The sequence below is a fragment of the Streptomyces sp. CBMA291 genome (genome assembly GCF_014596525.1).
Classification (GTDB): Bacteria; Actinomycetota; Actinomycetes; order Streptomycetales; family Streptomycetaceae; genus Streptomyces.
In genome coordinates, this window is sequence record NZ_MSJP01000013.1 from 1 (window position 1) to 57,671 (window position 57,671).

Below are 57,671 nucleotides of genomic sequence, written 5' to 3' on the forward strand. Positions count from 1 at the left end.
AAGAAGCCGACCAGATAGCCCCCTCCTTCCTTCACCCGTCCTGTCGCCGACGCCGGCGGCGGTCCGCCCCCACGGACCGCCGTCGGCGTCGCCGTATCCGGGCCGGAAACCGCCTCCCCCCCCCCCCCCCCCCCCCCCCCCCCCCCCCCCCCCCCCCCCCCCCCCCCCCCCCCCCCGGCCCCCCCCCCCCCCCCCCCCCCCCCCCCCCCGCCCCCCCCCCCCCTCCCCCCCCCCCCCCCGCTACGGGATTCCCGGGCCGCGCGCCGTCGCGGAGCAGCCGCCTCGTCGTGCCCCTTCCCGGTCCCGTGCTCGCAGGAAACGGGGAGGGGCGTGAGCGGGATCGTCGGTGCTAGGCGCCGCCCTCGCCCGCCAGGCGGCCGAAGTCGGTGTCCGGGGCGGTCGGGGGCGGTGGGGGGAGCGCCATGCTGTAGTGCCGGTAGAGCTGGAGTTCCTGTTCCGGGGAGAGATGGCGGCCCACGCCGAAGTCGGGGGCGTCCTTGATGAGGGCGCGTTCGTAGGGGATGTGGAGGCCGTCCCCGGCCAGCTCGCTCGGTTCCAGCGGGACGAAGGCGTCCCGGCTGAACAGCCCGGTGCGGACCGCCGCCCACTCGGGGACGCCGGTCGCGTCGTCCAGGTACACCTCGTCCACGGTTCCGATCTTGTGCCCGCTCCGGTCGAACGCCTTGCGGCCGATCAGGCTGCGCGGATCGATGTCGGTCTGCACGGTCCCTCCAACTGGTCGCAACTGCTCTGCAAACCCTACGAAAGTGCACATCTCGGATGTCGGCCACTTGAGCGATGGGAGGCACAACCGCGCTGGTAGGCTGGCTGTGGCTGTCGACCCTGTGCGGGAGAGTCCCCCGGAGAACGCTTCCGGTGGACGCCGAAGGAGCAAATCCTCCCCGGAATCTCTCAGGCCCCTGTACCGCGCGGACGAGGTCACTCTGGAAAGCGGAGCGGTGTCCGACGGCATGCGCTCTCACCGACGGTGAAAGCCGGGGTGCCGTGAGGCGCGCCGGTGAAACTCTCAGGTTGAGATGACAGAGGGGGAGGCCGTCCGGGTACCCGCGCCGTGGTGCCCCTCGCAGGTCGTGACGACCAGGAGGCCTCCGTACATGACCGCCAACCGCATTCCGCTCTCCGAACTCGAACAGGGCATCCCGTTCGAGCAGCGGCACATCGGGCCCGACGCCGAGGCGCGCGCCAAGATGCTCGCCCAGGTCGGTTACGGCTCGCTCGACGAGCTGACGGCCGCCGCGGTGCCGGACGTCATCAAGAACACCGAGGCGCTGGGCCTGCCCGCCGCGCGCACGGAGGCCGAGGTCCTGGCCGAGCTGCGCACGCTCGCCGACCGCAACCAGGTCCTCGCGCCCATGATCGGCCTCGGCTACTACGGCACCTTCACGCCGCCGGTGATCCTGCGCAACGTCATGGAGAACCCGGCCTGGTACACCGCGTACACGCCGTACCAGCCGGAGATCTCCCAGGGCCGCCTGGAGGCCCTGCTGAACTTCCAGACCGTCGTCGCCGACCTGACCGGTCTGCCCACCTCCGGCGCCTCCCTCCTCGACGAGGGCACCGCCGCCGCCGAGGCCATGTCCCTGTCCCGGCGGGTCGGCAAGGTCAAGAACGGCGTCTTCCTCGTCGACGCCGACGCCCTGCCCCAGACCGTCGCCGTCATCCGCACGCGCGCCGAACCCACCGGTGTCGAGGTCGTCGTCGCCGACCTGTCCGAGGGCATCCCCGCCGAGATCGCCGAGCGCGGCGTCTTCGGCGTCCTGCTCCAGTACCCCGGTGCCTCCGGCGCGGTGCGGGACATCAAGGCCGTCGTCGACCAGGCCCACGAGCTGGGCGCGATCGTCACCGTCGCCGCCGACCTGCTCGCGCTCACCCTGCTCGTCTCGCCGGGCGAGCTGGGCGCCGACATCGCCGTCGGCACCACCCAGCGCTTCGGCGTCCCGATGGGCTTCGGCGGTCCGCACGCCGGTTACATGGCCGTCCAGGACAAGCACGCCCGCTCCCTGCCCGGCCGCCTGGTGGGCGTCTCCGTCGACGCCGACGGCAACCGCGCCTACCGTCTGGCCCTCCAGACCCGCGAGCAGCACATCCGCCGCGAGAAGGCCACCAGCAACATCTGCACCGCCCAGGTGCTGCTCGCCGTCATGGCCGGCATGTACGCCGTGTACCACGGCCCCGAGGGCCTCCAGGGCATCGCGCGCCGCACCCACCGGTACGCCGCGATCCTCGCCGCGGGCCTCACCGCCGGTGGCGTGGAGCTGACCCAGGGCGCCTTCTTCGACACCCTCACCGCCCGTGTGCCCGGCAAGGCCGACGCGGTCGTGGCCGCCGCCCGCGAGGCCGGTGTCAACCTCTACCGCGTCGACGCCGACCACGTCTCCGCGGCCTGCGACGAGACCACGGGGCGCGCCCAGCTCGCCGCCGTGTGGGCCGCCTTCGGCGTCGAGGCCGACATCGAGGCCCTGGACGCCGTCACCGAGGACGCGCTGCCCGCCGGGCTGCTGCGCTCCGACGCGTACCTGACCCACCCGGTCTTCCACGCGCACCGCTCCGAGACCTCGATGCTGCGCTACCTGCGCAAGCTCGCGGACCGCGACTACGCGCTCGACCGCGGCATGATCCCGCTCGGCTCCTGCACGATGAAGCTGAACGCGACGACCGAGATGGAGCCGGTGACCTGGCCCGAGTTCGGTCAGATCCACCCCTTCGCCCCGGTCGAGCAGGCGCAGGGCTACCTCACGCTCATCACCGAGCTGGAGGAGCGCCTCGCCGAGGTCACCGGCTACGACAAGGTGTCGATCCAGCCCAACGCCGGATCCCAGGGCGAGCTGGCCGGTCTGCTGGCCGTCCGCGCCTACCACCGCGCCAACGGCGACGCGCAGCGCATCGTCTGTCTCATCCCGTCCTCGGCGCACGGCACCAACGCCGCCTCCGCCGTGATGGCCGGCATGAAGGTCGTCGTCGTCAAGACCGCCGACGACGGCGAGGTCGACGTCGAGGACCTGCGCGCCAAGATCGCCCAGTACCGTGACGAGCTGTCCGTGCTGATGATCACCTACCCGTCGACGCACGGCGTCTTCGAGGAGCACGTCGCCGACATCTGCGCCGAGGTCCACGACGCGGGCGGTCAGGTGTACGTCGACGGTGCCAACCTCAACGCGCTGGTCGGGCTCGCCAAGCCGGGCCGGTTCGGCGGCGACGTCTCGCACCTGAACCTGCACAAGACCTTCTGCATCCCGCACGGCGGCGGCGGTCCGGGCGTCGGCCCGGTCGGCGTCCGCGCGCACCTCGCCCCGTACCTGCCGAACCACCCGCTCCAGCCCACCGCGGGCCCGGAGACCGGCGTCGGCCCGATCTCGGCCGCCCCGTGGGGCTCCGCCGGCATCCTGCCGATCTCCTGGTCGTACGTACGGCTCATGGGCGGCGAGGGCCTCAAGCGCGCCACCCAGGTCGCGGTGCTCGCGGCGAACTACATCGCCAAGCGCCTGGAGCCGCACTTCCCGGTGCTCTACACCGGCCCCGCCGGACTGGTCGCCCACGAGTGCATCGTGGACCTGCGCCCGCTGTCCAAGGCCACGGGTGTCACGGTCGACGACATCGCGAAGCGCCTCATCGACTACGGCTTCCACGCCCCGACGATGTCGTTCCCGGTGGCCGGCACGCTGATGATCGAGCCGACCGAGTCCGAGGACCTGACCGAACTCGACCGCTTCTGCGACACCATGATCGCGATCCGGGCCGAGATCGAGAAGGTCGCCTCGGGTCAGTGGCCCGCCGACGACAACCCGCTGCACAACGCCCCGCACACCGCCGCGGCGCTCGGCGGCGAGTGGAACCACGCGTACACCCGCGACGAGGCCGTCTTCCCGGCCGGTGTCTCGGCCGCCGACAAGTACTGGCCGCCGGTGCGCCGGATCGACGGTGCCTTCGGCGACCGCAACCTGGTCTGCTCCTGCCCGCCGCTGGACGCGTACGACCACTGAGCACGGCGGCGGTCGCGCGCGACCGCCTGAGCATGGCCGAGGGCCGGTCCGGAGATCTCTCCTGGCCGGCCCCGGTCGTTCCCCCGCCCGCTCAGGCGGCGGCCGTGACCTGGCCCGCGGTCAGCGGTCGGTGCGGGGCGATGATCTGTCCGTCCGGCAGCAGCTCACCGGTGTCCTCGAAGAGCAGGACGCCGTTGCACAGCAGGCTCCAGCCCTGCTCCGGATGGTGAGCCGTCAGTCGGGCCGCTTCGCGGTCGGCGGAGTCGGCGGTGGGACAGGCGGGCTGGTGCTGGCACATGGGTGGGTTCTCTCGCTGTGTCGTGGTGGATGTCCTGCGGCTCTTGGCGCTCATCGCCGCCCCCGTCGGTCGGTTCGGTTCCGGTCCCAAGTCTTGCCCCAGAGACGGTCTTCCGCAGGTATTTCACGGCAGCTCGTCCTCTCACGGGAAGACGCGTCACCCGCAGGGGCGGTTCAGGTCAACTGCACCGTCTCTTCGGGTGGTTAGGAATGGCCCCAGTGGGCTAGTCCGTCCGGGAGGGGCGTTCGGGCGGGCCGTTCGGGCAGGCCGTTCGTACCGTCGGTGACCGTCGGCGACCGGAGAGGGCCGGGGCGGATCGGGGTCTTCTGGAACGGGGCGGAGGTCCGGGCGCGAGTCCGCCCCGTGACCCGGTGGGGCACGGGGCGGTGGGTGCTCGGGTGCCGGATCAGGCGGGTGTCGGAGAGCCGAGCGGCGGCGGCGGTGTCAGACGGGTGCTCAGCACGGGCAGGAGATCGGCGACCCGGTAGGCGTGCGAGGCGGCGATCCCCGGCGGCGCCGGGGCGAGCGGCACCATCAGGTCGGACGCGATCGGAGTGCCCGCGGCACCGTCCTTGTCACCCCCCGCCTGGAGCCAGAGGGCCAGCATGTAGAGCTGCGGTACGGAGAGCAGCCTCGGGCGGTAGGAACCGGGCAGCGCCTCCGCCTGGAGCAGGGCGCGCTCGGTGGAGGCCACGTAGGGACCCTCGAAGAAGTGGGAGAAGGCCCAGCCGTCGGGGGTGAGCATGGTGTCGGCGGCGGCGATGGCCCGGTCGCCTTGCCGGATGAGGAAGCGCCAGCCGGCGAGCCGGGTGCGCGGCGGCCGTCCGGGCGCTCCGGCCGCTCCGAAGACGTGTACGGGCAAGGGGTGATCGGGGCTCAGCGGCCCCTGCGCGGCCCGCAGGGCGGGTGTGCGCGGCTCGCGGACGGCGGCCGGGGAGTCCAGGGCCGCGAGGACGCTGCGCAGGGCCGGCGCGGGGGCCGGGGAGGGTCGGAGCATGGTGGGTCGCCTCTCGCTCAGGAGACACGGTGACGCGTGGGCAGGTACGACGGCGCTGTCGGCGGCGGGGCCAGAGAGGGGCCGAGAGATCATGGCCGGGCGCCAACACTCTGCCTCGTCCGCGGAGTTTATACGACACGTGTTCACACAGTGTTTCCGCTAGACGCCGCAGGTATTCCTGGCAAGGCCTCATCCGGCCGTAGAAAAAGGGTAGTCGAAGCGGCACGCCCTGTCGCTCCCCGCGCTCACCTGGGTATTCCCGTAAGAGGCGGACGGCTGAATTCCGATCCCGTGGTCCGATCCAATAGGACGGCGGTATATGTCGCTTGTCCTATGCCTTGGGAATGTGCCTCCAGAGTGCCGCATCCAGCCTATCCTCCGATGTCTCGGTGCCGCAGGCGTTGTCGATCAGACGAATGGGCATCATGGTCCAGACACGCGGCCGCCGTCGCGGCCGCCCACTCGGGGAGGGACCCTTCGATGGGCGAGAAGGTCGTGGCCGACGGGTTCGGTCCGTCCGACCGGCAGCACTACCGGAGAAAGCTCAGGGAGTGCCTCGCGGGACTCGCGAGGCTCCTCGCGGAGAAGAGGTTCGACCGGCCGCGCAATCTCATGGGTGTGGAGATCGAACTCAATCTCGCGGGCCCGGACGGACTGCCCCGGATGCTGAACGATCCGGTTCTGGAAAAGATCGCGAGTTCCGATTTCCAAACGGAACTCGGAATGTTCAACCTTGAAGTGAACATCGCGCCGCACCAGCTCGGCGGTCGCGTATTCGACCGGCTCGCGGAGGAGATACGCACCGGAATCGGATACGCCGACCGCAAGGCGACGGAACTCGACGCGGGCGTCGTCATGATCGGCATCCTGCCCACGCTCACCCAGGGCGACCTGATCCTGGAGAACCTGTCGGCGGCCAACCGGTACGCCCTCCTCAACGATCAGATCCTCGCCGCCCGGGGCGAGAACCTCACCCTCGACATCCACGGCGTCGAACGGCTCCTCTGCACCTCGGAGACGATCGTCCCCGAAGCGGCCTGCACCTCGGTGCAGTTGCACCTCCAGGTGACACCCGCCCGGTTCGCCTCGGTGTGGAACGCGGCCCAGGCGGTCTCCGGAGTCCAGATCGCGCTGGGCGCCAACGCACCCTTCGTCTTCGGCCGCGAGGTGTGGCGCGAGTCCCGGCCGCCCCTCTTCCAGCAGGCCACCGACACCCGTTCGCCGGAACTCCAGGCCCAGGGCGTACGGCCGCGCACCTGGTTCGGCGAGCGGTGGGTGGAGTCGGCGTACGACCTCTTCGAGGAGAACGTCCGCTACTTCCCCGCCCTGCTGCCCGTCTGCGCCGACGAGGACCCGCTGCTCACCCTGGACCGGGGCGAGGTGCCGAAGCTCCACGAGCTGAACCTGCACAACGGCACGATCTACCGCTGGAACCGGCCCGTGTACGGCTGGGTGGACGGGGTCCCGCACCTGCGGGTGGAGAACAGGGTGCTGCCCGCAGGGCCGACCGTCACCGACGTCATCGCCAACGCCGCCTTCTACTACGGACTCGTGCGGTCCCTGGCCGACGACCCGCGCCCGGTGTGGAAGCGCCTGTCCTTCGAGGACGCCGAGGCCAACTTCGACGCCGCCTGCCGGTACGGCATCGAGGCAGAGCAGCGCTGGCCCCGGGCGGGCAGGGCCGGTGGCGTCACGACGCTCCCGGCGGTCCGGCTCGTGCTCGACGAACTGCTGCCGCTCGCCGCCGCCGGGCTCGACGCCTGGAACATCGAGCCCGCCGACCGGGACTACTACCTCGGAGTCATCGAGCAGCGCTGCCGACGCGGGGTGAACGGCGCCTCCTGGCAGACCGACACCTTCCACCAGGCCCTGGCGTCGGGACTCGACCGCCCGTCGGCACTCGCGGCGACCACCCGGCGCTACCGGACGCTGATGCGGGAGGGGCAGCCGGTGCACACCTGGCCGGTGGGCATCGACTGAGCGGGGGCGGGCCCCGGCCCCCGAGGGCACGGGCAGGGCGACCACGGGACATGACGGCCGGTCATGGCAGAGTGGTCGCCGGTCGCCGGAGCGGCGTCCGTCCGCGACCGGGAAGTGGGGACAGCCGTGGCGTCCGAGGTACGAGTGGGTGACGCTTCGCCGCCGCCCGGGAGCGATCCGCGCCGGCTGCTGCGCTCCGAGACACTGCTCGTCCTCGCGCTCTCCCTCGGCGCGAGCGGGGTCTCGTCGCTCATCAGTTTCATCGGCTCGCTCACCAGGACCGGGGCGCTGAAGGAGCAGGCGGCCACGCTCAACGGCTCGTACGCGCCCGGCCGCCCGTGGCTCGACCTGTCCTGGCAGCTCTTCGGCATCGCCACCGCCCTCGTCCCGGTCCTCCTCGTCGTCCATCTGCTGACGCGCGAGGGGGCCGGGCCGCGGACCATCGGCTTCGACCGGACCCAGCCGTGGCCCGACATCGGGCGCGGGGCGCTGCTCGCGGCGGGGATCGGCAGCGCGGGCCTGGCCTTCTATCTGGCGGCGCGGGCGAGCGGCTTCAACCTGACGGTGGTGCCCGAGTCGCTGCCGGAGGTCTGGTGGAAGTACCCGGTGCTGATTCTTTCGGCGATCCAGAACTCCGTCCTGGAGGAGGTCATCGTCGTCGGCTATCTGCTGCGCAGGCTGGGGCAGCTGGGATGGACACCGATGGCCGCACTGGTGGCGAGTTCGGTGCTCCGCGGCTCCTACCACCTGTACCAGGGGATCGGCGGCTTCGTCGGGAACGTGGTGATGGGCGTGGTCTTCGTGCTCCTGTACCGCCGCTGGGGCCGGGTCGGACCGCTGGTCGCGGCGCACGCCCTGCTCGACATCGTGGCCTTCGTCGGCTACGGGCTGCTCGCGGGGAAGGTCGGGTGGCTGCCGACGGTCTGAGACCGCGGGTGAGGGAAGGGGCGTACGGGGACTCCGTACGCCCCTTTCGCCGGTCGGGAGGCGGGTGGACGGGTCCGGCCGTGTCGGGAGGCGGGTGGACGTGGACCGCCGCCGTCGGGAGGCGGGTGGCCCGCCTCCCGACGCGAGCCGGGTCAGGCGTGCAGTTCGCCGTCGATGACGGTGACCGCGTGTCCGTTCAGCAGGGTCCGGTCGCCGCGCAGCCGGGTGCGGACGAGTCCGGTACGGGCGCCGCCCTGGAAACCGACCAGCTCGTCACGGCCGAGCCGGGCCGACCAGTAGGGGGCGAGCACGGTGTGGGCGCTGCCGGTCACCGGGTCCTCGTCGATGCCGACGGCGGGGAAGAAGCCCCGGGAGACGAAGTCGTAACCGCAGGACGAGTCCTCGGCGTAGGCGGTCGCGATGATCCCGCGCTCGGAGAACGCCCCGAGGGCGCCGAAGTCGGGGGCGAGGGCGCGCACGGTGGCTTCGTCGCGCAGCTCCACGAGGAGGTCGCCCACGTGGGCGGCGGTGTCGTGGACCGAGAGGATCTCGACGCCGAGCGCCTTGTCCAGACCGTCCGGGGTGGGGACGGGGGTGACGGAGGAGGTGGGGAAGTCCATCGTGATCGTGCCGTCGTCCTCGGCGGTGGCGCCGAGGATCCCGCAGCGGGCGGCGAAGCGGATGGTGCCGGTGGCCGCGCCGGTGGTGTGCAGCACATGGGCGGTCGCGAGGGTGGCGTGGCCGCACATGTCGACCTCGGTGGTCGGGGTGAACCAGCGCAGAGCCCAGTCGGCCTCGCCGTTCCCGGCGGGCAGGGGGTGGGCGAAGGCCGTCTCGGAGAGGTTGACCTCGGCGGCCACCCGCTGGAGCCAGCCGTCGTCGGGGAAGGAGTCCAGGAGCAGGACTCCGGCCGGGTTGCCGGAGAAGGGGCGGTCGGTGAAGGCGTCGACGATTCGGATGCGCATGGTTCGACCGTACCTGGGGTGGTTTCCGGTGGACCAAGGCCCGTCGCGGAGAAGCGGTGTCCTGTCTCAACGAAGTCAGTCGTCTGCGTCTCGCTGACCTGCGTGGACTGGATTGAGTGAGACGCGTGGACTCGGTTCGTTGAGACAGACCGCAAGTCTCGTGCCCGCCGCATTGCGTGTTGGGAGGCTAGGACTCGCTCGTTCCTGAGCCAGTCCAGACGGCGAGGTCGCCTCCAGGCAGTGATGCAAAGCGCCACCCTCTTGGGCCCGTGACCTGCCACGCTTCGAAGGACGGATCGGACGAGCAGGTCAGATGGTGGCCTGTGTCGAAGACGAGACACAGGGTGCCGGACTTGAACGCGACCGCCGACAGGACATTCGCTCCAAAGAGTGCGAGTGCCCCCGCGACGTCCTGCGATTCCGGATTCAGGAGCACGGACGGGTTGGCGCGGGCTGTCCCGTGCGAGAGGTCGACGGGTGCTTCCAATGCGACTTCCCAGTTCGAGTCGAGGACCAGCACGAGCCGGAAGTCCACGGTGATCTTGGTGACGCTCATCCCGCGAAGGTTCAGGACCCACTGGTCCTCGTGTTCGACGGGACTCTCTTCAGTGCTCACCACTGCACCTTGGCTGATCTGACAGTCGAGGGCCATGGGATTTCCGGCACCAGGGCGGCATGGCCGGAACTATGGTCGGGCTGTGGACGACGAGCAGATCACCATCCAGCTCACTCCGGATGAGGCCCTGGTCCTGTCGGACTGGCTGGAGCGGGTGCAGATGACGGACCTCAGCCGTCTTGTGGACGATGCGGCGGTGTGGGCTCCGATCCACCGGCTCGCGGGAACACTGGACAAGGCGCTTCCCGGAATTTTTGCAGCGGACTACTCGGAGCGCCTGGAAGCGGCGCGTCGCCGTCTTCGCCCCTCAGCGGATGATGACGGTGAGTCGGAGGACTCCGCGTGACCTTGTGGGGCGGTGGCAAGGCGGCTGAGAAAGGAGTCCGGGGTCTCGTCGTGAAAGAGCAGGATGGTGCGGGGAGGAGGCGGCATCAGGCGTCGAGCTTGTCTGAAGGGCCTGGGTCTGGGCCTGGGTCTGGGAGCACTCGGAGGCGTTCCCGGTGGGCTGCAACGCGGCAGGCTGCTGAGCACCAGAGCCGTGGACGCCCGCGTTCGGACCGGCGGTCGGTCTTGCCTTTCAGCACTCGATCGCAGCGCCCGCAATGTCCGTTGTCCCAACGTGTCTCGTAGGTAGCTTGTCTGCAATGTTCGGAGCACCAACGGAATGGACGGTTGCGTTCCACGATGGTTTCGCACTGGATGCATGGCGCTGTGTAGTGAGCGTGCCGTAGGACACCGTCGTGGGAGAGCGGGATTCGCCTCCGGAAGGGGCTGGCCGCAGATGCCGCATCGCATGTCGACCAGAGCCCGCTGAAGGTCAGTGAGCGCGCGGCCGGTCACGACGGCCAGTCTTTCAAGGAGGGGAGGACCCGAGGAGCCGGCAGCACAGAGGTGGGAGCGCAGTTCGGCGGGCGGGATATGGTTCGCTGCCGCAAGGCGTCGGATGTAGGCGTCGAAGGTGCCGCCGTCGGCAGGGCGAACGTAGATCGGTAGACGAGGGGGTGCGATCTCGATCATCGCTGCCTGGCAGGCTTCGGCGCGGGGCGCGTGGACTCTGCCGCATAGTCCAGAGGGATGGCGTCGAGCCCCTCTTTGGTGACACGCTCGGTGCCGTTGAGGATCGCGTCGATCGCGGCGCCCCGGATGACGTGGGACAGCGCGCCGATCATCCCGTCGGTGCGGTAGTAGAGGTAGCGGTCGAGTTTGAGCAGACTGCGCGAGGGATGGCCGTGCAGGATCAGAGTTTCTTCCATGGTCGCGATCAGGCCCTTCTACTCCTCGCCATAGGGGAAGGGGCCGGTTGGAACGAGAGTGAAGCGGCCCGCGATCTGGGCGCCTCGCGTGCCGACCAGTAGTTCGCTGGACTCCGGATCGATTCCCGCATAGACGAAGGTGGCGGGGATGCGATCGGAGAAGTACTTCAAGGTGTCGGAAACCTCGGTGCCGGCCTGGGTCCTCTGCGAGATGTTGTGGATCTCGTCGACCAGGACGAGCCCGGTGCGCGTGTCGGTGCAGACACCCACCACCGCCTCGATGATGTCGGTCATGTTCGAGCGGCCACGGACCGGAAGCCCCAAGAAGCGGGCGAACTCTGCTGCAACCATGCGGGCGGACGCAGCTGGCGGAACGGTGATGTAGAGCACGGGAATGCGGTCTGCAACCGTAGGGTGACGGGCCCGGTCGAGAAGCTCGTGAGCACGGCCGAGCTGCGCGATGGCACTGGTCTTGCCCGTACCGGGCAGGCCCGAGACCATCAGTCCTCGGCGGGCACTGATCGCATGTCTGTTCGACAGGGCCAGGTGACGGCCACAGATCCGAGTCTTCTCAACGAACGATGTGGAGACGGTGAGCATCCGAGCGTGATGGTGGAGGCAGTCCTCGTCGCAGAGATCCGGCTCGGCGAGTGACAACCGCTGCAGTTCGCCCGGGGATAGCCGGTTCGGGGGTGGGAGTGGGCCGTCGACGAACCTCCGCCAGCCAACCAGAGTGGTCAGCTGCTGGTCGGCCTCGGCGTCGGCCTGCCGCATCGTTGTCGGGCCGGCCGCTGGGCAGGAGAGAGTCACGTGTGCCTCCAAGGGTTGGCGAGCGGGTCGAACAGGCCCAGTGGGATGACATCGGCAAGCTCGGTGTCAGGCGCGTCATTGCAATGCGGCTTGATGACGGGTGGATCTGGAACCGAGCGGTTGGTCGACGTTGTCCGAGTACGAGCGGCGATGCGGCGGTCACGCCGCGAACGCTTGGTCGGACGGTCCTGCTCTGCAGCAGGACCGTCGTGGGCCCGCCGCAGCAGAGCCGCGGCCGCATCCGCGATCTGTTCCTCGGTGCCGCCGGGAACCTGGGCGCGAGCGTGGTCCCAGGCCAACTCACCGAAGGGGGCGCCGACGCGGTGGAGATGCTTCCAGAGCACGGTGATCCACCGATCGGCGCGGGCGTCGCGTACCCAGATCCGGGACACGTCGTAGGGGTCGTAGCGGACCTCCCACAGGCCCTTCTTTGTCCTTACCCCCGAGCGCTGGCGGCGCAGCGGGTTCAACTCCGGGCTGTCGTAGGTGCGGTGCTTGATGCGGATGCCGTAGGCGTTGATCGCCTGCCAGCGCTCGGGCAGCAGTTCGATGTAGTCCTCGCCGCCGAGCGGCACTGGGACGTATCCGCAGGATTCAAGCAGCGTGGCGTACTTCTCGTTCGGTGAGAACGCCCGCGTCGGTGCGTCAGGGCCGCGCAGAGAGTCATGGGGCCTGGTCTGCCAAACGGCGATGATCCACTCGTCGAGGAGGTTCTGGAGTTCGGGCAGTGACCACAGAGGCCCGTCTTCCAGGCCGCGGCCGCGGCGGTCCGTCGTCGAGCCGGTGTATCCCGCGACGAATCGGGCGAACAGCGTGGCCACGGAGCCCAGGGTCTTCTCGATCGTTCCCTTGTCGGTCGGCGTCGCCTTGTGCGCCGGCTGAAGGTTGATGCCCAGGTATCGGCAGGACGCCCTGAAGGCGTGCGAAATGAACACGCTGCCGTGGTCGCAGACGATCGTCTCCGGCACGATCACCGGGCGGGCGGCCGCGTGTTCCAGTCGTTCGTCGATGCTCAGCAGTCGCCGGTGCGGCAATGCTGACCGGGACATCCGTAGGGCTTCCGCCCAGCCCGGGCGGATCGGCTGAGGGGTAACACTGCGAGCCAGCAACGCGGAGGCGTCCGCGGCCTTCGTGGGGGGCCGCAGAACCGCTGCGGTGATCGACCTGGTGGCGATGTCGACCATGGCCGTCAGCTCGACCTTCTCGGTAACGCCGTCATCCAGCCGCGCCAGCACGTCCATCGGCGTGGAGTCGATCTGCATCAGCTCGCCGGGCGCACTGGCCGGCACTTCGCCAAATGGCCCGGAGGGCCGTGCTCCGACAGAGCGGCGGGTGTGGGCCGACCCAGTGGCTTGGGTACCGGCGGCGAGTCTGTCGAACAGCCGGTAGAGGGTGGCCCGAGACGGCAGCTCAACGTCGGCGGTCTCCTCCCGATCGGACAGGAGCTGCTTGGTCCGCCAGATGATGAAGCCGGTAGTCCTCGACGACGCGTCGGCGGTCTCGGCGATCGCCTGTCGCATGGCTCCCACCACGGCCGGGTCGACCTGGCCGAAGGCCTGCAACCGCTTGGCCGACCGGCCATCCGCAAGCCCGACCAGCCCATCCCGTTGGTAGCGCTGGCGCCGCTGCTTGATGCCGCTGGCCGACATCTGATGCCCGGCCGCCGTCAGCTCGGCAGCCTTGACCCGTTCGCGCTGGGCCAGCGAACAGCGTTTTGGATCGAACTCCGGCCGCGGCTTGGTCCCTTCCGGAGCATCGGGGCGGCAGGCCGTGCAACACCTCCAGGATGTGCCTCTCCCACCAGCAGGCCTGTTCAGCGGCAGCCTCGGGGAACTCCCCGATCCGGGAGGTCGGTGGCACCCGCCTTTTCCCGGTCACCGGCCGACCCCGCTGGCCGAGTGCACGATCGTCCGCGGCCCTAGCAACTCTGCCGTCATGTCCTCGGCGGTCAGCTCTTGGTGCCAGAGGAGGTGGAACAGCACGGGCAGCATCGACAGCCGATCCCCGGCCGCATCCGCCCCACCATCAGCGGCCCCGGGATTGTGAAAACCTCCCGGAGCCGGGCCGCGGCCGGGTCGTGCAGACACCTCGGGTGCCGGTAGCGCGACAGCCACCGGACGTTCGCTAGCAGCACCGCGTCAGGCGTCCCCAGCCGCTCGAAACTCCACCCGGCCTGGGCGCAGACCAGACGTGCCATCTCGAATGCTTCGGCGTCCTTCGGTTCGATCCGCTCGTCCGCACGGACATCGACGACCACCGCCGAGCCGTCCGCGCGGCGCAGGAAGTAATCCGGGGCGTGTCGACGCTCCCGCTCGCCGTCATGCCAGTGCAGCCAGAACGGCTGCGAGCCCATCCCCACCACGCTCGGATCGAAGTCCATCAACAGCAGCCGGTCCCGCTCCAGCCACGACTCGAAGCCGACGTGTCGCCCGGTCGTCGCCGCCCAGTACCAGCCCGGGAAGTGACGCTCACCGCGCGACCAGCGGAACGTACGTACCGGCTCGGCATCCTCGAACCGGCTCGTCACACAGTCCTGCAGCGGACGCCGGCGACGCCCGTGCACCGCGTCGACGTACGACAACTCGACGCACGTCGCTGCCCGATCCACCCCAGCCGGTACAGCCATCCAGCACCCCCAGTGCACTCAACCGCGCGACCAGGTTCGCTGAGACAGAAGCCCGAACGACTCGGTTCGTTGAGAAAACGACTCGATTGAGTGAGACGGGACAAGCGGATCGAGAGGGCGATCCCTTGCCTGTCGAACGGTTCCGATATATCGTTGAAGTATCGCGACAGTTCAACGATGCAATCCTGACGAAAGGAGCGTTGCGATGCGTTCACACGGACACGAGTGCGGAAACGGACACGGGGCCGGGCGTGGGGGCTGGGGTCCCGGGCCGCGTGGCGACTTCGAAGGCAGGCGGGCCGCGTTCGGGCCCTTCGGGCCGGGCTTCGGCGGGGGCCCCTTCGCGGGCGGCGGACGCGGTCGGGGCGGTGGCCGGGGGCGGGCGCGCCGAGGTGATGTGCGCGCCTCGATCCTGGCGCTGCTCAAGGAGCGCCCGATGCACGGCTACGAGATGATCAAGGAGATCGGCGAGCGGAGCGACGGGGCCTGGAAGCCCAGCCCCGGCTCCGTCTACCCGACCCTCCAGATGCTGGAGGACGAGGGCCTGATCGTCAGCGAGAGCGAGGGTGGCAAGAAGCTGTTCACGCTCACCGACTCCGGCCGCGCCGAGGCCGAGGGCGGTCCCGAGGCGCCCTGGGAGGAAGCCGGGCGCGGGGTCGACTGGGAGGCCGTGAACGAGATCAGGCAGGCGGGCTTCGGCCTGATGGAGGCGTTCGGCCAGGTCTGGAAGACCGGCAGTGCCGAGCAGCGGCAGAAGGCGGTCGGCGTGATCAACGAGGCCCGCAAGAAGCTGTACCTGATCCTCGCCGACGAGCACTGAGCCGACGGGCGTCGGTAGGGGTGGGGAAGGGCCCTGTGGCGTGTGCCGCGGGGCCCTTCGTCGTGTTCGGCCGGGGTGCGGGGTGCGGGTGGGTGGGTGGGGGTGCGGGCCCCGCTCGGCTCCGGCCTCGGCTCCGGCCTCGGCTCCGGCCTCGGCTCCGGTCCCGGTCCCGGCCCCGGGTCGGTCCCGGGGCCCGGCTTCGGCCTGGTCCCGGGCCCCGTGGCAAGCTGGTCCCGGCCCGGCTGCGGGTCGAGCAGGGCCCGCCCGCCCGGCCTCTGCGGCCGGTCCCGCAGGGTTTCCGCGCATCCCGCGGCCCCTCTGCCTCTCGGCCCGTCAGCCGTCAGCCGTCGGCCCGTCGGCCCATCGACCCGTCAGCCCGTCACCCCCGCGAGTCTCCGCAAGGATTCGGTCAGGGCCGTCGTCGCCGAGTCCTTCAGCTTGGCCGCCATCAGGGAGACGGCAGCGCCCGTGAACGCCCCGTCGATCCGAAGGACCGTCGCCGCGCCGTCCGCCGTGAGCGCGTAGCGGGTGGTGATGATCACTCCCATCGGGCCCTTGCCCTTGATGGCGAACGCCCGCTCCGGCTCCAGTTCCTCGACCGTCCAGAGCACCTCCGCGGGGAAGCCCATCAGCTTCATGTTCTCGGTGAAGGTGGCCCCCGTCTCCAGGGTCGCGGGCCCGCCGTCCGGGAAGCCGGTGTGCGTGGCGTTCCATTCGCCGTACGAGGGGAAGTCCAGGAGCCGCGCCCAGACCTTTCCGGCCGGTGCCTCGATCCGTGCCTCCGCGCTGACTTCGGCCATGGAAACCACCCCTTCACGCGTGCCCACTGGGTTCCGGTGGCGCGGAACGTAGCGGGCTGTGCGCGAACATTCAATACTGACGAACAGTCAGCTCCTCGGCGGTCGGCCCCGCCTCGTCGCCGACCCACCAGATGTCCGCCGTGTCGAAGCGGTCGCAGGCGCGCGGTGCCCCGTCCTCCTCGTGCTGATGGAAGGCGGCCCAGAACAGATCGGCCGGCAGCGCCTCCCGGGGTGCGTACACCCGGTAGACGTACTGCCGTCCGTCGCGCGCGAGCAGACCCACCATCCAGAACACGAGAATTAGACGACTGAAAGTGGCCTTTGGTTGCCTTTGCGGCTTAAGAGAGTTCTTGGCGACGGGGAGCGCCCCTCAGGGGCAACATGCGCGATGTCATCCGTAAGGAGGAGGAACCGTGCGCGCGTGCCCAACTCCGGTGGGATGCGGACATGCGTCTCCCTGGTGATGACTCGGCCGCTTCCGCCTGATGAGGTGGGAGAGTGCACCATCCCGCCCCGTTCCCCCTGTCACTCCGGCAGTCCGCCGCCCCGCGCGCGGAGTCGGCGGCCTTGCCGGCACCGGCCCTCGCCACGGTCGTGACGGGCGCGCGCCGAAGAGCGCTCAGGGACGGCGACCGCCAGATCGACACCGCGCACCTCCTCCACTCCCTCGTCGAGACCGACCCCGAGGTCGGCGCCGCCCTCGGGGACCCCCGGGCGGTCGCCCGCGTCCTCGGCTACCTCGTCCAGCGCTCCATCGGATACGGCCTGCGCTGGCAGCGCTCGGTGGAGGACTCGGCCGCCGGACGTCTGCTCCCCGCCGTCCACGGGGCGGCGCCCCGGACCGCCACCGGCTGGTCGCCCGCCGCCTACGCCGCCCTGGAGGAGGCCTTCCACCGGGCGGCCGTACGGGGGGACGCCCAGGCGCGCGGAGCCGACGTGCTGGCGGTCCTCGCCGCAGACCCCGAGTGCCGGGCGGTCGAGGTGCTGCGCCGTGCCGGGATCGACCCGACGGCCCTGGCCGCCCGGCTGGCGCCCGGCGCCGCCGCCCTGGGGGAAGCATCCCTTCCGCTCGGCGACGGAGGCCCGTCCCCGCAGGTCTGACAGGGGTTACGCACCTGACCGCGCCCTGTCATCATGGCCCGATGCACGCGTCTCAGGGGAGAAGCGCCGGCCTGGGACTCGCCCTGGCCTCGGCCTTCGCATTCGGTGGTTCGGGAGTGGCGGCCAAGCCGCTCATCGAGGCGGGGCTCGACCCGCTGCACGTGGTGTGGCTGCGGGTCGCGGGCGCCGCGCTCGTCATGCTCCCGGTGGCCTGGCGCCACCGGGACCTGCTCCGCCGCAAGCCCGCCCTCCTCGTGGGCTTCGGGCTGCTCGCCGTCGCCGGTGTCCAGGCCTTCTACTTCGCCTCGATCTCCCGAATCCCCGTCGGCGTCGCGCTGCTCATCGAATACCTCGCCCCGGCGCTCGTCCTCGGCTGGGTCCGCTTCGTCCAGCGCAGGCCCGTCACCCGCGCAGCCGCCCTCGGCGTCGTCCTCGCCGTCGGCGGTCTGGCCTGTGTGGTCCAGATCTGGTCCGGGCTCTCCTTCGACCTCGTCGGACTGCTCCTCGCGCTCGCCGCCGCCTGCTGCCAGGTCGGCTACTTCGTCCTCTCCGACCAGGGCTCCGACGAGGCGGAGCAGGCCGATCCGCTCGGTGTGATCGCCTACGGGCTGCTCATCGGCGCCCTCGTCCTCACCGTGATCGCCCGCCCCTGGGGCATGGACTGGGCGCTCATCGGCGGCGACGCCCGCATGGACGGCGACCCCGTGCCCGCCTGGCTGCTGCTCGGCTGGATCGTGCTGATCGCCACCGTCTTCGCGTACGTCACCGGAGTCGTCTCGGTGCGCAGGCTCTCCCCGCAGGTCGCGGGGGTCGTGGCCTGTCTCGAAGCGGTCATCGCGACGGTCCTCGCCTGGGTGCTGCTCGGCGAACACCTCGACGCGCCCCAGATCATCGGCGGCGCCGTGGTCCTCTGCGGCGCCTTCATCGCCCAGTCCTCCACCCCGAAGGCACCTCCGGCCACTCCCGTGGCGGGCTCCGCGGTCGACGGGGGTACGGAGTCCGGTGCCGGTGGGGCCGGTGGTGGCGGTGCGGATGAGGGTGCCGGGCGTACGGGCGGGCCTGGCGCGGAGTTGTCGGCGGGCCGTCAGGCCCCCTAGGGTGCCCGACATGCACGCGACCGTTCTTCCGCCGCCCGCGTAGCGCGCGCGGCGACTCTCCCGACGAGGACCGGGCTCGGCCGGGCGGCCTTCCGCCCCCGAGCGGTTCGTCGCTGCCCGCGCGCGGAGCCCAGCGGCCACCCCTCCCTTCTGTCTTCCACGGAGAAGTCACGTGTCGAACCCCACGGAATCCGCCCTGCCCGTCGGCCGGAGCCTGCTTTATCTGATCGTCGCCGGAATCGCCTGGGGCACGGCGGGCGCCGCCGCCTCGCTCGTCTTCCGGATCAGCGACATGGGCCCCCTCGCCCTCTCCTTCTGGCGCTGCGTCGGCGGCCTCGTCCTGCTCCTCGGCGCGCTCGCGCTGCGGCCCCGGCGCGCGGCGGCCCGTGCGGCGGGGGAGACGCGCGGACGGCGGACCGCCCGCGTCCTCGCCACCGGGATCGGGCTCACCGTCTTCCAGAGCGCCTACTTCGCCGCCGTCCAGTCCACCGGTCTCGCGGTCGGCACCGTCGTCACCCTCGGCGCGGGCCCCGTCCTCATCGCCCTCGGCGCCCGGCTGACCATGGGCGAACGCCTCGGACGGGGCGGTGTCCTCGCCGTCGCCGGAGCGCTCGCCGGGCTCGTCGTCCTGGTCCTGGGCGGCGGCGCGGCCGAGGTCCGGCCGCTCGGCGTCGTCCTCGCGATCGTCTCGGCTGCCGGATACGCGGCGATCACCCTGATCACCCGTCGGCTCGGCCGCGACGGCGGCCGGACGGACGCCCTGTCCACCACCACCTGGGCCTTCGCCATCGGCGCCGTCGGCCTGCTGCCCGCCGCGCTCGCCGAGGGGCTCGTGCCGCACACGGACGCGCCCGTGGACGTACTGCTCCTGCTCGGTTACGTGGCCGCCGTGCCCACCGCGCTCGCCTACGCGCTGTACTTCGCGGGCGCGGCCGTCGTCCGGGCCGCCACGGTCTCCGTGATCATGCTCCTGGAGCCGGTGAGTGCGGCCGTGATCGCCGTGTCCCTGCTGGGCGAACGGCTCACCCCGGCGATCGTCCTCGGCACCCTCCTGCTCCTCACCGCCGTCACCGGCCTCGCCTTCGCCGAGGCGCGTACGGCGGTCGTGGCGCGGCGGCGGGCGACGGAGGAGGACGCGGTGACGGAGGAAGGCACGGTGGCGGTGGTCTGAGACGGACGCGGCGGAGTGCGGACGGGGGCCGGGGTGCGGACGGGGGAGCGGTACGGGCGCCTCCCCGTCCCCCGTTCCGCCGCCGTCGCGTCCGTACCGAGCAGAGGACCGTATGACTCGGAGATCCGTGCGAGTCGGAGGTCCGTGCGAGTCGGAGGTCCGTGCGAGTCGGAGGTCCGTACGACTCGGAGGTCCGTACGGATCAGTGTGTCGTCAGATAGTCGGGCAGGGTGATCGTCGGGTTCAGGTCGTCCGCCGGTACGGGGGTGTCGTAGCCGCCCCGCAGCGGGACCACGCCCGACCAGTGGGGGAGGCCGAGGTCCTCGGGGTCGTCGCGGGGGCCTCCGGTGCGGATCTTGGCGGAGACCTCGTCCAGGTCGAGCCGGATCACGGCGGTGGCGGCGATCTCCTTGGCGTTCGCGGGGCGCGAGTCGGCGGAGCGGCCGGGGACCACGTGGTCGACGAGCGCGTCGAGCGCGGTGCGCAGTTCCTCGGCGTCGGTGACCTGGCGGGCTGTGCCGTGGACCACGACCGAGCGGTAGTTGATCGAGTGGTGGAAGGCGGAGCGGGCCAGCACCAGGCCGTCGACGTGGGTCACGGTGAGGCAGACGGGAAGGCCGGGCGCGGCCACGCCGTCACCGGTCGCGCGCAGGGGGCGGGAGCCGGTGGAGCCGTGGACGTAGAGCCGGTCGCCGACGCGGGCGAAGAGCGTCGGCAGGACGACGGGCGCGCCGTCGCGGACGAAACCGAGGTGGCAGACGTAGGCCTCGTCGAGTATCGCGTGGACGAGCGCCTTGTCGTAGGAGGCACGGTCGCGGGAGCGGGTGGGCACGGTCCGGTCGGTCGCGGCGTAGGTGTCGGCGGAGGTACTCATGGCGCACTCCATTGCACTAGTGCATAATATGTTTTGTGCTAGGAGAGTATCGGATCGAAGGTCGTCGCGCAGCGGACATTTCCGCGAGCGTGGAGCGAGGCGTCGCCGCAGGGGCCCTGCGGCCGGGCCGGCACCTGCCACCCCTGAGGGAGTTGGCGACGACGCTCGGGGTGAACCCCAACACCGTCGCCGCCGCCTATCGCACCCTGCGCGAACGCGGGGTCATCGAGACCGACGGGCGGCGCGGCAGCCGGGTGCGGTCCCGCCCCGCCACCACCGCGCGCGGCTCCCTCCGGGTCGAAGTCCCCGCCGGAGTCCGGGACGTGAGCGAGGGCAACCCCGACCCCGCGCTGCTGCCCCCGCTCGGCGAGGCCTTCGCGGCGGTGGCGCGGCGGAACGACCGGAGGCCGGGGATGTACGGGGAGGCCCCCCTCGACGAGGAGTTCGGGCGGCTCGCGCGCGCCGCCTTCGACGCGGACGGGGTGCCCGCCGGGCCCGTCGGGGTCGCCTCCGGTTCGCTCGACGCCGTCGAACGGGTCCTCGTCGCCCGCCTGCGACCCGGTGACGCCGTCGCCGTCGAGGACCCGGGCTGGGGCAGCCTGCTCGATCTGGTGCCCGCCCTCGGGCTGCGGCCCGTACCGGTCGCCGTCGACGACGAGGGGCCGCTGCCCGGAGAGGTCGAGCGGGCCGTCCGGCAGGACGGGGCGCGGGCGGTGATCGTGACCGACCGGGCGCAGAACCCCACCGGAGCCTGTGTGACCCGGACGCGCGCCCGGGAGCTGCGGCGGGTGCTCGCGGCCCACCCCGGCGTCCTGCTGATCGAGGACGACCACGGGCACGGCATCGTCGCGGAGCCGCTGCACCCGCTGGCCGACGGCACCGGCCACTGGGTCCTCGTCCGCTCCGTCGCCAAGGCCTACGGGCCCGACCTGCGGATCGCCGCCTTCACCGGGGACGCCGAGACCGTCGACCGCGTCCTCGGACGCCAACGGCTCGGCCCCGGCTGGGTCAGCCGCCTCCTCCAGGGAGCCGTCGCCCATCTGTGGGCCGCGGGCGCGGTGGACCCCGTCGTCGTCGCCCGCTCCTACGGCGAGCGCCGCGACGGACTCGTCCGGGCGCTGGCCCGGCGCGGAGTCGAGGCGCACGGGCGCGAGGGCATGAACGTGTGGGTGCCGGTCGCCGACGAGACCGGTGCGGTGGCCGGGCTCCTCGCCGCGGGCTGGGCGGTGGCCCCCGGCGCGCGCTTCCGCATGGACACCGGGCCCGCCGTCCGGCTCACCGTCTCCGGGCTCGCGCTCCCGGACATCGAACCCTTGGCGGAGACGGTGGCGAGGGTCGCGGGCCCGGCGACGGCACGGAGTTACGGGTGAGGGGCGCCCGGCCCGGTCCCAAAGGCCCGGCCTAGACCCGGCTCGGCTCGCCGTCCGTCGTGACCACGCCGTCCATGCCGTCCACGCCGTCCGTCCCGCCCGTCGCGACCCCGCCGCCCGCCCCGTCCGTCGTGGCCGTCGCGTCGGTGCGGGGCGTCGTGCCGGGCCCGGTCGTCCCGGTGGGGTGGTGGACGGCGACCGGCGGGGGAGTGGTGCGGCGGGAGACGCGGCGGGTCTGGGTGAGGGCCGCGCCCGCGAGGATCACCACCGCGCCGACCGGGGTGTTCCAGGTGAGCCGCTCGTCCAGCAGGGTGACGCCCGCCGTCGCGGCGATCACCGGGACGAAGTACGTGACCATGGAGGCGGTGGTGGGGCCGACCGCCTCGACCACCCCGTACTGGAGCAGCATCGCGTATCCGGTGCCGAGCGCGCCGAGGGCGAGCACGGCAAGCAGCGGCAGCGGCTCCACCGAGGTCGGGAGCGAGGTGAACAGTGCTGTCACCACGGCGAGCTGGAGCGTGGCGAGGCCCACCTGCGAAGTGGCGAGGGAGAGGTTCGAGGCGCCGGAGCCGCCGAGCGTCCTGCGGACGTAGATCCAGCCGACCGCGTAACTGAGGGAGGCGAGCAGGGCCATCGCCGTGCCCGTCACATCGAGCCCGGAGAACCCCTGCCACGCGCCGAGGACCGTGAGCACCCCGACGAAACCGATGCCGAGTCCGGCGGCCCTGACCCGAGTGGGACGGTCCTCCGAGAGCGCGACGAGGGAGAGGACCATCCCCCACAGGGGCGTCGTCGCGTTGCAGATGCCCGCCAGGGTCGAGGGGATCGTCAGCTCCGCGTACGCGAACAGGGAGAACGGCAGCGCGTTGAGGAGGAAGGCGGCCACCGCCAGATGCCCCCAGACCCGCACCCCGCGCGGCAGCCGGTCCCGCCGCACCACCAGCGCGACGGCGAGCACCGCCGTACCGAACAGGACACGGCCGAAGGTGACGTGGAGCGGCGCGAAGCCCGCCGTGCCGACCTTGATGAAGAAGAAGCTGAAGCCCCATATGAGCGCCAGGACGCCGAAGTGGACGCGCCAGTCGAGCAGACGTGAGGAAGGAGAGGCAGACGGGAGAGGCCGGGCAGGGGAGGTCATGACACTCAGGGTGACGGCCACCCATCTCGTAGGACAAGCGAGATTTCCTCGACCCCTCCCCTTAGGATCGCTTACATGTTGAATCTGGAGCGCCTGCGCACCCTGGACGCCGTGGCCCGGCACGGCTCGGTCAGCGGCGCCGCCGAAGGACTGCACGTCACCACCTCCGCCGTCTCCCAGCAGCTGTCCAAGCTGGAGCGCGAGGTGGGGCAGCGGCTGCTCGCCAAGAACGGGCGAGGGGTACGGCTCACCGACGCGGGGCTGCTGCTCGCCGAGCACGCGGCCCGCATCCTCTCCCAGGTCCAGCTGGCCCAGGCCGACATCGAGGCCCAGCGGGGCCGGGTGGTCGGCGAGGTCCGGACCGCCGCCTTCCCGACGGCGGCCCGGGGACTCTTCCCCGCCGCGCTCGTCGCCCTCCGCCGGGACCATCCCGAGCTGCGCGTCCGCACCACCGAGCTGGAACCCGAACCGGGCGTACGAGCCGTACTGCGCGGCGACGCCGACCTGGCGCTCGTCCTCGACTGGAGCAACAAGCGGGCCCCCGTCCCCGGCGGTCTGGAACGCACCCACCTCCTCGACGACACCGCCGATGTCGCCCTGCCCGCCGGGCATCCGCTGGCCGACCGGGAGGCGGTCGACCTGGAGGACTTCGCCGACGAGGAATGGGTGTCCTGGCCCGAGGGCGAGTTCTGCCACGACTGGCTGATGTTCACCCTGCGCTCCCAGGGCATCGAGCCCCGCATCGGCCACTTCGCGGGCGAGAACCACACCCAGCTGGCCCTGGTCGCCGCCGGGCTCGGGGTGTGCGTGACACCCCGGCTCGGCCGCCCGCTCCCCGAGGGCGTGACCTTCGTGCCCGTACGGCAGAAGATGCAGAGGCACGTCTACGCCATCTGGCGCGCCGACGCCGGTCGCCGCCCCTCCCTCCAGGCCGTCGTGGAAGCCCTCCGGGCGGCGGCGCGACCGCGGACGGACTGAGCCCCGGCCGCCCCGGCGTACCCCTGGCGTCCTCGGCGGGCCTCACGGCTCCCGGGGGGCCGCGAGCTTGCGGAAGTCCCAGGAGGCCACGGCCTTCGGGGTCAGCCTCAGCCAGGCGTGCCGGCCGTCGTGCGGCATCTCCGCGAGGCCGAAGTTCCTCGCCGCGAACATCCGCTCCACGGCGACGAGTTCCGGACACGGCTCACCCGTACGCGGCGCCTCGCCGATCCGCTCGACCGCGCCCGAAAGCTCCGCCCCGCGCAGCTCCCCGTACTCCTCGCCGTCGTCCACGAGCACCGCGACCCTGGGGTCGGCGCACAGCTCCGCCCAGCGGCGGCTGCGCGTCAGCGAATACAGCCACAGGGACGTGCCGTCCCAGACGAACCAGAGCGCCCCGACGTGCGGACGCCCGTCGGCGGACACGGTCGCGACCCGGCAGGTGCGCTGTTCGGCGAGGAAGGAATCGAGCTCGGCCGGGGTCATCATGATCCGGCGTCCACGGCGCTGCGCGACGGTCATCGTCCGCACCCTTCTGGATTTCTGATGAGACGTCAGAAAGCATGGGGGGCCATCCGCGCGCGGGCAAGGGGAGGGACCGTGGGGCAAGCGTCCGAAGAGCGGCACGGGGAACGGGCCGGGCGACGGCTCGACGAGCTGATACGGCCGGACGGCGGAGTCGTCCTGCTCACCGTCGAGTGCCAGCGGGGTGTCGTGGACCTCGACGGCGCCCTGCCCGAACTCGCCGCCGCCGCCCGCTCGTCCGGCGTCCTGGACAACATCGCCCGGCTCGTCGACACCGCCCACGAGACCGGTGTCCAGGTGATCCACGCCGTCGCCGAACGGCGCCCCGACGGCCGGGGCGCCAACACCAACGCGCGCCTTTTCCGGGCCGCCGCCCGGCTCCCCGTACGGCAGCACAGCGGCAGCACGGCCGTCCGGGTCGCCGCACCGATCCGGGTCGCCGACGAGGACTTCGTCGTCCGGCGCCTGCACGGTCTCTCGCCGCTCGCCGGAACCGGCCTCGGCCCGCTCCTGCGCAATCTGGGCTGCCGCACCCTCGTCGTCACGGGCGTCTCCGCCAACGTGGCCGTGCCCAACGCCGTCTTCGACGCGGTCAACCTCGGCCATACGGCGGTCGTCCCCGGGGACGCCATCGCCGGAGTGCCCGCCGACTACACCCCCGCGATGATCCGCCACACCCTCGCCCTCGTCGCCACCCTCACCACGACGGACGAGATCGTCGCCTGCTGGAAACGAGCGGGGCGCAAGGGGGAGCCCGGGTAGCCGTAACGGCCGGGGCGGAGGAGGGCCGGGGGCGGGGGCGGGGTGGAGGAGAGCCGGGCCGGACGGGGATCAGGGGTGGCCGGGGTGACGGGGAGCCGGGGTGGTCGCGATGGCCGGGGCGGTGCGGCGTCACCGCTGTGACCTGTGTCCTGTTCCCCGTGGGAAAGGTTCTCCTCCGCGCTGTTCTCGGTAAAGTGTCGCCTCCCCGGACACCGCACGAGGCGGGCGTCCGGCAGAGGGTTCGACGGATGGGGAGGCGCCGCGCATGCCGACGCGCCCGGCCACCACCCGTACCCACCGGCACCCCGGATCCGCCCCGGACCGGCCCTCCGACGGCCGCCCCCGGAAGCCCCGGCCGCCGGCCCCGCCCGACCCCGGGCCCCACCGCCGCCTCCCCGCCCCGGACGGGCCGACCGCCCGGCCGGGGGAGCGGCAAGCGACTCCTGGAGACCCCATGGCACAGTGGCCCGGACACGCGGCCCACCCCGACCCACGCCGGACCCCGCGGCCCCGCGGGAACCGAACGGCCGCCCGGTGATCCCCTGCCGCACCCGGCGGGCCGCCGACCCCGAAAGACTCCTCCTGCGCACCACTCCGGCCACGCCCACCGCAGCCGTCCTGCTGCTGCACGGCGGACGCGCCGACGGGCCCGAGCCGCCGCCCGCGCTCAACCTCCCGGCCCTGCGCATGCGGCCCTTCGCCGCCGCCGTCTCCCGCGCCGTCCGGGACCGGAACGTGCTCATCGCCGAGGTCCGCTACCGCCACCGGGGCTGGAACGGCCCGAGCGCCGACGCCGCCCAGGACGCCGAGAGCGCCCTCGGGCGCCTCAAGGACATCGCCGGACCCGTTCCCGTCGTCCTGCTCGGCCACTCCATGGGCGGGCGCGCCGCGCTCCGGGCCGCCGGAGACCCCGCCGTCCGGGGCGTCGTCGCCCTCGCCCCCTGGTGCCCCACCGACGAGCCCGTCGACCACCTCGGCGGGCGGCGCCTCTATCTGCTGCACGACGAGGCCGACCGCGTCACCTCGGCCCACGCCTCCTGGGACTTCGTCCGCAGGGCGCGGGCGGCGGGCGCGGACGCGGCGGGCATCCCGATGCGGACGGGCGGCCACGCGATGCTGCGCGGCGCCCCCCTCTGGCACCGCCGCGCCGCCGAACTCACCTCGGCGCTGCTCTCCTACGGTTGAGCCGCACCCGTGAGGACGTGAAACGGCCCCCGGGCTCCCCGGCTCACCTTCCGAGGGCGTCCGCGCAGGCCGCCAGGGTCGCCGCGTGCACCGCGCGGGCCAGTCGCGCGCCCCAGCGGGAACGCGGCCCCGCGAAGGGCTCGGGCTCGGTGCCGGGGGTCGTGGGCGCGGCCACGCAGACGGCGTCCGTGGGGGTGCCCGAGGCGTCGGCGCCCAGCTCCACGAGGGCCTGGACCTTGGCCTCGGTGGCGGTGGCGACCGCGTTGACGAGCGCCGCGTCGGTGAGCGGGACGGGCAGCGACACGATGATGTTGATGGTCCCCGGCCGTGGTGCGACGACGCCCCCGGCCCCCGGGGCCGCCGCCCAGCCCCGTACCCCTATCCCGGCCGTGACCACGGCCCGCACCCCGCCGTCCTCGGCATGGCGCCGCTCGGCGACCGGGGCGGCCGTCATCAGACCGACCCCCGGCCCTTCGAGTCCTGCCCCTGCGGCGAGTTCGCGCAGATGGGCGACCGGGTCCAGGCGGCCGTAGCCGGGCGGGACCTGCGCGTTGAGCACCCAGGCACGGGCGCCGATGCCGCCGCCGAGCACCGCGCTCGACACCATGCGGACGCCGGGCCCGGGAGCCCAGACGAACAACGGCCAGGAGCCGCCCTGCTCCATGTGGGTCAGCAGGGGCGCGTCGGCGAGGGAAGCGCCACCGGCGAGGGGAGCGCAGGTGGAGAGGGGGCCGCGGTCGGGGAGGGGAGCGCCGTCGCTGAGGGGTCGTGAGAGCACCCCCACACCCTAGGTCGTCTCTTTCGGATCGTGCCGGTCAGGCCCGATCCGAAAGAGACGACCTAGGGTGTGGGCGCGGCAGGCGGTCCGCTCGGCCGGTGGGCCCGTTCGCGCTCAGTCCGGCACCGCCGCCGTGCCCTCCAGTTCCACCAGCGCCTCCTCGTCCCACAGGCGGGCGACCCCGACGACGGCCATGGCCGGATAGTCGGCTCCGACGAGCCGTCGCCAGGTCCTGCCCAGTTCAGGGGCGTGTGCGCGGTAGTCCGCCACGTCCACGGCGTACACCGTGACTCTCACCAGATCGGCAGGGCGGGCACCGGCCGCCTCGGCGGCGGCGAGGAGATTCGCGAGGGCCTGTTCGAACTGCTCCACCAGACCGGCGCCGACGATCCGCCCCTCGCCGTCGAGCGCGGTCTGTCCGGCCAGGAAGACCAGATGACCGGTGGCGGGCACCCGTACGGCATGACTGAACCCGGTGGGCGGGGAGAGATGCCCCGGGTTGACGCGCTCGACGCGGCTCATGGACTGCACGCTCCCTCCGCCGACGGGGATCGGCCGGCCCGTCGGCCCCTCTTCGTCTACCAGGAGGGGACCGTCTCCGCCAGTAGGGGACGGTCTCCGACCCAGAGGGGCCGCCGCTTCGTCCGGCGGTCGGGGGCGGGTTGGAACCACTCGGCCTCGGTCTCGGGGTCTTCGCGTCCGAAGGGCTCCGCGTCGGGGAGAGGCGGCCCGGCCGGTCAGCGGCAGGTGGTCGTGGCCTGGCGCAGGTCGCGTACGGCGCCCTCCGGGCGGGGCGGTCGAGGACGTGCACGGGGACGAACCGGGTGTCGCTGTCGGCCACGGCGACGGTGGGCTTGCCCGGGTCCGTCGGCGTACCGCGTCCGGCTCGACGGGAACGGGCACCGGGTGGGCTCCCGGCGATCGCGCCGCGCCGCCCTCCCCGGGGGCGCGGGCGGGAGGCCGGTGACCGCGCGGCGGGCGGCATCCGCGCGTGCCGCCCGCTGGGCGGTGGACGAGCCCGCCTCCCCCCTCCCCGGTGCGCCGAGGGTCGGACGTGACCGTGCCGGTCCGGCCAGCGCGTGACCGTGCCGACCGGACCGGCACCCTGACCGTACTGGTCCGGCCGGTACGGTCGGCGTGCTGGTCGAACCGGTAGTTTCTGTCAGCCTGGAGGCGTTCAAATCGCGCTGTATGAAGGGCGGTTGATACGGGGTGGCGGGCCCCTCGGTGACGGGGTCGCTCGGCGGTTCATGTCACGGTGCGGGCGGAAAGTCCCCGGGCGGACCGCGTCAGGGTGAGGGGAAGGGCGTGGTCGGACGCGCTGCACGGAGGGGAAAGCCCGTGGTCGGACCCGCTGTACGGCGGGGGGAAAGTCCGTGGTCGGGTCGGGTCGGGTCGCGGCGGGGGCGAGGGGCCTCCGGCCGGGCCGATGGCGTGGGGGGACGCGCTCATCGGCTCGGCCGGTTTCCCGGGGAGGGTCCGTCTGTGCCACCCCTCGTGGAGACGGCCCGGGAAGGAGCCAGAGCATCGTGCCGGAGGCCGGCGCGAATCCCTCGCTGGCGGCAGGATCGTCGCCTTTCGCCGACGTGCCGGGCAAACGTCTCCGCGCCCCGATGTCACTTCTTCCGCCGTTTCTCCGTCGCTTTGTGTACTTCTTGCCCGGACTTTGAGTCACCGTCCGCATCATGGGGCATGGCCCCGGGGCCATCACGACGACGTTCGATTCAGGGGAGTGCACGTGGGCAGCGAGTGGTTACGAACTTACGCTCAGGCCGGGGAGCGGCCCGGCGGCCCCGGCCCCGGAGTCCGGCTGGTCTGCTTTCCGCACGCCGGCGGCGCGGCCAGCGCCTACGTCCGGCTCGCCCGGCTGCTGGGGCCCGAGTGCCAGGTGCTGAGCGTGCAGTACCCGGGCCGCCACGACCGGCGGCACCAGGAGCCGGTGCCGGACATCGGGCGGCTCGCCGACGCCCTCGCCGAGGAGGTGGCCCGGGAGGTCCCGGGGCGCTACGCCTTCTTCGGGCACAGCATGGGAGCCGTCGTCGCCTACGAGACGGCCCGCAGGCTGAGCGGACACCACGGTCCCGACCGCCTGTTCCTCTCCGGCAGGGGAGCCCCGCGCGGCGAGTCCGGCGCACACGACCGGATCCACACGGACGCGGAACTCATCGCCGCCGCCGCCATGCTGGGCGGCACGGCGGCCGACCTCCTGGACGATCCGGACATCCGCGAGATGATCCTGCCCGCGCTGCGGGCCGACTACCGCGCGCTCGCCTCCTACGCGTGGACGCCCGGTCCCAAGCTGGACATGCCCTTCACCGTGCTCATCGGCGACAGCGACCCGGTCGTCTCCGTGGCCGATGCCGCCGCCTGGGAGGCGTTCACCACCGCCCCCACCGAGCACCGGGTCTTCGGCGGCGGTCACTTCTACCTCCACGACGGACACCACCTCGACGCCGTCGCCCGGCTCGTCACCGCCGGTCTGACCGAACCGGCCCACCACCCGGCGCACGCCGGAGCCGGTGCGGAGGGCGGGGCCTCGGGGTCCTCGAACGACCGTTGGGGCGGGGCGGGTTCCGCATGGAGGTGAACCGCTGGACCGACGTCTGGATCGGCGGCGCCGCCACCGCCGGCTCCGAACGGCCCCACGAAGCCCCTCGCCCCACGGGGGAGGCCTCTCGCGCACTCCGGCACGACGTACGGAACGCCCCCGCCGACCGGCCCGACCCGGCGGCTCCCGCGGGCCCGACGGCAGAGCACACCGATCGAGCCGATCGCGCGGAACGTGCCGATCGTGCCGAGCGTGGCGATCGGGTCGATCCGGCGGACCTGGTGCTGCGCGCGGCGCGGACCGCGTGGCGGCGGTCGGGGGCGTCGGACGCGGGCCTGGACCTCGTCGTCCACGCCGGGACCGAGGGGTCCGGCGTCGCGGGTGGCACGGCCGCCCGGGTGCTGCGCGGACTCGGCTGCCCCACCGCCACCGCCTGGGAAGTCTGGCGGCACGCGGGCGGCGGGGTGCTGGCCCTGCATCTGGCGGCGCGGTACGTCTCGGGCGGGACCGGCACGACCGCCCTGGTCACCGCGGCGGACGGCGCGTCGGCACCCGGGGACGGCCGACGGGGGATTTCCGGCCGGTCGGGCCCGTCCGAGGCGGCCGGCCTCGTCCTCACCACGACGGCGGGGGTGGCCCGGCTGCTCTCGACCGCCGCACTGGGCGAACCGCCGCACGGTGCCCTGCTGCGCGGCGACCTCCCCTGGCGGGTGCCCGCGCACCGCAACGCGCCGAAGAGCCCGGGGCACACGGCGGCACGCGGATCGGGGCCGTGGAGACGGGCGAGACGGGGCGGGGGACTGCCCGGCGCGGGGACCCCGGCGCACCGGGTCGCACACGACATGGCCCATGACGGCGTACACGACATCGGTCGTGACGGTGTACACGACATCGCGCCCGCGTACGGGATGCCGCCCGTCCCCGTCGCCTCGCTCGTGCCCACGTCCCGGCTCGGTGAGCGGGAGGGCGAGGCGGTGCGGCTCGCGCTGGCGGAGTGCGGGCGCGCGGTCGACGACGTGGCGTACTGTCTGCTCGCCCGGGGAGACGGCGGCGGGCGCACCTCGGGCGGACAGGTCGCGGCCCTGGTCCGGCTGCTGGAGTCCGGTCCTGCCGGACACGGGGACACCGTGGTGATGGTCGGCGGTGACGGGCGGGGCGTCGGCTGTGCCGTCCTCGAAGTCGCTCGCGCTCCGGGGCCGGATCACCGGCCTGATCCCCTGCCACTCGGACGGTCGTTCTAGTCGTCTAGTCCGTCAGGTGTTGATGTTTGACCGGATGTTGTCGTTCGAGGGGGCCGTTCCGGGCATATGTCGAAGCAACTCTTCCGTAATTGCCCGGTATCCACCACCGAGTAGATCGTTCAGGGCTGTACAGAACGCTCGTGGAATGTTTTCGTTAGAGACGTGAGCAGCGCGTCTGTATGGGGCGTTCTACTCAGTCAGCATGTGACGCGGTGGAGGGCTTCGCGATGTGGTCTGTAGGACCGTGTGCGGGTGGGCCGGACGGGCCATCCGTACCGGCACCGCTGGTCGCCGAAGCGAGCGGACGTGTTTTCGCCTCCCTGGTGCGCAGCGGCTACCGGCTCAAGGCCGAGCAGTACGTACGGGCGCTGCTCGCCGTACCGGGACGCAAGACCCTCAAGACCATCGGCGCGCAGTGGGGAGGAGCGGCGGCAGGGCAGAGCATGCATCACTTCATCGCCACCTCCCCGTGGGACTGGCGGCCGGTCCGCCGCGCCCTCGCCGGGTACGCACAGCGGACGCTCGCACCCGAGGCCCTGGTCGTGGCGCCCGCCGTCGTCCTCGGGACGCCGCCCCGTCCGGCCGGAGCCGACCGGTCCGCCGTACGCCGCCGAGGCCCGGCCGAGGCCCGCCCGCAGGCCCTGGGCGCCTGGCTGGTGTCGGAGGCGGGCTCCGTCCCCGTGGACTGGCACCTGATGCCCCTGCCCCGGTTCGGCGGGGTGGCGGGAAGCCGCCCCGAGACCCCCGCCCGACCCGCGGCCCCGGCCCGCTCCGAGACCCCTGCCCGACCCGGCGCCGACGTCCGCCCCGACACCCGCCCAGACACCCGCTCCGATACGGACATCCACCCCGCCGCCGACGGCCACCCCGGCTCCCATGGCCGCCGCGGCTCCGATGGACACCCCGCCGACAACGGCGTCGGCGTCACCCGCGCCCCCGCGTCGCACGCGCGGGTCCTGGAGGCCGCAGCCGACGCCGCCCGGCTGCTCCGTCCCTGGCACGGCCCGATCGTGGTCGACGCCGAGGGGCCCGGAGCGGTCGAGCTGATCCACGGGCTGCTGTCGCGCGGCGAGGACTTCATCGTCCGGGTCGCGGCCGGAACGCCCCTGCGGATCGACCGCTCCCGGTTCCCGCGCTGGGACGCGCGGGCGAGCACCGCGGCGGGACTCGCCGCCGCCCTGACGGAACTGCGCCGCCCCCTCGACCCCGGCACGTCGGCGGTCACCGCCGCCGCCATCCCGGTCACCGTCGAACCCCGCTCGGCCCGCGAGCACCCGCCCGCCCTGCTGCTGCTCGGCCAGTGGGACCGGGGACGGGAGCCCCGCTCCCTGTGGGTGACGAACATCCGGTCCCTGTCCCTGCCCGCCCTGATGCGTCTCGCCCGGCTGTCCGACCGCGTCAGACACGACATGGCTGACGTCTCGGAGCCGTTGGGGCTGCGCGACTACGCCGGACGGTCCTACCGGGGCTGTCACCACCACCTGACCCTCGTCTCCGTCGCGCAGTTGCTCGCCGTACTGCACGCGGCGGCGGACCGCCCAGCCCATCGGTGCGCCGCGTGACGCGGCCGGGCGGAACGGGACGCCGCCCGCCCGGCGCTCCGCCCGCCCGCCTCGCGACCACCCACCGAGTCCCGCCGAACACGTGCTGATCATCACCGGACAGGAGTGCGCGCTGTGGAATTAAGGCTCAGTGGTTCCTTCGAGATCGTCACCGGAGACGGAGAAGTCCATGCCCCCAGAGCCCCCAAGGTCTCCCGGCTCCTCGCCGTCCTCGCGCTCCAGCCGCGGACGACGATCGCCACCGACACGCTGATCAGGGAACTGTGGGGAGAGAGCCCGCCCGCGGGCGCCCTGCGCACCCTCCAGACCCACGTCTACCACGCCCGCCGCATGCTGGCGGACATCCGGGCCTGCCCACCGGGCCGTGAGCCACTGGTCACCAAGGGGCCGGGCTACCGGCTCGACGTGGACGACGAGGACGTCGACGTGCGCGCCTTCGAGAACCTCGTACGCCGTGCCCAGTCGGAACGGGACGCCGGGCTCCTCGACGCCGCGTCCCACCACGTCACCCGCGCGTTCGGCCTGTGGCGGGGCCCCCTGCTGAGCAACCTCCCGGTGGGCGCGGTCCTCGCGAGCCGGGCCGCCCGTCTGGAGGAACTGCATCTGCGGGCCCTGGAGCTACGCGTGGAGATCGCGGGCGCGCGCGGCCAGTTCCGGCACATCCTGCCCGATCTGCGCGTGCTCGTCGACGAGTACCCCCTGCACGAGTGGTTCCACGGACAGCTCATCCAGGCACTGCACCGGGTGGGCCGCCGGGGCGAGGCCCTCCAGGCCTATCGGAACCTCTACACCCTGCTCAGAGCCGAACTGGCCCTGGAGCCTTCGGCCGAGCTGAGAAACCTGCACGCGAAGATCCTTCAGTCGGCCGCCACCGGGGCCTACGAGCGGCCGGACAGCCAGGCCGCCTGACGCACGTACGCCATCCGGCGACGACGGGCAGGTCCGGTGACGACGATGTCACGGGACGGTGAAGACCGGGACAGGCGGATCACGACGGCAACACGCCGACCGACCTCGCGGCCGCCTCGGCGCCACCCCGACCGCCCTCGCACCCGACACGTCCGGCCTTCGCGCCGGGTCGGACCAGGGCGGCCCACCGCGAGATCCGGACTCCGTTCGGACACGGGGCTGTTCGTCAGCGCGCCTCAAGGGACCGAGGCGGGTGGAGACACCCGCCACATCGAAGGGGGAAAAATGCAGTTCCGCGTACTGGGTCCGCTCGAAGTGGTCGACCAGGGGGGGCCAGTGATCCTGCGCGGCACCAAGCAGCGTGCCACGCTCGGGTTCCTGCTGCTCCAGGCGAACCGGGTCGTACCCGTGAGTCAACTGCTCAACGCCCTGTGGGGAGTCGACGAAGCCCCCACCACGGCGCGCAAGATACTTCAGAACGCGGTGTACGGCATACGCGGGCTGCTCTCCCCCCGGGCCATGTCCCTCCAGCCCGAGACCTACGCGCAGACGGGCCCGACGCTGCTCACCCAGCCCGCCGGCTACATGATGCGGGTCACGCCCGAGCACGTGGACCTGCACCTGTTCCACTCCCGGGTCGCGCAGGGACGCGAACAGCGGATGCGGGGAGCGCCGGAACAGGCGGCGCCGCTGCTGCGCGAGGCGCTGGGCCTGTGGCGCGGTCCGGCCCTCGCCGACCTGGTGGAGGCCGGGATCGACTGGCCCGAACTCGCGGCCCTGGAGAAGACCCGACTGGACGTCATGGAGGACTACTTCGACGCCCAGCTGGCATGCGCACGCCATTACGAGGTGCTGCCGGAGCTGGAGACCATGGTCCAGGCCGAGCCACTGCGGGAACGTTCCTGCGGACAGCTGATGCTCGCCCTCTACCGCTGCGGCCGCCAGGCCGACGCCCTCAACGCCTACACCCGGCTGCGGACCCAGCTCGTGGAGAACCTGGGGCTTGAGCCCGCCCGCGAACTGCAAGCCCTGCAACAGTCCATCCTCATCCAGGACATCTCGCTCTCCCCGGGCACGGGCGGACCGCCGCCGGACCGGACCGGCGACGGAGCGGCACGCGACGGCGGCTACGGGATCGTCCGCACCGAGGCCACCGTCATCGCGCCGCCGCCCGCGCCGCCGAGCGAACCCACGCCGCCGGTACGCCTCCCCGACGGCACACGCCGCAGGGTGGCCATCCTGTCCGTCTCCACCCGGCTCACCCCCGCACCGGGCGGCGGCACCGGCGAGGACATGGACGACCTCCTGGCCGGGACGACCCTGATGGTCCGGGAACAGATCGAACGGTTCGGCGGGAAGGTCACCGCCTCCATCGGATCGGTCTCCCTGGCACTGTTCGGCCTGGAGGACCCCGGCGGCGAGAACGTCAGCCGAGCGGTCCTCGCCGCGCTCGCCGTCCGCGACATCCTCCTCGTCGCCGCCGACACCGGCCGGTCGACGGCACGCGCCGCCGTGACCGTGGGCGACGTGCTGCTCCGCCAGGGGGAGCCGGGCGACGCGCCCACCGTCGTCGGCACCGTCCTCGACGAGTCCCACGCCCTGCTCTCCAAGGTGCCCGGCGACGAGGTGTGGGTGCGCGACGAGGTACGGCGGGCCACCGCGGGCACCATCTCCTACAGCAAGGTCGAGGACGAGCCGCAGCTGTGGCGGGTGACGGGACGGCGGGAGTTCACGGCGGGACACGGCGCCATCGAACGCCAGACGTGCGAACTCGCCGTACTGGGCGGCCTCGCCCGACGCACCTGGCACCGGTCCGTGCCCCACCTGGCCACCGTCCTCGGCGAGGAGCAGAGCGGCAGAAGCCAGCTCATCGAGGACTTCCGCAGGTGGACCGCGCACCAGGCCGACTCGGTGCCGTTCCTGACCGGCCGCACCCCGTCCGCCCTCGACGAGGACCCGCTCCAGGCCCAGGCGGAGATGCTGGCCGCCTACTTCGGGAGCCGCCCGGGGGAGGACGGCACCGCCGCCCTCATCCGCGCGGTGCGGGCACTGCCCGAGTCGGAGCGGACGGCCGACTGGATGATCGACCGCCTCGCGCCGCTCGTCGACGGCGCGCCGCGAACGGCCGAGGCCTACGGCGGGGACGAGCGCATGACCGACACCCTCCACGCCTGGCGCGCCTTCTTCCAGCAGGTGGCACGCCGACGGCCGGTCGTCCTCGCCTTCGACGACCTCCACCGCGCCTCCGGCCGCGTCCTGGACGCGGTCGAGGCCTGCGCGGGCCCGGTGGGCCGCTCCCGGCTCTTCGTCGTCGCCGCCGCGGGCCCGGACCTGCTGCTGCGCCGCCCGTCGTGGGGCGGCGGGAAGCCCCACACGACCACGGTGACCCTCGACCTCCCCGACAGCACCGACGCCGAGCCCCTGGAGGAGGTGCTCCGCTCCGCGCCGGTCCACTGACCGACGCCACCGCCCACTGGCCCTTTTCGGCCACCTCTCCGGGGTGCGGCATCGGCGTCCACCGCACCCCCGCCAGGCGCGGGCCGGCCCTCGGGCCGGTCCGCGCCCAGGCATGCCCCGGCCCGTCCGCCGCCTCCACCGTCCGGAGGCCGCCCGCCGGGGCCGCTCTCGACGGCCGCTCCCGAGGGCCGTTCCCGGGGACCGCCGCCTCCCGCCCGTACCGACGCTTCGGAGTTCCGTACGGAGCCCGCGAGGCCGCCGGAAGCACATTTCACGGAATTCCCCGGCCCCGCCACCCGGGCACCTCGCCCGACAACCGTCCATCCGGACATCCGGGCGTCCAAACCCATGGCCCGGTAATCGGCCGACCTGTCACCGAAGCCCATCGCCCGGTAATTCGCGCGCCCCGGCCCCCGATGACCTGCCCATGACCACACGTTGGATTCCGCAAGCACAGGATGGCACGACGACAAGGAGCGCCATGAATGCGGAAAACGCGGCAACCGAACTCGCCGAGCCCCATCTGCGCCGACTGCTGGGCAGCGCGGGACTCGACGTCGAATACGTCTCCGGGGAGGGCAACACCCTCTACCGGCGCACCGACACCGGCACACCGACACCCGTCCTCGACTTCGCCGGCGGCTACGGTTCCCTGATCCTCGGCCACAACCACCCCGCCATCGTCGCCCGCGCCAGGGAACTCCTGGACGCCCGCACGCCGGTGCACGCCCAGTTCTCCTCCCACCCGTACGCTGACCGCCTGGCCGCCGAACTCAACCGCGTCGTCCACCGCGAGACCGGCGTCGACGAGCCCTACTACGCCACCTTCGCCAACAGCGGGGCCGAGGCGATCGAGGCGGCCGTCAAGCACGCCGAGATGGACCGGGGCGCCCGCCTCGCCGCCGTACTGCGGGAGACGGAGGCGGACGCGGAGCAGGCCCGTACGGCGGTCATCGCCGGTACGGCGACCGTCCCCGCGGCCCTCTACGAACGGCTCGGAGTGCCGCGCCCGGCCCGGGACGAGGACGGCATCGGCCTCCTGATCGCCGCGGCCGACGGGCGCAACGCCGAGGTCGCCCGGCGGGCACCCGTGCTGCTCGCCCTCGAAGGCGGCTTCCACGGCAAGCTCATGGGAAGCGTCCAGCTCACCCACAACGAGGGCTACCGGGCCCCCTTCGCGACCCTCGGCCTGCGCACCCGGTTCGTGCCGAAGGACCGCCCCGACGTGCTCAAGGAGATCCTGGGCGAGGAGCGACGCACCCTGTACGCGCTCCGCCCGCGCGACGGCCGGATCGAACTGGCCGAGCGCGACCACCCCGCCTACTGCGCCTTCCTCCTCGAACCCGTCCAGGGCGAAGGCGGCATCCGGCCGCTGACCCGCCGGTTCGCCGAGGAGATCCAGGAGTTCGCCGACGAGGCCGACTGCCCGCTCGTCGTCGACGAGGTGCAGAGCGGCATGGGCCGCACCGGCGCCCTGCTGGCCGGGGCCGCCCTCGGCCTGCGCGGCGACTACTACGTCCTCGCCAAGTCCCTGGGCGGCGGCATCGCCAAGGCCTCCGTCATGCTCGTACGGGAGACCCGCTACCGCCCCGAGTTCGAGCTGGTGCACAGCTCCACCTTCGCCAAGGACAGCTTCTCCTGCCACATCGCGCTGAAGGTGCTGGAACTCCTGGAGGCCGACGACGGGCGCCTCTACCGGCAGGCGGCCGAGCGCGGCGAGGCCCTCGCCGCGATGCTCCGCCGGGTCGCGGCCGACTTCCCCGACGTGGTCAAGGAGGTACGCGGCCGGGGCCTGATGCAGGGCTTCGAATTCCACGACCAGAGCGAGGCGAGCAGCCCCCGACTCGCCGAAGCCGCCCGCTCCGGCCTCTTCGGGTACGTCATCGCGGGCCACCTGCTGCACGCCCACGCCATCCGCACCTTCCCGACGGCGAGCGCCGTGCACACCCTGCGCTTCGAGCCCTCCGTCCTCCTCACCGACGAGGAGATCGGCCGTCTGGAGCGGGCCCTGACCGATGTGTGCCGGATCATCCGGGACCAGGCCGCGGACCGGCTCGCCGTACCGGCCTGACCCGCCGGGCACCGCCCCGCGAAGCCTCCGGCGCCCCGGCCGGAAAGGCGGAGCGGACCCCTCGTGAAAGCTCCGAAGAAACCGCCCGTACGCGAAAGGAAGGCCGGACGTGAGAACGGAAAACGACCGGCCGGGAAATGAGCGCACGGGCCCGCCCGGAAGAACAGGGGCCGTACGGGACTCCCGTACGGCCGGCGAAACGGAAAGCGACCCGGCGGGAAACAGAACCCGCCCGTACGGCCCCGGCGCGCCTCGTGCACGTCACCTTCTCGGGAATTCAGCCAGGAAAGGGCAGCGGAACATCATGATGAGTGAGCACGCTCCGGCGGAGGCCGTCACCGGCGACCACCGCAACGAACCGATCGCCGTGGTGGGGCTGGCCTGCCGGCTGCCAGGAGCGGCCGGGCCCCGGGCCTTCTGGGAGCTGCTGACGAGCGGAACCAGCGCCGTCACGGACGTGCCCGCCGATCGATTCCCGCCAACCACCCGGCCCGCCGTGCGGCGCGGTGGCTTCCTCGACGCCGTGGACGCCTTCGACGCGCCCTTCTTCGGCGTCTCGCCGCGCGAGGCGGCCGCCATGGACCCCCAGCAGCGGCTCGTCCTCGAACTGTCCTGGGAGGCGCTGGAGGACGCGGGCATCGTCCCCGCCTCCCTGCGCGACAGCCGTACCGCCATGTTCGTCGGCACCCTGCGCGACGACTACACCTCGCTGCTCTACCAGCGCGGCGACGCGGCCGTCACCCAGCACACCATGACCGGCGTCAACCGGGGCATCATCGCCAACCGCGTCTCGCACCACCTGGGACTGCGCGGCCCCAGCCTCACCGTGGACGCCGCCCAGTCCTCCTCGCTCGTCGCCGTCCACCTGGCCTGCGAGAGCCTGCGCTCCGGCGAGTCCACCGCCGCGCTCGCCGCCGGAGTCAACCTCAACCTGCTCGCCGAGCACACCCTGACCGAGGAGCGGTTCGGCGCCCTGTCGCCCGACGGCGTCAGCTACGTCTTCGACGCCCGCGCCAACGGCTTCGTACCCGGCGAGGGCGCGGGTGTCGTCGTCCTCAAGCCGCTGAGCCGGGCGAAGGCCGACGGGGACCGCGTCTACGGCGTCATCCTCGGCAGCGCCGTCAACAACGACGGCGCGACCCCCGGCCTGACCGTCCCCAGCGAGGAGGCCCAGCGGCAGGTGCTGCGCGCCGCCCGCACCCGCGCCGGGGTGGCCGCCGACGAGGTGCAGTACGTGGAACTGCACGGCACGGGCACCCCGGTCGGCGACCCCATCGAGGCGGCGGCCCTCGGCGCGGAACTCGGCGCAGGACGCTCGCACGAGACCGCGCTGCACGTCGGCTCGGTCAAGACCAACATCGGCCACCTGGAAGGCGCGGCGGGCATCGCCGGTCTCCTCAAGGCGCTCCTGGGCATCCACCACCGGACGCTGCCGCCGAGCCTGAACTTCGCCACCCCCAACCCCGCCATCCCCCTCGGCGAGCTGGGCCTCACCGTCCACACGGAGACCGGCCCCTGGCCACGCCCGGACCGCCCGCTCGTCGCGGGCGTCAGCTCCTTCGGCATGGGCGGCACCAACTGCCACGTGGTCCTCGCCCAGGCCCCGGAGACCGCCGGGACCGCCGGGGCTGCCGGGACCGCCGGGGCTGGAGAAGGCACCTCCGCCGTATCGACCGCCCCCGCCCCCGCCCAGGAGCAGGAGCAGGACCAGGCCGCCCCCGCGACCGACGGCGACGAGCCCCGGTTACTGCCGTGGCTGCTCTCCGGGGTCGGGCGTGCCGCGCTGGGCGCGCAGGCGGCGCGGCTGCACGCGTTCGCCGCCGACACGGAAGCCGCGCCCGTGGACGTGGCCTGGTCCCTGGCCACCACCCGCGCCACCTTCCGGCACCGTGCCGTCGTGCTCGCCCGCGACGCGCGGGGCCTCCTCGCCGGTACCGAGGCCCTCGCCGAGGGCCGCGCCCACCCGGCCGTGACCACCGGCGCCGCCCGCCCCGGCCCGATCGGCTTCGTCTTCACCGGGCAGGGCTCGCAGCGCCTCGGCATGGGCCTGCGGCTGCACGCCGCCTTCCCCGCGTACGCCGCCGCGTTCGACGAGGTGGCCGAGGCCCTCGCCCGGCACCTGCCCGTCTCTCCGGCCGAGGTGATCCGCACCGGGGAGGGCATCGACGACACCCTCCACACCCAGCCGGCCCTGTTCGCCGTGGAGGTCGCGCTCCACCGGCTCGCCGAATCGTTCGGCCTGCGGCCCGACTTCGTGGCCGGGCACTCCATCGGCGAACTCGCCGCCGCCCACGTCGCCGGAGTCCTCGACCTGCCCGACGCCGCCACCCTGGTCGCCGCACGCGCCCGGCTCATGCAGTCCGCGCGCGGCGGCGGCGCGATGATCGCCGTACAGGCGGACGAGGCCGAGGTGACGGAACTCCTCGCGAGCCGGCCGCGCCTGGCGCTCGCCGCGGTCAACGGGCCGCACTCCGCCGTCATCGCGGGTGACCCGGACGCCGCCGAGGAGCTGGCCGGCGTCCTGCGCGCCCGGGGCCGCCGCGTCCACGCCCTGACCGTGAGCCACGCCTTCCACTCCCCGCACATGGACGGCATCCTGGACGACTTCCGCGAGGCCGCCGCACGGCTCACCTACCACGCACCCCGCGTCCCGGTCGTCTCGACGCTCACCGGAAACCTGGCCGACGGCACCGACCTGCGCACCGCCGACTACTGGGCCGACCAGCTGCGCGGCACCGTGCGGTTCGCCGACGCGGTGCGCACGCTCCAGGCCCGGGGCGTCGTCACCCTCGTCGAGATCGGCCCCGACGCGGTCCTCGCGCCGCTGGCCCGGCAGACGACGGACGAGCTGACCACCGTGCCCCTGCTGCGCAAGGACCGCCCGGAGCCCGACGCCTTCGTCACCGCCCTCGCCACCGCCCACGTCCACGGCGCGCCGGTCGACTGGGACCCGCTCCTGCGGGACACCGGCGGGCGCCGCGTCGAGCTGCCGACGTACGCCTTCCAGCGCACCCGGCACTGGCTGGACGACGCCGCACCGACCGCGCCGAACTCCCGCCCCGCACCCGTGACGCCGGTCGACGCGCCCGCGCCCGCCGCGCCGGCCTCCGCCCCGCACCCCCGAGGCGAACTGGGCGAGCGGCTGGCGGCGATGTCCGAGGCGGAGCGCCGCCGTACCGTGACCGAACTGGTCGCATCGCACATCGCGGCGGTGCTCCAGTACACGGGTGACGAGCCGATCGAGCGGCACACGCCGTTCCAGGAGCTCGGGTTCACCTCCCTGATGACCACCGAACTGCGCACGGAACTCGCCGCCGCCACCGGCCTGCGACTGCCCACCGGCCTGGTCTTCGACCACCCCACGCCGCACGCCCTCGCCGCGTTCGTCGAGTCGGAGCTGCTCGGCGCGGGCGCCGGGGCCGCCGCACCGGACACGGCGGGCCCGGCGGACGGCGACGAGCCGATCGCCGTCATCGGCATGGCCTGCCGCTACCCCGGCGGGGTCGCCTCGCCCGAGGACCTCTGGCGGCTTGTGGACGAGGGCGTCGACGCCGTCTCCGTCTTCCCCCGCGACCGGGGCTGGGACGACGACCTCTACGACCCCGATCCCGAGCGGCCGGGCAAGAGCGCCGTCCGGCACGGCGGGTTCCTCGCCGAAGCCGCCGAGTTCGACGCCGGGTTCTTCGGCATCTCGCCGCGCGAGGCGCTCGGCATGGATCCGCAGCAGCGGCTGCTCCTGGAGACCTCCTGGGAGGCGGTCGAGCGGGCCGGGCTGCTGCCCGAGGACCTGCGGGGCACCCGTACCGGCGTCTTCGTCGGCGCCACCTCCCTCGAATACGGGCCCCGCATGGAGGACGCCCCCGAGAACGTCCAGGGACACGTGCTGACCGGCAGCACCGCGAGCGTCATGTCCGGGCGCATCGCCTACCAACTCGGCCTCATCGGACCGGCGGTGACCGCCGACACGGCCTGCTCCTCCTCCCTGGTCGCCCTGCACCTCGCGATCCGCTCCCTGCGCTCCGGCGAGACCGGCATGGCCCTCGTGGGCGGCGCGGCCGTGATGTCGTCGCCCGGCATGTTCGTGGAGTTCTCCCGCCAGCGCGGGCTGGCCCCCGACGGCCGCTGCAAGTCGTTCAGCGCGGACGCCGACGGAACCGGCTGGAGCGAGGGCGTCGGCATGCTCCTCGTCGAGCGCCTCTCCGACGCCCGGCGCAACGGCCACCGCGTCCTCGCGGTCATCCGAGGCTCCGCGATCAACCAGGACGGCGCCAGCAACGGCCTGACAGCCCCGAGCGGTTCGGCCCAGCGCAGGGTCATCCACGAGGCGCTCGCCGACGCGGGTCTCGGCCCCTCGGACGTGGACGCGGTCGAGGCGCACGGCACCGGCACCACCCTGGGCGACCCCATCGAGGCCGAAGCGATCATCGCCACCTACGGCAGCGACCGGGCGGACGGGGCACCCGTCTACCTGGGCTCGCTCAAGTCCAACATCGGCCACGCCCAGGCCGCCGCCGGAGTGGGCGGCATCATCAAGATGGTGCAGGCCATGCGGCACGGCGTCCTGCCCCGGAGCCTGTACGCGGACCGGCCGACCCCGCGCGTGGACTGGTCGGAGGGAACCGTCACCCTCCTGAACGAGGCCCGGGACTGGCCCGCCACGGACCGCCCGCGCCGCGCGGCGGTCTCCTCCTTCGGCATCAGCGGCACCAACGCCCACGTGATCCTGGAGGCGGAGCCCGCCGGGGACACCACCGCCCCGACGGCCCCGGCCGGCGCGGAGACGACCACGACCCCGTCCACGATCACATCCGTGACCGCGTCCGCGTCCGCGTCCGCCGAGGGCACCCGCGCGAGCCACCCCACCGAGGCCGCCCCCGCCTTACCCCCGGCCGCCCAAGCCCAGGCCGAAGACCAGCCCCGGACCGACGCCCGAGCCCAGGCCGACGCCCAAGCCCAAGGCGAAGGCGAAGGCCGGCCCCGGACCGACGCTCAGCCCCAGGCCGACACCCAGCCCCAACCCCCCGGCACCCCCACCTCGGACCAGGAGCCCTTCCCCACCCCCTGGGTGCTGTCCGCCCGCGACCCCGAGGCGCTGCGCGCCCAGGCGGACCGGCTGCGCGGGCACCTCGGGTCCGACGCCGACCCGGTGGACGTCGGCTGGTCCCTCGCCACGACCCGTACCGCCTTCGAACAGCGGGCCGTGATCCTCGGCGGTGACCTGGCCGAACGCCTGGACGCCCTCGCCGCCCTCGCCGACCAGGACGAGCCCCGCCATCCGCGCCTGGTCACGGGCGACGCGGCGACCGGCCGTACCGCGTTCCTCTTCACCGGACAGGGCGCCCAGCGCGTCGGCATGGGCCGCGAACTGTACGCGGCGCACCCCGTCTTCGCCGCCGCCCTCGACGAAGCCCTCGCCGCCTTCGACGGCCTGCTTCCCCGGCCGCTCAGGGAGGTCCTGTTCGCCGAGGCGGGCACCGAGGCCGCCGCCGCGCTCGACGAGACCCGCTACACCCAGCCCGCGCTGTTCACCGTGGAGACCGCCCTCTTCCGCCTCCTCGGACACCACGGCATGACCCCGGACGTGCTGGCCGGACACTCCGTCGGCGAGATCGCCGCGGCCCACGCGGCCGGTGTGCTCTCCCTGGCGGACGCCGCCGCACTGGTGGCCGCCCGCGCCCGGCTGATGCAGTCCGCCACCCCCGGCGGCGCGATGATCTCCGTACAGGCCACGGAAGAGGAGATCCAGGCCGATCTGGCCGGCCGGGAGCACGAGGTGTCCCTCGCCGCCGTCAACGGCCCCCGGTCCGTGGTCCTGGCCGGAGACGCCGCCGCGGCCGAGGAGATCGCCGCCGTCTGGCGCGCCCGCGACCGCAGGACGACCCGCCTCGCGGTCAGCCACGCCTTCCACTCCCCGCACATGGAAGGCATCCTCGACGAGTTCCGCGCGGTGGCCGCCGGTCTCACCTACCACCCGCCCACCCTGCCCGTCGTCTCCACCGTCACCGGTCTGCCCGCCACACCCGAGGAGCTGACCTCGCCGGACTACTGGACCCGGCAGATCCGCGCCACCGTCCGCTTCCTCGACGCCGCCCGGCAGCTGAGGCGGCAGGGCGTCACCGTGGCCGTCGAACTGGGCCCGGACACCGTCCTCGCGCCGCTCGCCCGCCTGGCCGCCGACGGCGAGCCGTTCACCGCCGTTTCGCTGATGCGGGCGGGCCGCCCCGAGGGCGACACCGTCGCCGAGGGCATCGCCCGCGCCCACATCGCGGGCGCCCCGCTCGCCCCCGCCACCTTCTTCCCCGGCGGCGCCCCGGTCGACCTGCCCACCTACGCCTTCCGACGGCAGCGCTTCTGGCCGGAGGCACAGCCCGCCTCGGGCGCCCGGGGCCTCGGCCTCGACCCCGCCGACCATCCGCTGCTCACCACGGTCGTGGACCTCGCCGAACGCGGCGACGCCGTCCTGACCAGCCGGGTCTCCGTGAGCGCCCAGCCCTGGCTGGCCGACCACGTCATCGCCGGGACCGTCCTGCTGCCCGCCACGGCCTTCCTCGAACTGGCCGTCGCCGCGGGTGACCAACTGGGCGCCCCCCACGTGGAGGACCTGATCCTCGAAGCGCCCCTCGCGCTGCCCGCCACCGGAGCCGTACGCCTCCAGGTCGGCGTCGGCGCCCCCGACGAGACGGGCCGGCGGGCGATCACGGTGCACTCCGCGCCCGACGGCGACGACACCCCCGCACGCTCCTGGACCCGGCACGCCTCCGGCACGCTCGCCGCCCCGCCGTCCGACGCCCGCCCGGCCGCCGAGCCGACCGGGCCCGCCGCCGACCCGGCCGCCAGGGACGAGGCGTACACCCGCCTCGACGCCCTCGGCTACTCCTACGGTCCCGCCTTCCGCAACCTCGTGGCGGTACGGCAGGACGGCGCGGACGTCTACGCCGAGGTGCGGCTGCCCGAGGAGCACCGCGAGTCGGCCGGCCGGTTCGCCGTCCACCCCGCCCTCCTCGACGCCGTGCTCCACCCGCTGGTCCTGGCCGCCGCACCGCCCTCGGACCCCGACGGCCTCCGGCTGCCCTTCGCCTGGTCGGGCGTCACCGTGCACGCGGGTGGCGCGACCGAACTGCGGGCCCGCATCAGCCCGGCGGGCGAGGACACCTTCCGCGTGTCCCTGACCGACCCGGCGGGGGAGCCCGTCGCCGAGATCGAATCGCTGACCCTGCGCGAAGTGGACACGAAGCGACTCGCCGCGCCCACCGCGCACTCCCTGTACCGGCTCGACTGGACGGCCCCCGCCGCCCCGTCGGCCGGGCACACCCCCCGGTGGACCGAGACCGGCGACGCCCTCGATCCCGCCGACGGCACGGAACCCGCCGACGTCCTCGTCCTGCGGGCGACCGGAGGCGACGACGCCGGACTCGCCGCGGCCGCCCGGGTGCTCGCCGGTGTCCAGACCTTCCTGGCCGACGAGCGCCACGGCGACTCCCGCCTGGCCGTCGTCACCCGCGGCGCCCTCGCCGTCCTGCCCGGCGAGGACGTCACCGACCCCGCCGCCGCAGCCGTCTGGGGCCTCGTCCGGTCCGTACGCTCCGAACACCCCGACCGGCTGCTGCTCGTCGACCTCGACCCCGCCGACCCGGACACCCGGGCCCTGGACGCGGCACTCGCCGCCGGGGAGCCCGAGACGGCCGTACGCTCCGGACAGGTACGGATCCCGCGCCTCGCACCGGCCCCGGCGGAGCCCGCCGCCGCACCGCCCGCGTTCGACCCGGACGGCACCGTGCTCGTCACCGGCGGCACCGGCGGACTCGGCGCCCTCTTCGCCCGCCACCTCGTCACCCGGTACGGCGTCCGGCACCTGCTGCTCTCGGGCCGCCGAGGCCCCGACGCGCCGGGCGCGGCCGAGACCGCCCGCGAACTGCGCGACCTGGGCGCCTCGGTGACCCTCGCGGCGGCGGACGTCGCCGACCGCGACTCCCTCGCGGAACTGATCGGCTCCGTGCCCGCCGCACACCCCCTGACCGGCGTCGTGCACGCCGCCGGAATCCTGGACGACGCCACCGCCCTCTCCCTCACCCCGGAGCGCCTGGCCGCCGTCCTCGCCCCCAAGGCGGACGCGGCCTGGCACCTGCACGAACTGACCGCCGGAGCGGACCTCGCCGCCTTCGTCCTGTTCTCCTCGGTGTCCGGCCTCCTCGGCACCGCGGGCCAGGGCAACTACGCGGCCGCCAACACCTCCCTCGACGCCCTCGCCCACCACCGCCACGCCCGGGGACTGCCCGCCCTCTCGCTGGCCTGGGGCCTGTGGGACACGGGCAGCGGCATGGGCGCCACCCTCACGGACACCGAGCGCGCCCGCTGGCGCCGGGCCGGTCTTCCGCCGCTCACCGCAGAGCAGGGCCTCGCCCTGTTCGACACGGCGCTCACTACCGGCGAACCGCTGCTCGCCGCCGTCACCGTACGGCCCGCCGCGACCGACCGGCCCCAGCCGCTGCTGCGCGGACTCCAGCCCGCCCGCGCCCCGCGCCGCGCCGCCGCGACCCGTACGGGCTCCGGCGGCTCCGACGGCGGCTCCGACTGGGCGCGACGGATCACCGCGCTCCCCGAGGACAAGCGCGCCGAAGCCGTCCTCGGCCTCGTCCGCGCCACCGTCGCCGACGTCCTCGGCCACAGCGGGGCGAACGCCGTCGCACCCGAACGCGCCTTCAAGGAGATCGGGTTCGACTCGATGGCCGCCGTCGAGCTGCGCAACCGGCTCAGCCAGGCCACCGGCACCCGCCTGTCCGCCACCCTCGTCTTCGACCACCCCACCCCCCGGGCGGTCGCCGACCGGCTCCTGAGCCAGGTGACCGCGAAGGGCCGGCTCGCGCCCGCCGCTCCGGCCGTCGAGCGGGCGGCGGCCGACGAGCCGATCGCGATCGTCGGCATGGCCTGCCGCTACCCCGGCGGCGTGGCCTCCCCGGACGACCTGTGGCGCCTGGTCGCCGACGGCGTGGACGCGGTCAGCGAGTTCCCCGCCAACCGGGGCTGGGACCTCGCGGGACTGTACGACCCCGACCCGGACCGCGGCGGTACGAGCTACACCCGGCACGGCGGCTTCCTGCACGACGCCGACCTCTTCGACGCCGGATTCTTCGGAATGCCGCCGCGCGAGGCGACGGCCACCGACCCCCAGCAGCGCCTGCTGCTCGAAGTCGCCTGGGAGGCCTTCGAGAGCGCGGGCATCGACCCTGCGACCCTGCGATCCAGCCAGACGGGCGTCTTCGCGGGGGCCATGTACGACGACTACGGAACCCGCGCGGCCGCCTCGGCGGGCGAGTTCGAGGGCTTCCTGCTCGCCGGTAACCTCTCCAGCGTCCTGTCCGGCCGGGTGGCCTACACCTACGGTCTGGAGGGCCCGGCCGTCACCGTCGACACCGCCTGCTCCTCCTCCCTGGTCGCGCTGCACCTGGCGGCGGGCGCGCTGCGCGGCGGCGAGTGCGACCTCGCCCTGGCGGGCGGCGTGACCGTGATGGCGCAGCCGACGACGTTCGTGGAGTTCTCCCGGCAGCGCGGCCTCGCCCCCGACGGCCGCTGCAAGTCCTTCGCCGCCGACGCCGACGGCACCGGCTGGTCCGAGGGTGTCGGCGTGCTCGTCCTGGAGCGGCTCTCCGACGCCCGCCGCCGAGGCCACCACGTCCTCGCCCTGGTACGCGGCTCGGCCGTCAACCAGGACGGCGCCAGCAACGGCCTCACCGCCCCCAACGGCCCCTCCCAGGAGCGGGTCATCCGCCAGGCGCTGGCCTCGGCGGGCCTCACCCCCGCCGATGTGGACGCGGTCGAGGCACACGGCACCGGCACCACCCTCGGCGACCCCATCGAGGCGACGGCCCTGCTCAACACCTACGGCCAGGAGCGGCCCGGGGACGACCGCCCGCTGTGGCTCGGCTCGCTGAAGTCGAACATCGGGCACGCGCAGGCGGCTGCGGGCGTCGGCGGCCTGATCAAGATGATCAAGGCCATGGAGCACGGCGTGCTCCCCAGGTCCCTGCACCTCGAAGAGCCCACACCGCACGTCGACTGGGACGCGGGCGCGGTCGAGCTGCTCACCCGGGAACGGGCCTGGCCGAGCGACGGCCGACCGCGCCGAGCGGGCATCTCCTCCTTCGGCATCAGCGGCACCAACGCCCATGTCGTCATCGAGCAGCCCCCGGCCCCGGAGCCCCTCGCGGCCTCGGAACCCGGCCCGGCGCCGGAGACCGCTTCGGCGACGGAGCCCGCTCCGACTCCGGAGGCCGCCCGGGCACCGGAATCCGCCCCGGCGGCGCAGCCCACCCCCGTACCGGCATCCGCCTCCGTACCGGCATCCGCCCCCGTCCCCTGGATCCTGAGTGCCAAGAGCGAGGACGCTCTGCGGGGGCAGGCGGAACGGCTCCTCGCCCACCTGGGCGAGCACCCGGAGCAGGCCGACGCCGACATCGCCCTGACCCTGGCGACCGGACGGTCCGTCCTGGACCACGGGGCCGCCGTCGTCGGCGGCGACCGCGACACCCTCCTCGACGGTCTGCGGGCCCTCGCGCAGGACCGGCCCTCCCCGGCCGTGCTGCGCGGCCGCGCCAAGCGGTCCGGCCGGACGGCGTTCCTCTTCACCGGCCAGGGCAGCCAGCGCCTCGGCATGGGACGCGAACTGTACGAGACCTCGCCCGTCTTCGCCCGCGCCCTGGACGAGGTGTGCGCCCGGCTCGACGCGCACCTGGAACGCCCCTGCAAGGAGGTGCTGTTCGCCGAGCCCGGCACCCCCGAGGCCGCGCTGCTCGACCGCACCGACTTCACCCAGGCGGCGCTCTTCGCCCTGGAAGTGGCGCTCTTCCGCTGGTACGAGCACCACGGCGTACGGCCCGACGTCGTCTTCGGCCACTCGGTCGGCGAACTGGCCGCCGCGCACGTCGCGGGCGTCCTCGACCTGGCCGACGCGGCGACCCTGGTGGCCGAGCGCGGCCGGCTCATGCGGTCGGCCCGCTCCGGCGGGGCGATGGCCGCGGTCGAGGCCACCGAGGAGGAGGTCCTCGAAGACCTGGCGGCACACGGCGGTGACGGCGCCGTCGCCGTCGCGGCGGTGAACGGGCCGCGCGCGGTGGTCGTCGCGGGCGACGGCGAGGCCGTCGACGCGCTGACCGCCCGCTGGTCCGAGCGGGGCCTGCGCACCCGCCGCCTGACGGTCAGCCACGCCTTCCACTCCCCGCACATGGACGGCGTCCTGGACGAGTTCCGCGCCGTGGCCGGCCGGCTCACCTTCCGGCCGCCGGTCATCCCCGTCGTCTCCGACGTCACCGGCGTCCTCGCCACCGAGGAGCAGCTGACCTCGCCGGACTACTGGGCCCGGCACATCCGCCAGACCGTGCGCTTCCTCGACGGCGTACGGACCCTACGGGACGAGGGCGTGGCGCACTTCGTCGAACTCGGCCCGGACGGCGTCCTGACGGCTCTCGTCGGCGCCGCCCTGACCGACGAGCCCGGCGTCCTCGCCCCCGCCCTGCGCCGGGGCAGGCCCGAGCAGGAGAGCGCCGTCGGGGTGCTCGCGCTGCTGCGGCTCCAGGGCGCCGGACCCGACTGGTCCCGGCTGCTGCCCGACGGCCGCCGGGTGACCCTGCCCGGATACGCCTTCCAGCGCAGGCGCTACTGGCTCGACGCGCCGTCCGGCCCGTCCGGCGACCCGGCGGCGCTCGGCCTGGGCGCCCTCGACCACCCGCTGCTCGGCGCCTCCGTGCGCCGGGCCGGCCGGGACGAGGTCCTGTTCACCGGCCGCCTGTCCCTGCGTACGCACCCCTGGCTCGCGGACCACGCGGTGGCGGGCACGGTCCTGCTTCCGGGCACGGCCCTGCTGGAACTCGCCACCCGCGCCGCCGACCTGAGCGGCTGCGACCGGGTCTCGGAACTGCACCTGCTGGCCCCGCTGGTGCTGCCCGAGCACGACGAGGTACGGATCCAGGTATCCGTCGGCGCCCCCGACGCGGACGGTGAACGCCCGCTGGACATCCACGGCAGCACCGACGGCGACGAGTGGACCCTGCACGCCCAGGGCGCCCTGGGCACCGGCGCGGGCCCGGCCGAGGGCCTCCTCGTGTGGCCCCCGGCGGGTGCCGAGGAGATCGCCCTGGACGACGCCTACCCGGCCCTCGAAGGACACGGCTACGCCTACGGGCCCGCCTTCCGGGGCCTGCGGCGCCTGTGGCACGGCGGCAACGAGCTGTTCGCCGAGGTGGCCCTGCCCGAGGAGGTCCGGGAGGAGGCGGCGCGCTTCGGCCTCCACCCTGCGCTCCTCGACGCGGCCCTGCATCCGCTCCTGCCCGGCGTGGCCGACCCGTCGGCCCCCGCCCGGCTGCCGTTCACCTGGTCCGACGCGACCGTCCACACCACCGGGGCCACGGCCCTGCGCGTCCGGCTGAGGCTGCCCGAGGACACCACCGCCGACACCCTGAAGGCCGAGCTGACGATCGCCGACGCGACCGGACTGCCCGTGGCCTTCGTGGGCGCGCTGACCCTGCGCCTGCTCTCCGCCGACGCCGTACGGGCGGCGGGCCAGGGCCACGAGAGCCTCCTCCCGCTGACCTGGGAGCCCCTGCCCACAGCGGAGCCCGCTCCGGCCGAGGCCGACTGGCTCGCCCTCGGCACCTCGCCCTTCGCGTCCGTCGCCGTCCGCCCCGACCTGCGGGCGGCCGCCGAGGCGCGGCCCCCGGTCCTGCTGTGGGAGCCGCCGACGGACGGGGACGGCGGCACCCTGCCCGACCGGGCCCGCGCCCGGCTCGGCGACGTACTCGCCCTGCTTCAGTCGTTCCTCGCCGACGAACGGTTCGACGGCACCCGCCTGGTGGTCCTCACCAGGGGCGCGACCGCCGTCGAACCCGGCGAGCCGGTCGAGGACCTGGAGCGGGCAGGGCTGTGGGGGCTCCTGAAGGTCGCCGGAGCCGAGCATCCCGACCGGGTCTCCGTCGTCGACATCGGCGCCGACGGCTGCGCCGAGGCCGAGCTGCGGGCGGCACTCGCCACCGGGGAGCCGCACCTCGCGGTCCGCGCGGGACGGGCGCTGGCGCCTCGGCTGACCAGGGCCGCCGTCGAGCCCGCCGCCGAGGCACCCCGCTGGGACGACGGCACCGTGCTCCTGACCGGGGCCACCGGCACCCTCGGCGGCGTCCTGGCCAGGCATCTGGTCGCCACCCACGGGGCACGCAGGCTGCTGCTGCTCTCGCGGCGCGGCGAGCAGGCTCCGGGAGCCCCGGAACTCCGGGCCGACCTGGAAGGGCTCGGCGCCGAGGTCGTCTTCGCGGCCTGCGACGCGGCCGACCGCACCGCTCTCGCGGCGGTGCTCGCGGCGATCCCCGCCGAAGCCCCGCTGCGGGCCGTGGTGCACACCGCGGGCGTCGTGGACGACACGGTGATCGGCGAACTGACGCCCGAACGGCTCGACGCCGTACTCCGGCCGAAGATCGACGCGGCGTGGAACCTGCACGAGCTGACCGGGGACGCCAAGCTGTCCGCGTTCGTCCTCTACTCCTCCGTCGCCGGTCTCCTGGGCACGGCGGGGCAGGCCAACTACGCGGCCGCCAACACCTTCCTGGACGCGCTCGCCCAGCACCGCCACGCCCAGGGCCTGCCCGCCACCTCGCTGGCCTGGGGCCTGTGGGCGGGCGCCAGCACGATCAGCTCCGGGCTCGGCGAGACGGACCTGCGACGCCTGGCACGCAGGGGACTGCGCCCGATCTCCGACGACGAGGGCATCACGCTGTTCGACCTCGCCCTGTCCGGATCGCTCCCGGTGGTGGCCCCGACCGGCGTCGACCTCGACACGCTGCGCCGACAGGGCGCGGACGCCGCACCGGTACTGCGCGGCCTGGTGCCGAGGCCCGCCGCACGCAAGGCGGCGGGGGCGACCGGGGCGACCGGTTCGGCCGGGAGCGCTTCCGGCGGGGCGCTCTCGCCCCTCGCGCAACTGGCCGGGCTCGGCAGGCCGGAGCGTACGGCCGCCCTCCTCGACCTGGTGCGCGGCCAGGTCGCCGGAGTGCTCGGGCACGCCGACCCCTCGGCCATCGCCGCCGAACTGTCCTTCCAGGACCTCGGCTTCGACTCGCTCACCGCGGTGGAACTGCGCAACCAGCTCGGCCCGGCCATCGGACTGAAGCTGCCCACCACCCTCGTCTTCGACCACCCGAACCCCACCGCCCTGGCCGAGCACCTCGCCGGTCTCGTGGAACGCGAGTCGGGCACGAGCGGTGACGCGGTCCTCGCCGAACTGCACCGGGTGGGCGCGGCGATCGGCACGCTCACGGCGGACGACGAGGCCCGCGACCGGATCACGGACCGGCTGCGCGAACTCCTGACCCTGGTGGGCGCCGGCTCGCCGGACCGCACCGACCGGGCCCCGGCCCCGATGGAACCGGCCGACCTGGACACCGCCACGGACGAGGAGCTGTTCGCCCTGCTCGACGAGACCGACTGACCACGCCGGCACCGCCCACCCCGACCGCCCATCCCGACACCGCCCACCTCGACCGCCCGGTCGGGCCGACCCCGACCGATCACCCCGGTCGGCCCGACCGCACCTCCCCGAACACCCCCCCCACCACCCCGACTGGACTACCCCGGCCGGCCGGCGAGGACGCCGACCGGCACCCCCCCAGGCGGTTCGACCCGACGGGCGCGGCCCCCGCACGGCCGCGTCCGTCCCCCGCCCCACCTCCGAAGGGTTCAGCCATGCACTCCATGTCCGTCCAGGAAACCGTCGACCGGGCGCCCGCGCCGGATGCGCTGCGCGAGGTGATGGCCGGCTTCGCCACCGGGGTGATCGTGCTCAGCGTCGGCGGCACGCACATCCACGGCATGACCGCCAACGCCTTCAGCTCGGTCTCGCTCGACCCGCCGACCGTCCTGTGCTGCGTCGCGCACGACGCGGTCATGCACCAGGCCATCCGCTCCGCCGGACACTTCGGCGTCTCCGTCCTCGGCGCCGGGCAGGAGCGGCTGGCCCGCTACTTCGCCGACAAGAAGCGGCCCCTGGGACCCGAGCAGTTCGACGGCCTCGACTGGACCGAGGGCCCCGCCACCGGGGCTCCGCTGCTCCGGGGCGCCACGGCCTGGCTGGAATGCGAACTGTCCGACTCCCACGAGGCGGGGGACCACTCGATCTTCATCGGCGGCGTGGTCGCCGCCGAGCGCGCCGAGGAACGGTCGGGACTGCTGTTCTTCGACGGCCGGTTCAGTTCGATCGAGTCGGAGCGGTCATGACCGGAAGGGATGACGGGGTCGTGACCGTGGACACCGTCGTCGGGCGCCTGTTCGTCGAGGCGCTCAACGCGGGCCTCGCCAGGGCGCGCGAGACCTCGGCGGTCTCCACCGGCGGCTCCCGTACGACGACCGCCCCCCGTCCGGCCGCCGACCCGTTCGCCACCGCCGTACTGGGCTCCTTCGACACGGCGCTGCCCGCCGTGCTCCCCACCCGGGACCGTCGGGACATCGGTCTCCAGACGGCGATGCGGCGACGGGCGCGGCAGGTCGTGGCCGCGGCCCTCGCCGCCGCCCGGCGCTCGGCCCCGCCCTCGCTCCTGCCGGTGGAGCCGAGCGAGCTGGCCCTGATGCACGAGAGGCTGGTGCGCACCCTGCTCCTTGAGTGCGCGGCCCTGACGGTCTGCGACACCCGGCGCTTCCCGGCCGGGACGGTGCCCCCGGCCGACCTGGTGAGGGAGCTGGGCCGCTCGCTGCGCACCTCCCGCCGCCCCGCCTGAGCGGCGGCGACGGCACGACGAAAAGCCGTGTGGCCGGTCGTACGGACTCTCTCCGTACGACCGGCCACACGGCGTTGTCGTGGACCCCGCGCGCCCGCCGTCCCCGGGGCACGGTCCAGGCCGTCTCCTCCGGATCCTGCCCGACCCGTGTCGTCCGGCAGGATCCGAAAGACACGGCCTAGCGGTACGTGGAGACCAGACGGGACAGATGGACACCGGCCACTTCGAGCGGCCGACTGCTGCGGGAGACCTGGGCGGCCAGTTCGGCACCCTCCAGGGTGCTGATCACCGTGTGCGCCAGGTCGCGGGCGTCGCTCTCGACGAAGCCCGATTCCAGGAGCCGGTCGAAGACCACACCACGCCAGCGGGCGAAGGCGTCCGCCGCGGCCGACTGGATGTCGGGGAGACGGCCGACGGTGCCCAGCGCGGTGGTCGTGATCGGACAGCCGTCGAGCCAGTCCGACTGCCGCAAGTTGTCGGCCAGGCTGCGGCAGAGCAGCCCGACGGCGCGGACCGGGTCCGGGTCGCTGTACAGTGCGTCCCGTAGCTGCTCCACGAACTCCTGGTCCCCGCGGCTGATGGCCGCGAGAGCGAGTTCCTGCTTGCCGCCGGGGAAGAAGTGGTAGACGGAGCCGAGAGTGGCCTGGGCCTCCTGCGAGATCTGTTTGATTCCCGTGCCGTCGTAGCCCTGCCGCTGCATGAGCCGTGACGCCGCCCTGATGATGCGCTCGCGGGTCGCGGGCACGGGCTCCGGGGTGGCTGCCGATCGATCGGGGTCGTCCGGTGGCTTCATATTCACCCAGCCCAGATTACCAGTAGAGCGTTCTTTTCAGACGTAGCGGTCAGGCCGATTTCCATACGGACGTGACCGTCGTATTGGATCGGGCCGACTTCCCCCACGGCCCTGACCGCGCCACCCCGGGAACCGTACGCCGTCCCGATCGGGACCGGCCGTATCGGTCAGACGAGGGCAGCCGCCTTCTGCGCCGCGGAAAGGCCCGTCTCCAGAGCGCCCTCGATGAAGGCGCCGCTCCAGCCGGAGGCTATGTCGGAGCCGGCGAACACCACCCGGCCTTGCGGCTGCTGGAGCGCCGGGAGCTGGCGCAGCAGCTGGCTCGGCCGCCGCAGCCCCCACCCGCCGCGAGACCAGACGTCGGTGCCCCACTGCTGCGCGCGGTAGGTGACGATCGTGGCGCCCGGTATGTAGGCCTGTACGGCGTTCTGCACCGCCGTCTGGTCCGCCACGTTCAGGGACGAACCGGCGAACCCGACCATCAGCCGTCCGCCGCCGGGCAGCTGCTGCTGCGGTATCAGCAGCGGCAGGGCGGAGTTCTCGGTGCCCTGCGCGTAGACCGCGTCCACGTTCCCGCTCAGGTGTATCCAGAGCTTCGTGGCCAGGGAGACGCCCACGCCCTCCATGGTCGCCGCCACGTGCGCGGTCGGCAGACCCGGGTTGAACTGGATCGCCTTCCACACGTTCACCGGCGTCGCCACCACGACGGCGCGCGCGCTCAGGACCTGGCCGCCGTTCAGCTGCACCTGGACCCCGGTCGCCGTGCTGGTCACGGAGGTGACCGGCGAGGACAGCATCAGGTTGATACCGGGAGTGGCCAGCATCTTGTCGAGCAGCTCCGTCATGCCGCCGGTCGGCTTGAACGCGGTCTGCTTCTCCCAGCCGTCCATGGTCCAGCCGCCCAGGGCCCACCACTGCGCCATCGACGTCATGGCGCGGATGCCGTTCTGGTTGCCGGTGTAGGCGGTGAAGTATCCGGCCAGCCACCGCTTGTCGAGCGTGGACATCGACAGCTGGGCGAGACGGCCGGAGAACGACAGCAAGTCCTGCTGCTGGAGGAGGTCCGCCCGGTACAGCGGGTCGTGCGGGTGGGCGAAGTACGTCTCCGAACCGGCGTAGAACTGCGAGAAGAGCGTACCCAGGTGCGTGTTGGCGTCCGCCGGGCTGAGCGCCTGGAAGCCGTTGGTGCCCGGCATGATCGACTGGGTCGGCACCACGTCGCCCACATTGCTCAGGCCGTAGCGCTGCATCTCCTGGGCCACCAGCTGGTGGTCGGGGCTCAGCCAGCCGCCGCCCAGCTCGATCCGCGCCCCGGACATCGTGTCGGTCCATATGCGCCCGCCTATGCGGTTACGCGCCTCGACGACCGTCACGTTCAGGCCCTGGGCGGCCAGTTCACGGGCGGCGATGCCGCCGGCGTACCCCGCGCCGATCACGATCACGTCGGGCGCGGGGGTCCTGGCCGCGGCGTGCGCGGGGGCGGCGGTGAACGGAAGCGTTCCGACCGCTCCGGCCAGTGCGGTGGAGCCCGCCGCCTTGAGGAACAGACGGCGTCCGGGCGCCTCGTCGGTGCTGTGCCGAGGTGCGGAAACAGGACGTGAACTCATCGGCGAACCTTCTTTTTTCACGGATCGACCGCTTATGAAGCAGCGGAATGTGGCTCGTTTCGGCCAGGTGACAGCTAAGCGGATGGGTGGCCGAAATCGGTCACCGCGCGGTAATCGGATGGTTTACATCCGTCCCCGGCGGGGAAGTGGGGGCTTCCCTTCCGGGCCTCCGGCCCAGCGCCGCGAAGCCCTCCCGGCCGGTCCGCGCCGACCGACCGGACCGGCTCGCACGACAAGGCCGGCCGGCGCCCTCCTGGGCGCCGGCCGGCCTGATCACGGGTCACACGGGTGGTACGAAGGACCGTCAGGGAGCGGGGAAGTGCTCCGTCCGCACGAAGTACCGCACGTACCGGGCGAACAACTCCTCGTCGACCGGCGGGCAGACGATCCCGCTGCCGCTCAGCGCGGTCTCGGTCTCCGTGGTGTCCATCGGCGGATAGAACCGGTCGGTGTCGCCGGTCATCATCTCGAAGGCGTGCAGCAGCGGCAGCATCGCGTTGCCCCGGTCCCGCTGGACCCGTTCGCGCCACTCGTCCCAGCCGGTCTCCTCCAGTGTGTAGCCCAGCGCCCGCAGCCGCCGCACGCACTCGCGCAGACTCACCGAACTGGCGTTGAACAGCTGGAAGGTGCCGCCCGCGGACTCCGGCCGGCCCGAGACGCGCACGATCGCCGCGCTCACGTAGTCCACCGGCAGCAGATGGAAGCGCCCGTCCACGTCGGCGGGCACCGCGCCCGCTTGGATCAGGCCCTTCATGCTCAGCCACACGAAGTCGTTCGTCTGGCAGGCCCCGTTGACCTGGTCGCCCGAGACGACGTCGACCCGGTAGACCGAGACCGGCAGACCGCGCTCCACCGCCTTCGCGATCAACTGCTCCGCGACCCACTTGCTCTGGAGGTAGCCGCTGGGCAGCCGCTCGGCGGGACCCGTCGGATCGGACACCGCGAGCGGCCGTCCGCCCGGTGCCGCGTCGGCGAACACCCCGACGGTGGACACGTAGTGCACGGGCACACTGCGATGGCGCGCGGCCAGCCGCAGAACCTCCTCGGTGCCCCGCACGTTGGCCGCGCGCAGCTCCTCGTAGGGATGCAGCCAGTGCACCCGCGCGCCGTTGTGGTAGACCACGTCCACCGTGGCGGCCAGCGCGTCGAACTCCTCCTCGGACAGTCCCAGCCGAGGCAGCGCGAGATCGCCGACCACCACCGCGAGCCGGTCCGGGTCGACCTCCTCCCACACTCCGTACCGCTCCAGGTTCTCCCGCAGCCGCTCCCGCGCGGCGCTCGCGTCGGCCGCCCGCACCAGGCAGCTCACCGTCGCCCCGGTGGTGCGCATCAGCTCGCGCACCAGGAACGCGCCGAGGAAGCCGGTCGCCCCGGTCAGCAGTACCCGCTCCGGATCGGTCGCGCACCGCACCACCTCGGACGCCGGGCGCACGTCCTCGGCCAGCACCGTCTCGGCGGCGAAGTCGACGGTCCGGGATCCGGCCGGGGCCTCCGCTCCGTCCGTCGTCAGCGCGGTCACCAGATGGGCGGCGAGGGCCGCCGGAGTGGGGTGGTCGAAGGCCAGGGTGGCGGGCAGCCGCACCCCGACGAGGGCGCCGACACGGTTGCGCAGCTCCACGGCGGTGAGCGAGTCGAACCCCAGTTGCTGGAAGGAGCGGTCCTCCG

38 protein-coding genes, 1 pseudogene and 1 riboswitch (1 of these 40 running past the window's edge) are annotated in these 57,671 nt (G+C 73.4%); of the genes and pseudogenes, 21 read left to right on the forward strand and 18 right to left on the reverse strand.

Annotated elements, in window-relative coordinates:
* Window positions 1-349: 349 nt before the first annotated feature.
* Entirely contained in the window at window positions 350-775 is a 426-nt protein-coding gene (locus tag BU197_RS03435; RefSeq protein WP_188266673.1) for a PRC-barrel domain-containing protein, read from the reverse strand.
* Window positions 776-838: 63 nt separating this feature from the next.
* A riboswitch (glycine riboswitch) is annotated at window positions 839-938 on the forward strand.
* Window positions 939-1,115: 177 nt separating this feature from the next.
* On the opposite strand from BU197_RS03435, the gene gcvP reads away from it, so the two are divergent.
* Complete coding sequence (gcvP, locus tag BU197_RS03440; protein WP_188266674.1) at window positions 1,116-4,001, forward strand: aminomethyl-transferring glycine dehydrogenase; 2,886 nt, start codon at window positions 1,116-1,118, stop codon at window positions 3,999-4,001.
* Window positions 4,002-4,092: 91 nt separating this feature from the next.
* Here the strand turns inward: gcvP and BU197_RS03445 are convergent, their stop codons facing one another.
* Window positions 4,093-4,299 (reverse strand): DUF5999 family protein, encoded by a 207-nt coding sequence (locus tag BU197_RS03445; protein WP_188266675.1) that lies wholly within the window; start codon window positions 4,297-4,299, stop codon window positions 4,093-4,095.
* A 406-nt stretch (window positions 4,300-4,705) separates the two neighbouring features.
* A complete protein-coding gene (locus BU197_RS03450) occupies window positions 4,706-5,296 on the reverse strand; it encodes a hypothetical protein (protein ID WP_188266676.1) in 591 nt (196 codons plus the stop codon).
* Window positions 5,297-5,776: 480 nt separating this feature from the next.
* Here BU197_RS03450 and BU197_RS03455 point away from each other — a divergent pair, with 480 nt between their 5' ends.
* Both BU197_RS03455 and BU197_RS03460 read left to right on the forward strand, forming a co-directional pair.
* Window positions 5,777-7,276 carry a glutamate--cysteine ligase gene (locus BU197_RS03455; protein WP_188266677.1) on the forward strand — a complete coding sequence of 500 codons (1,500 nt, stop codon included), beginning with the start codon at window positions 5,777-5,779 and terminating at the stop codon, window positions 7,274-7,276.
* A 63-nt stretch (window positions 7,277-7,339) separates the two neighbouring features.
* On the forward strand, window positions 7,340-8,203 hold the full coding sequence (locus BU197_RS03460; protein WP_223183936.1) for a CPBP family intramembrane glutamic endopeptidase: 864 nt from the start codon (window positions 7,340-7,342) through the stop codon (window positions 8,201-8,203).
* Window positions 8,204-8,355: 152 nt separating this feature from the next.
* On the opposite strand, the gene BU197_RS03465 is transcribed toward BU197_RS03460, so the two are convergent.
* Window positions 8,356-9,168, reverse strand: coding sequence for a PhzF family phenazine biosynthesis protein (locus BU197_RS03465; RefSeq protein ID WP_188266678.1), 813 nt, complete (start codon window positions 9,166-9,168; stop codon window positions 8,356-8,358).
* A gap of 187 nt (window positions 9,169-9,355) precedes the next feature.
* Complete coding sequence (locus tag BU197_RS03470; protein WP_188266679.1) at window positions 9,356-9,784, reverse strand: DUF6188 family protein; 429 nt, start codon at window positions 9,782-9,784, stop codon at window positions 9,356-9,358.
* Window positions 9,785-9,866: 82 nt separating this feature from the next.
* Here BU197_RS03470 and BU197_RS03475 point away from each other — a divergent pair, with 82 nt between their 5' ends.
* Window positions 9,867-10,130 carry a hypothetical protein gene (locus BU197_RS03475; protein WP_188266680.1) on the forward strand — a complete coding sequence of 88 codons (264 nt, stop codon included), beginning with the start codon at window positions 9,867-9,869 and terminating at the stop codon, window positions 10,128-10,130.
* A gap of 667 nt (window positions 10,131-10,797) precedes the next feature.
* Here the strand turns inward: BU197_RS03475 and BU197_RS03480 are convergent.
* From BU197_RS03480 to BU197_RS03490, 3 genes and pseudogenes are all read right to left on the reverse strand, one after another.
* Window positions 10,798-11,811, reverse strand: a pseudogene (locus BU197_RS03480) (ATP-binding protein).
* 32 nt (window positions 11,812-11,843) lie between these two features.
* A complete protein-coding gene (locus BU197_RS03485) occupies window positions 11,844-13,496 on the reverse strand; it encodes a Mu transposase C-terminal domain-containing protein (RefSeq protein ID WP_223183933.1) in 1,653 nt (550 codons plus the stop codon).
* 299 nt (window positions 13,497-13,795) lie between these two features.
* Window positions 13,796-14,428, reverse strand: a complete 633-nt coding sequence (locus BU197_RS03490) for a TnsA-like heteromeric transposase endonuclease subunit (protein ID WP_317452329.1) — start codon at window positions 14,426-14,428, stop codon at window positions 13,796-13,798.
* A 250-nt stretch (window positions 14,429-14,678) separates the two neighbouring features.
* Between BU197_RS03490 and BU197_RS31210 the strand changes: the two genes are divergently transcribed.
* Window positions 14,679-15,293 carry a PadR family transcriptional regulator gene (locus tag BU197_RS31210; RefSeq protein WP_188266681.1) on the forward strand — a complete coding sequence of 205 codons (615 nt, stop codon included), beginning with the start codon at window positions 14,679-14,681 and terminating at the stop codon, window positions 15,291-15,293.
* Between the two features lie 371 nt (window positions 15,294-15,664).
* On the opposite strand, the gene BU197_RS03500 is transcribed toward BU197_RS31210, so the two are convergent.
* The gene (locus BU197_RS03500; RefSeq protein WP_188266682.1) at window positions 15,665-16,093 is read right to left on the reverse strand and encodes an SRPBCC family protein; all 429 of its coding nucleotides are present in this window, start codon (window positions 16,091-16,093) and stop codon (window positions 15,665-15,667) included.
* A gap of 70 nt (window positions 16,094-16,163) precedes the next feature.
* Entirely contained in the window at window positions 16,164-16,388 is a 225-nt protein-coding gene (locus tag BU197_RS03505; protein ID WP_188266683.1) for a hypothetical protein, read from the reverse strand.
* A gap of 272 nt (window positions 16,389-16,660) precedes the next feature.
* On the opposite strand from BU197_RS03505, the gene BU197_RS03510 reads away from it, so the two are divergent.
* The 3 genes from BU197_RS03510 (at window position 16,661) to BU197_RS03520 (ending at window position 19,462) form a co-directional block, all read left to right on the forward strand.
* On the forward strand, window positions 16,661-17,194 hold the full coding sequence (locus BU197_RS03510; RefSeq protein WP_223183932.1) for a Clp protease N-terminal domain-containing protein: 534 nt from the start codon (window positions 16,661-16,663) through the stop codon (window positions 17,192-17,194).
* Window positions 17,195-17,235: 41 nt separating this feature from the next.
* Complete coding sequence (locus BU197_RS03515) at window positions 17,236-18,291, forward strand: EamA family transporter (protein WP_188266685.1); 1,056 nt, start codon at window positions 17,236-17,238, stop codon at window positions 18,289-18,291.
* Between the two features lie 172 nt (window positions 18,292-18,463).
* Entirely contained in the window at window positions 18,464-19,462 is a 999-nt protein-coding gene (locus BU197_RS03520; RefSeq protein WP_188266686.1) for a DMT family transporter, read from the forward strand.
* 202 nt (window positions 19,463-19,664) lie between these two features.
* Here BU197_RS03520 and BU197_RS03525 read toward each other — a convergent pair whose 3' ends face one another.
* Window positions 19,665-20,336 (reverse strand): pyridoxamine 5'-phosphate oxidase family protein, encoded by a 672-nt coding sequence (locus BU197_RS03525; protein WP_188266687.1) that lies wholly within the window; start codon window positions 20,334-20,336, stop codon window positions 19,665-19,667.
* Window positions 20,337-20,371: 35 nt separating this feature from the next.
* Between BU197_RS03525 and BU197_RS03530 the strand changes: the two genes are divergently transcribed.
* Window positions 20,372-21,706 carry an aminotransferase class I/II-fold pyridoxal phosphate-dependent enzyme gene (locus tag BU197_RS03530; protein ID WP_188266688.1) on the forward strand — a complete coding sequence of 445 codons (1,335 nt, stop codon included), beginning with the start codon at window positions 20,372-20,374 and terminating at the stop codon, window positions 21,704-21,706.
* A gap of 31 nt (window positions 21,707-21,737) precedes the next feature.
* Here the strand turns inward: BU197_RS03530 and BU197_RS03535 are convergent, their stop codons facing one another.
* Window positions 21,738-22,844, reverse strand: a complete 1,107-nt coding sequence (locus tag BU197_RS03535) for a DMT family transporter (RefSeq protein WP_188266689.1) — start codon at window positions 22,842-22,844, stop codon at window positions 21,738-21,740.
* A gap of 75 nt (window positions 22,845-22,919) precedes the next feature.
* Between BU197_RS03535 and BU197_RS03540 the strand changes: the two genes are divergently transcribed.
* Entirely contained in the window at window positions 22,920-23,822 is a 903-nt protein-coding gene (locus BU197_RS03540; protein WP_188266690.1) for a LysR family transcriptional regulator, read from the forward strand.
* 42 nt (window positions 23,823-23,864) lie between these two features.
* Here the strand turns inward: BU197_RS03540 and BU197_RS03545 are convergent, their stop codons facing one another.
* A complete protein-coding gene (locus tag BU197_RS03545; RefSeq protein ID WP_188266691.1) occupies window positions 23,865-24,341 on the reverse strand; it encodes a pyridoxamine 5'-phosphate oxidase family protein in 477 nt (158 codons plus the stop codon).
* Between the two features lie 24 nt (window positions 24,342-24,365).
* Here BU197_RS03545 and BU197_RS03550 point away from each other — a divergent pair, with 24 nt between their 5' ends.
* Complete coding sequence (locus BU197_RS03550; protein WP_188266692.1) at window positions 24,366-25,106, forward strand: cysteine hydrolase; 741 nt, start codon at window positions 24,366-24,368, stop codon at window positions 25,104-25,106.
* Window positions 25,107-25,640: 534 nt separating this feature from the next.
* The gene (locus BU197_RS03555) at window positions 25,641-26,291 is read left to right on the forward strand and encodes an alpha/beta hydrolase (protein WP_188266693.1); all 651 of its coding nucleotides are present in this window, start codon (window positions 25,641-25,643) and stop codon (window positions 26,289-26,291) included.
* A gap of 43 nt (window positions 26,292-26,334) precedes the next feature.
* Here the strand turns inward: BU197_RS03555 and BU197_RS03560 are convergent, their stop codons facing one another.
* Entirely contained in the window at window positions 26,335-26,955 is a 621-nt protein-coding gene (locus BU197_RS03560) for an adenosylcobinamide amidohydrolase (protein ID WP_188266747.1), read from the reverse strand.
* A 228-nt stretch (window positions 26,956-27,183) separates the two neighbouring features.
* The gene (locus tag BU197_RS03565; protein ID WP_188266694.1) at window positions 27,184-27,591 is read right to left on the reverse strand and encodes a RidA family protein; all 408 of its coding nucleotides are present in this window, start codon (window positions 27,589-27,591) and stop codon (window positions 27,184-27,186) included.
* 1,216 nt (window positions 27,592-28,807) lie between these two features.
* On the opposite strand from BU197_RS03565, the gene BU197_RS03570 reads away from it, so the two are divergent.
* The 9 genes from BU197_RS03570 (at window position 28,808) to BU197_RS03610 (ending at window position 53,606) form a co-directional block, all read left to right on the forward strand.
* The gene (locus tag BU197_RS03570) at window positions 28,808-29,656 is read left to right on the forward strand and encodes a thioesterase II family protein (protein ID WP_317452327.1); all 849 of its coding nucleotides are present in this window, start codon (window positions 28,808-28,810) and stop codon (window positions 29,654-29,656) included.
* Window positions 29,647-30,858: a hypothetical protein gene (locus tag BU197_RS03575; protein ID WP_188266696.1), complete on the forward strand. Its 1,212-nt coding sequence runs from the start codon at window positions 29,647-29,649 to the stop codon at window positions 30,856-30,858. Before BU197_RS03570 ends, BU197_RS03575 begins: the two co-directional genes overlap by 10 nt.
* A gap of 227 nt (window positions 30,859-31,085) precedes the next feature.
* Window positions 31,086-32,420: a transposase gene (locus BU197_RS03580; protein WP_223183931.1), complete on the forward strand. Its 1,335-nt coding sequence runs from the start codon at window positions 31,086-31,088 to the stop codon at window positions 32,418-32,420.
* Window positions 32,421-32,534: 114 nt separating this feature from the next.
* The gene (locus BU197_RS03585; protein WP_188266698.1) at window positions 32,535-33,329 is read left to right on the forward strand and encodes a BTAD domain-containing putative transcriptional regulator; all 795 of its coding nucleotides are present in this window, start codon (window positions 32,535-32,537) and stop codon (window positions 33,327-33,329) included.
* Window positions 33,330-33,614: 285 nt separating this feature from the next.
* Window positions 33,615-35,786, forward strand: a complete 2,172-nt coding sequence (locus BU197_RS30220; protein ID WP_223183930.1) for a BTAD domain-containing putative transcriptional regulator — start codon at window positions 33,615-33,617, stop codon at window positions 35,784-35,786.
* 481 nt (window positions 35,787-36,267) lie between these two features.
* Window positions 36,268-37,857, forward strand: a complete 1,590-nt coding sequence (locus tag BU197_RS03595) for an aspartate aminotransferase family protein (protein ID WP_188266699.1) — start codon at window positions 36,268-36,270, stop codon at window positions 37,855-37,857.
* A gap of 304 nt (window positions 37,858-38,161) precedes the next feature.
* A complete protein-coding gene (locus BU197_RS03600; RefSeq protein ID WP_188266700.1) occupies window positions 38,162-52,324 on the forward strand; it encodes a type I polyketide synthase in 14,163 nt (4,720 codons plus the stop codon).
* Between the two features lie 263 nt (window positions 52,325-52,587).
* A complete protein-coding gene (locus tag BU197_RS03605; RefSeq protein WP_223183929.1) occupies window positions 52,588-53,109 on the forward strand; it encodes a flavin reductase family protein in 522 nt (173 codons plus the stop codon).
* Window positions 53,106-53,606 (forward strand): hypothetical protein, encoded by a 501-nt coding sequence (locus BU197_RS03610; protein WP_188266701.1) that lies wholly within the window; start codon window positions 53,106-53,108, stop codon window positions 53,604-53,606. Before BU197_RS03605 ends, BU197_RS03610 begins: the two co-directional genes overlap by 4 nt.
* A gap of 178 nt (window positions 53,607-53,784) precedes the next feature.
* Here BU197_RS03610 and BU197_RS03615 read toward each other — a convergent pair whose 3' ends face one another.
* The 3 genes from BU197_RS03615 to BU197_RS03625 form a co-directional block, all read right to left on the reverse strand.
* Window positions 53,785-54,399, reverse strand: a complete 615-nt coding sequence (locus tag BU197_RS03615) for a TetR/AcrR family transcriptional regulator (RefSeq protein ID WP_188266749.1) — start codon at window positions 54,397-54,399, stop codon at window positions 53,785-53,787.
* A gap of 167 nt (window positions 54,400-54,566) precedes the next feature.
* A complete protein-coding gene (locus tag BU197_RS03620) occupies window positions 54,567-56,006 on the reverse strand; it encodes a flavin monoamine oxidase family protein (protein ID WP_188266702.1) in 1,440 nt (479 codons plus the stop codon).
* Window positions 56,007-56,310: 304 nt separating this feature from the next.
* Window positions 56,311-57,671, reverse strand: partial view of a thioester reductase domain-containing protein gene (locus BU197_RS03625; protein WP_411158433.1) — the 3' portion only. 5,167 nt of this gene lie beyond the right edge of the window; 1,361 of the gene's 6,528 nt are visible here — the last part of the coding sequence; its start codon lies off the right edge, out of view — the gene reads right to left on this strand; it ends in the stop codon at window positions 56,311-56,313.

What these genes read in the sequence shown, in the direction of transcription:
- BU197_RS03550 (WP_188266692.1), top strand. Translation starts at nt 24,366, where the DNA reads ATGAGACGTCAGAAAGCATGGGGGGCCATCCGCGCGCGGGCAAGGGGA.
- BU197_RS03580 (WP_223183931.1), top strand. Translation starts at nt 31,086, where the DNA reads ATGTGGTCTGTAGGACCGTGTGCGGGTGGGCCGGACGGGCCATCCGTA.
- BU197_RS03575 (WP_188266696.1), top strand. Translation starts at nt 29,647, where the DNA reads ATGGAGGTGAACCGCTGGACCGACGTCTGGATCGGCGGCGCCGCCACC.
- BU197_RS31210 (WP_188266681.1), top strand. Translation starts at nt 14,679, where the DNA reads ATGCGTTCACACGGACACGAGTGCGGAAACGGACACGGGGCCGGGCGT.
- BU197_RS03460 (WP_223183936.1), top strand. Translation starts at nt 7,340, where the DNA reads ATGGCAGAGTGGTCGCCGGTCGCCGGAGCGGCGTCCGTCCGCGACCGG.
- BU197_RS03435 (WP_188266673.1), bottom strand. Translation starts at nt 775, where the DNA reads ATGTGCACTTTCGTAGGGTTTGCAGAGCAGTTGCGACCAGTTGGAGGG.
- BU197_RS03525 (WP_188266687.1), bottom strand. Translation starts at nt 20,336, where the DNA reads ATGAGTACCTCCGCCGACACCTACGCCGCGACCGACCGGACCGTGCCC.
- BU197_RS03455 (WP_188266677.1), top strand. Translation starts at nt 5,777, where the DNA reads ATGGGCGAGAAGGTCGTGGCCGACGGGTTCGGTCCGTCCGACCGGCAG.
- BU197_RS03465 (WP_188266678.1), bottom strand. Translation starts at nt 9,168, where the DNA reads ATGCGCATCCGAATCGTCGACGCCTTCACCGACCGCCCCTTCTCCGGC.
- BU197_RS03450 (WP_188266676.1), bottom strand. Translation starts at nt 5,296, where the DNA reads ATGCTCCGACCCTCCCCGGCCCCCGCGCCGGCCCTGCGCAGCGTCCTC.
- BU197_RS03535 (WP_188266689.1), bottom strand. Translation starts at nt 22,844, where the DNA reads ATGACCTCCCCTGCCCGGCCTCTCCCGTCTGCCTCTCCTTCCTCACGT.
- BU197_RS03560 (WP_188266747.1), bottom strand. Translation starts at nt 26,955, where the DNA reads ATGGAGCAGGGCGGCTCCTGGCCGTTGTTCGTCTGGGCTCCCGGGCCC.
- BU197_RS03500 (WP_188266682.1), bottom strand. Translation starts at nt 16,093, where the DNA reads ATGGCCGAAGTCAGCGCGGAGGCACGGATCGAGGCACCGGCCGGAAAG.
- BU197_RS03540 (WP_188266690.1), top strand. Translation starts at nt 22,920, where the DNA reads ATGTTGAATCTGGAGCGCCTGCGCACCCTGGACGCCGTGGCCCGGCAC.
- BU197_RS03620 (WP_188266702.1), bottom strand. Translation starts at nt 56,006, where the DNA reads ATGAGTTCACGTCCTGTTTCCGCACCTCGGCACAGCACCGACGAGGCG.
- BU197_RS03565 (WP_188266694.1), bottom strand. Translation starts at nt 27,591, where the DNA reads ATGAGCCGCGTCGAGCGCGTCAACCCGGGGCATCTCTCCCCGCCCACC.
- BU197_RS03600 (WP_188266700.1), top strand. Translation starts at nt 38,162, where the DNA reads ATGATGAGTGAGCACGCTCCGGCGGAGGCCGTCACCGGCGACCACCGC.
- BU197_RS03545 (WP_188266691.1), bottom strand. Translation starts at nt 24,341, where the DNA reads ATGACCGTCGCGCAGCGCCGTGGACGCCGGATCATGATGACCCCGGCC.
- BU197_RS03605 (WP_223183929.1), top strand. Translation starts at nt 52,588, where the DNA reads ATGTCCGTCCAGGAAACCGTCGACCGGGCGCCCGCGCCGGATGCGCTG.
- BU197_RS03595 (WP_188266699.1), top strand. Translation starts at nt 36,268, where the DNA reads ATGAATGCGGAAAACGCGGCAACCGAACTCGCCGAGCCCCATCTGCGC.
- gcvP (WP_188266674.1), top strand. Translation starts at nt 1,116, where the DNA reads ATGACCGCCAACCGCATTCCGCTCTCCGAACTCGAACAGGGCATCCCG.
- BU197_RS03610 (WP_188266701.1), top strand. Translation starts at nt 53,106, where the DNA reads ATGACCGGAAGGGATGACGGGGTCGTGACCGTGGACACCGTCGTCGGG.
- BU197_RS30220 (WP_223183930.1), top strand. Translation starts at nt 33,615, where the DNA reads ATGCAGTTCCGCGTACTGGGTCCGCTCGAAGTGGTCGACCAGGGGGGG.
- BU197_RS03445 (WP_188266675.1), bottom strand. Translation starts at nt 4,299, where the DNA reads ATGTGCCAGCACCAGCCCGCCTGTCCCACCGCCGACTCCGCCGACCGC.
- BU197_RS03515 (WP_188266685.1), top strand. Translation starts at nt 17,236, where the DNA reads ATGCACGCGTCTCAGGGGAGAAGCGCCGGCCTGGGACTCGCCCTGGCC.
- BU197_RS03485 (WP_223183933.1), bottom strand. Translation starts at nt 13,496, where the DNA reads ATGTCGGCCAGCGGCATCAAGCAGCGGCGCCAGCGCTACCAACGGGAT.
- BU197_RS03615 (WP_188266749.1), bottom strand. Translation starts at nt 54,399, where the DNA reads ATGAAGCCACCGGACGACCCCGATCGATCGGCAGCCACCCCGGAGCCC.